The 54,579-nt window shown below is 73.2% G+C and carries 55 protein-coding genes and 1 tRNA gene (2 of these 56 running past the window's edge); 28 read left to right on the plus strand and 28 right to left on the minus strand.

The features are described 5' to 3' along the window. The 3 genes from IG88_RS0115020 to IG88_RS0115030 all read left to right on the plus strand — a co-directional run. Positions 1-647, plus strand: the 3' portion of a protein-coding gene (locus IG88_RS0115020) for a DUF1684 domain-containing protein (RefSeq protein WP_031040311.1). The gene continues 172 nt to the left of window position 1, outside the view; 647 of the gene's 819 nt are visible here — the last part of the coding sequence; its start codon lies off the left edge, out of view; the stop codon is at positions 645-647. A 218-nt stretch (positions 648-865) separates the two neighbouring features. Beyond that, positions 866-1,774, plus strand: a complete 909-nt coding sequence (locus IG88_RS0115025) for a S1 family peptidase (protein ID WP_031040314.1) — start codon at positions 866-868, stop codon at positions 1,772-1,774. A 265-nt stretch (positions 1,775-2,039) separates the two neighbouring features. Then, a complete protein-coding gene (locus IG88_RS0115030; protein WP_031040317.1) occupies positions 2,040-3,119 on the plus strand; it encodes a S1 family peptidase in 1,080 nt (359 codons plus the stop codon). Between the two features lie 150 nt (positions 3,120-3,269). Here IG88_RS0115030 and IG88_RS0115035 read toward each other — a convergent pair whose 3' ends face one another. Next, positions 3,270-4,334, minus strand: coding sequence for a DUF3533 domain-containing protein (locus tag IG88_RS0115035; protein ID WP_031040319.1), 1,065 nt, complete (start codon positions 4,332-4,334; stop codon positions 3,270-3,272). Between the two features lie 173 nt (positions 4,335-4,507). Between IG88_RS0115035 and IG88_RS0115040 the strand changes: the two genes are divergently transcribed. Next, positions 4,508-8,056, plus strand: coding sequence for a DNA polymerase III subunit alpha (locus tag IG88_RS0115040; RefSeq protein WP_031040324.1), 3,549 nt, complete (start codon positions 4,508-4,510; stop codon positions 8,054-8,056). Next, positions 8,053-9,021 carry a DNA polymerase Y family protein gene (locus IG88_RS0115045; protein WP_031040328.1) on the plus strand — a complete coding sequence of 323 codons (969 nt, stop codon included), beginning with the start codon at positions 8,053-8,055 and terminating at the stop codon, positions 9,019-9,021. Before IG88_RS0115040 ends, IG88_RS0115045 begins: the two co-directional genes overlap by 4 nt. 16 nt (positions 9,022-9,037) lie before the next feature. On the opposite strand, the gene IG88_RS0115050 is transcribed toward IG88_RS0115045, so the two are convergent. Then, positions 9,038-9,412 carry a cupin domain-containing protein gene (locus IG88_RS0115050; protein WP_031040331.1) on the minus strand — a complete coding sequence of 125 codons (375 nt, stop codon included), beginning with the start codon at positions 9,410-9,412 and terminating at the stop codon, positions 9,038-9,040. A gap of 101 nt (positions 9,413-9,513) precedes the next feature. Between IG88_RS0115050 and IG88_RS0115055 the strand changes: the two genes are divergently transcribed. After that, the gene (locus IG88_RS0115055; protein WP_031040333.1) at positions 9,514-9,960 is read left to right on the plus strand and encodes a MarR family winged helix-turn-helix transcriptional regulator; all 447 of its coding nucleotides are present in this window, start codon (positions 9,514-9,516) and stop codon (positions 9,958-9,960) included. 70 nt (positions 9,961-10,030) lie between these two features. Here IG88_RS0115055 and IG88_RS0115060 read toward each other — a convergent pair whose 3' ends face one another. After that, a complete protein-coding gene (locus IG88_RS0115060) occupies positions 10,031-11,077 on the minus strand; it encodes a lytic polysaccharide monooxygenase auxiliary activity family 9 protein (protein WP_031040336.1) in 1,047 nt (348 codons plus the stop codon). A 179-nt stretch (positions 11,078-11,256) separates the two neighbouring features. Between IG88_RS0115060 and IG88_RS0115065 the strand changes: the two genes are divergently transcribed. After that, entirely contained in the window at positions 11,257-11,724 is a 468-nt protein-coding gene (locus IG88_RS0115065; RefSeq protein WP_031040338.1) for a GNAT family N-acetyltransferase, read from the plus strand. A 26-nt stretch (positions 11,725-11,750) separates the two neighbouring features. Here IG88_RS0115065 and IG88_RS44940 read toward each other — a convergent pair whose 3' ends face one another. Continuing rightward, positions 11,751-11,885: a hypothetical protein gene (locus tag IG88_RS44940; RefSeq protein ID WP_003977094.1), complete on the minus strand. Its 135-nt coding sequence runs from the start codon at positions 11,883-11,885 to the stop codon at positions 11,751-11,753. Between the two features lie 151 nt (positions 11,886-12,036). On the opposite strand from IG88_RS44940, the gene IG88_RS0115075 reads away from it, so the two are divergent. Continuing rightward, the gene (locus IG88_RS0115075) at positions 12,037-12,654 is read left to right on the plus strand and encodes a class I SAM-dependent methyltransferase (protein ID WP_031040339.1); all 618 of its coding nucleotides are present in this window, start codon (positions 12,037-12,039) and stop codon (positions 12,652-12,654) included. A gap of 13 nt (positions 12,655-12,667) precedes the next feature. Here IG88_RS0115075 and IG88_RS0115080 read toward each other — a convergent pair whose 3' ends face one another. Both IG88_RS0115080 and IG88_RS0115085 read right to left on the minus strand, forming a co-directional pair. Further along, complete coding sequence (locus IG88_RS0115080; protein ID WP_031040341.1) at positions 12,668-13,156, minus strand: DUF402 domain-containing protein; 489 nt, start codon at positions 13,154-13,156, stop codon at positions 12,668-12,670. After that, a complete protein-coding gene (locus IG88_RS0115085) occupies positions 13,137-14,063 on the minus strand; it encodes a GNAT family N-acetyltransferase (protein ID WP_031040343.1) in 927 nt (308 codons plus the stop codon). Before IG88_RS0115085 ends, IG88_RS0115080 begins: the two co-directional genes overlap by 20 nt. A gap of 71 nt (positions 14,064-14,134) precedes the next feature. Between IG88_RS0115085 and IG88_RS0115090 the strand changes: the two genes are divergently transcribed. Further along, entirely contained in the window at positions 14,135-14,500 is a 366-nt protein-coding gene (locus IG88_RS0115090) for a GntR family transcriptional regulator (protein WP_031040349.1), read from the plus strand. A gap of 29 nt (positions 14,501-14,529) precedes the next feature. Here the strand turns inward: IG88_RS0115090 and IG88_RS0115095 are convergent, their stop codons facing one another. Next, positions 14,530-15,363 carry a DUF72 domain-containing protein gene (locus IG88_RS0115095; protein ID WP_031040352.1) on the minus strand — a complete coding sequence of 278 codons (834 nt, stop codon included), beginning with the start codon at positions 15,361-15,363 and terminating at the stop codon, positions 14,530-14,532. Positions 15,364-15,383: 20 nt separating this feature from the next. Beyond that, positions 15,384-16,478 carry a DUF5925 domain-containing protein gene (locus IG88_RS0115100; RefSeq protein WP_031040355.1) on the minus strand — a complete coding sequence of 365 codons (1,095 nt, stop codon included), beginning with the start codon at positions 16,476-16,478 and terminating at the stop codon, positions 15,384-15,386. Between the two features lie 216 nt (positions 16,479-16,694). On the opposite strand from IG88_RS0115100, the gene IG88_RS0115105 reads away from it, so the two are divergent. Then, a complete protein-coding gene (locus IG88_RS0115105) occupies positions 16,695-17,501 on the plus strand; it encodes an SGNH/GDSL hydrolase family protein (RefSeq protein ID WP_031040358.1) in 807 nt (268 codons plus the stop codon). Between the two features lie 290 nt (positions 17,502-17,791). Continuing rightward, a complete protein-coding gene (locus tag IG88_RS0115110) occupies positions 17,792-18,061 on the plus strand; it encodes a hypothetical protein (RefSeq protein ID WP_030402860.1) in 270 nt (89 codons plus the stop codon). A gap of 253 nt (positions 18,062-18,314) precedes the next feature. Here IG88_RS0115110 and IG88_RS0115115 read toward each other — a convergent pair whose 3' ends face one another. From IG88_RS0115115 to hmgA, 3 genes are read right to left on the minus strand one after another with little or no spacing between them, the layout of a single operon-like run. After that, positions 18,315-19,475, minus strand: a complete 1,161-nt coding sequence (locus IG88_RS0115115) for a type ISP restriction/modification enzyme (RefSeq protein ID WP_031040362.1) — start codon at positions 19,473-19,475, stop codon at positions 18,315-18,317. Between the two features lie 22 nt (positions 19,476-19,497). After that, positions 19,498-20,247 (minus strand): GntR family transcriptional regulator, encoded by a 750-nt coding sequence (locus tag IG88_RS0115120; RefSeq protein WP_031040365.1) that lies wholly within the window; start codon positions 20,245-20,247, stop codon positions 19,498-19,500. Between the two features lie 27 nt (positions 20,248-20,274). Then, on the minus strand, positions 20,275-21,591 hold the full coding sequence (hmgA, locus tag IG88_RS0115125) for a homogentisate 1,2-dioxygenase (protein ID WP_031040368.1): 1,317 nt from the start codon (positions 21,589-21,591) through the stop codon (positions 20,275-20,277). 193 nt (positions 21,592-21,784) lie between these two features. On the opposite strand from hmgA, the gene IG88_RS0115130 reads away from it, so the two are divergent. The 8 genes from IG88_RS0115130 to IG88_RS0115170 all read left to right on the plus strand — a co-directional run bounded on the left by IG88_RS0115130 (position 21,785) and on the right by IG88_RS0115170 (position 30,922). Then, positions 21,785-22,354, plus strand: a complete 570-nt coding sequence (locus tag IG88_RS0115130) for a hypothetical protein (protein WP_031040369.1) — start codon at positions 21,785-21,787, stop codon at positions 22,352-22,354. Positions 22,355-22,457: 103 nt separating this feature from the next. Then, positions 22,458-23,075 carry a TetR/AcrR family transcriptional regulator gene (locus IG88_RS0115135; RefSeq protein WP_031040370.1) on the plus strand — a complete coding sequence of 206 codons (618 nt, stop codon included), beginning with the start codon at positions 22,458-22,460 and terminating at the stop codon, positions 23,073-23,075. A gap of 177 nt (positions 23,076-23,252) precedes the next feature. Further along, positions 23,253-24,734, plus strand: a complete 1,482-nt coding sequence (locus tag IG88_RS0115140; protein ID WP_031040372.1) for a CitMHS family transporter — start codon at positions 23,253-23,255, stop codon at positions 24,732-24,734. A gap of 31 nt (positions 24,735-24,765) precedes the next feature. Further along, positions 24,766-26,031 carry an MFS transporter gene (locus IG88_RS0115145; protein ID WP_031040374.1) on the plus strand — a complete coding sequence of 422 codons (1,266 nt, stop codon included), beginning with the start codon at positions 24,766-24,768 and terminating at the stop codon, positions 26,029-26,031. Beyond that, positions 26,028-26,228, plus strand: coding sequence for a hypothetical protein (locus tag IG88_RS0115150; RefSeq protein ID WP_420712087.1), 201 nt, complete (start codon positions 26,028-26,030; stop codon positions 26,226-26,228). Before IG88_RS0115145 ends, IG88_RS0115150 begins: the two co-directional genes overlap by 4 nt. A 680-nt stretch (positions 26,229-26,908) precedes the next feature. Then, the gene (locus IG88_RS0115160; RefSeq protein WP_031040378.1) at positions 26,909-28,246 is read left to right on the plus strand and encodes an ABC transporter ATP-binding protein; all 1,338 of its coding nucleotides are present in this window, start codon (positions 26,909-26,911) and stop codon (positions 28,244-28,246) included. Positions 28,247-28,392: 146 nt separating this feature from the next. Continuing rightward, positions 28,393-29,781, plus strand: a complete 1,389-nt coding sequence (locus IG88_RS0115165; protein ID WP_031040383.1) for an aldehyde dehydrogenase family protein — start codon at positions 28,393-28,395, stop codon at positions 29,779-29,781. 43 nt (positions 29,782-29,824) lie between these two features. Further along, a complete protein-coding gene (locus IG88_RS0115170; RefSeq protein WP_031040386.1) occupies positions 29,825-30,922 on the plus strand; it encodes a Zn-dependent alcohol dehydrogenase in 1,098 nt (365 codons plus the stop codon). A 188-nt stretch (positions 30,923-31,110) separates the two neighbouring features. Here the strand turns inward: IG88_RS0115170 and IG88_RS0115175 are convergent, their stop codons facing one another. Next, positions 31,111-31,824 (minus strand): ArsR/SmtB family transcription factor, encoded by a 714-nt coding sequence (locus IG88_RS0115175; protein ID WP_031040389.1) that lies wholly within the window; start codon positions 31,822-31,824, stop codon positions 31,111-31,113. 46 nt (positions 31,825-31,870) lie between these two features. Further along, positions 31,871-32,512, minus strand: coding sequence for a TetR/AcrR family transcriptional regulator (locus tag IG88_RS0115180; RefSeq protein WP_031040392.1), 642 nt, complete (start codon positions 32,510-32,512; stop codon positions 31,871-31,873). A 103-nt stretch (positions 32,513-32,615) separates the two neighbouring features. Here IG88_RS0115180 and IG88_RS0115185 point away from each other — a divergent pair, with 103 nt between their 5' ends. The 3 genes from IG88_RS0115185 (at position 32,616) to IG88_RS0115195 (ending at position 34,863) form a co-directional block, all read left to right on the plus strand. Beyond that, entirely contained in the window at positions 32,616-33,767 is a 1,152-nt protein-coding gene (locus IG88_RS0115185; protein ID WP_031040395.1) for an acyl-CoA dehydrogenase family protein, read from the plus strand. A 61-nt stretch (positions 33,768-33,828) separates the two neighbouring features. After that, complete coding sequence (locus IG88_RS0115190) at positions 33,829-34,143, plus strand: YiaA/YiaB family inner membrane protein (RefSeq protein ID WP_030402879.1); 315 nt, start codon at positions 33,829-33,831, stop codon at positions 34,141-34,143. A gap of 60 nt (positions 34,144-34,203) precedes the next feature. Further along, positions 34,204-34,863 carry a TetR/AcrR family transcriptional regulator gene (locus IG88_RS0115195; RefSeq protein WP_031040398.1) on the plus strand — a complete coding sequence of 220 codons (660 nt, stop codon included), beginning with the start codon at positions 34,204-34,206 and terminating at the stop codon, positions 34,861-34,863. Here the strand turns inward: IG88_RS0115195 and IG88_RS0115200 are convergent. Then, on the minus strand, positions 34,854-35,315 hold the full coding sequence (locus IG88_RS0115200; RefSeq protein ID WP_031040401.1) for a MaoC family dehydratase: 462 nt from the start codon (positions 35,313-35,315) through the stop codon (positions 34,854-34,856). The two genes, IG88_RS0115195 and IG88_RS0115200, sit on opposite strands and share 10 nt — an antisense overlap. Before the next feature lie 110 nt (positions 35,316-35,425). Between IG88_RS0115200 and soxR the strand changes: the two genes are divergently transcribed. Continuing rightward, positions 35,426-35,953 carry a redox-sensitive transcriptional activator SoxR gene (gene soxR / locus IG88_RS0115205; protein ID WP_051851916.1) on the plus strand — a complete coding sequence of 176 codons (528 nt, stop codon included), beginning with the start codon at positions 35,426-35,428 and terminating at the stop codon, positions 35,951-35,953. Between the two features lie 146 nt (positions 35,954-36,099). Here soxR and IG88_RS0115210 read toward each other — a convergent pair whose 3' ends face one another. Then, positions 36,100-36,840, minus strand: coding sequence for a 3-keto-5-aminohexanoate cleavage protein (locus tag IG88_RS0115210; protein ID WP_031040404.1), 741 nt, complete (start codon positions 36,838-36,840; stop codon positions 36,100-36,102). 128 nt (positions 36,841-36,968) lie between these two features. Next, complete coding sequence (locus IG88_RS0115215) at positions 36,969-37,571, minus strand: hypothetical protein (RefSeq protein ID WP_031040406.1); 603 nt, start codon at positions 37,569-37,571, stop codon at positions 36,969-36,971. A gap of 221 nt (positions 37,572-37,792) precedes the next feature. Here IG88_RS0115215 and IG88_RS0115220 point away from each other — a divergent pair, with 221 nt between their 5' ends. Then, a complete protein-coding gene (locus IG88_RS0115220) occupies positions 37,793-40,603 on the plus strand; it encodes a penicillin acylase family protein (protein ID WP_031040407.1) in 2,811 nt (936 codons plus the stop codon). A gap of 16 nt (positions 40,604-40,619) precedes the next feature. Here the strand turns inward: IG88_RS0115220 and IG88_RS0115225 are convergent, their stop codons facing one another. After that, positions 40,620-41,885 carry an exo-beta-N-acetylmuramidase NamZ domain-containing protein gene (locus IG88_RS0115225; RefSeq protein WP_031040410.1) on the minus strand — a complete coding sequence of 422 codons (1,266 nt, stop codon included), beginning with the start codon at positions 41,883-41,885 and terminating at the stop codon, positions 40,620-40,622. 171 nt (positions 41,886-42,056) lie between these two features. Here IG88_RS0115225 and IG88_RS0115230 point away from each other — a divergent pair, with 171 nt between their 5' ends. Together IG88_RS0115230 and IG88_RS0115235 are read left to right on the plus strand one after the other, a co-directional pair. Beyond that, positions 42,057-42,827, plus strand: a complete 771-nt coding sequence (locus IG88_RS0115230) for an SDR family oxidoreductase (protein WP_031040413.1) — start codon at positions 42,057-42,059, stop codon at positions 42,825-42,827. 148 nt (positions 42,828-42,975) lie between these two features. Continuing rightward, positions 42,976-43,569: a TetR/AcrR family transcriptional regulator gene (locus IG88_RS0115235; RefSeq protein ID WP_031040415.1), complete on the plus strand. Its 594-nt coding sequence runs from the start codon at positions 42,976-42,978 to the stop codon at positions 43,567-43,569. Here IG88_RS0115235 and IG88_RS0115240 read toward each other — a convergent pair. The 9 genes from IG88_RS0115240 to IG88_RS0115285 form a co-directional block, all read right to left on the minus strand. After that, on the minus strand, positions 43,508-44,440 hold the full coding sequence (locus IG88_RS0115240) for a LysR family transcriptional regulator (RefSeq protein WP_031040417.1): 933 nt from the start codon (positions 44,438-44,440) through the stop codon (positions 43,508-43,510). The genes IG88_RS0115235 and IG88_RS0115240 overlap by 62 nt on opposite strands. A gap of 203 nt (positions 44,441-44,643) precedes the next feature. Next, on the minus strand, positions 44,644-45,858 hold the full coding sequence (locus IG88_RS0115250) for an acyl-CoA dehydrogenase family protein (protein WP_031040418.1): 1,215 nt from the start codon (positions 45,856-45,858) through the stop codon (positions 44,644-44,646). Positions 45,859-45,864: 6 nt separating this feature from the next. Then, the gene (locus IG88_RS0115255) at positions 45,865-46,890 is read right to left on the minus strand and encodes a phosphotransferase family protein (RefSeq protein WP_031040419.1); all 1,026 of its coding nucleotides are present in this window, start codon (positions 46,888-46,890) and stop codon (positions 45,865-45,867) included. A 97-nt stretch (positions 46,891-46,987) separates the two neighbouring features. Next, positions 46,988-47,317, minus strand: a complete 330-nt coding sequence (locus tag IG88_RS0115260) for a DUF202 domain-containing protein (RefSeq protein WP_031040421.1) — start codon at positions 47,315-47,317, stop codon at positions 46,988-46,990. Between the two features lie 2 nt (positions 47,318-47,319). Continuing rightward, positions 47,320-47,712, minus strand: a complete 393-nt coding sequence (locus IG88_RS0115265) for a YidH family protein (RefSeq protein ID WP_031040423.1) — start codon at positions 47,710-47,712, stop codon at positions 47,320-47,322. Positions 47,713-47,906: 194 nt separating this feature from the next. Continuing rightward, the gene (locus tag IG88_RS0115270; RefSeq protein WP_031040424.1) at positions 47,907-48,422 is read right to left on the minus strand and encodes an NUDIX hydrolase; all 516 of its coding nucleotides are present in this window, start codon (positions 48,420-48,422) and stop codon (positions 47,907-47,909) included. A gap of 58 nt (positions 48,423-48,480) precedes the next feature. Next, the gene (locus IG88_RS0115275; protein ID WP_031040426.1) at positions 48,481-49,380 is read right to left on the minus strand and encodes a DMT family transporter; all 900 of its coding nucleotides are present in this window, start codon (positions 49,378-49,380) and stop codon (positions 48,481-48,483) included. Positions 49,381-49,670: 290 nt separating this feature from the next. Beyond that, on the minus strand, positions 49,671-51,068 hold the full coding sequence (locus IG88_RS0115280) for a GntP family permease (RefSeq protein ID WP_031040428.1): 1,398 nt from the start codon (positions 51,066-51,068) through the stop codon (positions 49,671-49,673). A gap of 98 nt (positions 51,069-51,166) precedes the next feature. Beyond that, the gene (locus IG88_RS0115285) at positions 51,167-51,694 is read right to left on the minus strand and encodes a gluconokinase (RefSeq protein WP_031040430.1); all 528 of its coding nucleotides are present in this window, start codon (positions 51,692-51,694) and stop codon (positions 51,167-51,169) included. Positions 51,695-51,831: 137 nt separating this feature from the next. On the opposite strand from IG88_RS0115285, the gene IG88_RS0115290 reads away from it, so the two are divergent. Beyond that, entirely contained in the window at positions 51,832-52,533 is a 702-nt protein-coding gene (locus IG88_RS0115290; RefSeq protein ID WP_031040432.1) for a FadR/GntR family transcriptional regulator, read from the plus strand. Between the two features lie 77 nt (positions 52,534-52,610). Here the strand turns inward: IG88_RS0115290 and IG88_RS0115295 are convergent, their stop codons facing one another. Both IG88_RS0115295 and IG88_RS0115300 read right to left on the minus strand, forming a co-directional pair. Continuing rightward, positions 52,611-52,985 (minus strand): YchJ family protein, encoded by a 375-nt coding sequence (locus tag IG88_RS0115295; RefSeq protein ID WP_107452170.1) that lies wholly within the window; start codon positions 52,983-52,985, stop codon positions 52,611-52,613. Between the two features lie 71 nt (positions 52,986-53,056). Next, positions 53,057-53,144: transfer RNA gene (locus tag IG88_RS0115300), tRNA-Leu, on the minus strand. A gap of 161 nt (positions 53,145-53,305) precedes the next feature. Here IG88_RS0115300 and IG88_RS0115305 point away from each other — a divergent pair. Continuing rightward, positions 53,306-54,579, plus strand: the 5' portion of a protein-coding gene (locus tag IG88_RS0115305) for a M20/M25/M40 family metallo-hydrolase (protein WP_031040436.1). It continues 52 nt past the right edge of the window; the window shows 1,274 of its 1,326 coding nt (coding positions 1-1,274); it begins with the start codon at positions 53,306-53,308; its stop codon lies off the right edge, out of view.

Below are 54,579 nucleotides of genomic sequence, written 5' to 3' on the forward strand. Positions count from 1 at the left end.
CCGGGCGGTGGACGGCGGACGGCGACGCGGTGCTGCTGACGGCCGCCGCGGCGGACGGGCTCACCGTGGACGGGCGGCCCCTGGACGGCCGGGCGCGGCTCACGGCCGACCCGGGACCGGCGGGCGCGGCCCGGGTGGCCCGCGGCGAGCGGCGGCTGGTCGTCCTGGTCCGCGAGGGCCTGTGGGGCGTGCGCGACTTCGACCCCGCCGCCCCCGCGCGGAGGGCGTTCAGCGGCATCGCGGCCACGCCGTACGACCCGCGCTGGTCGGTGCCGGGGCGCTTCACCCCGTACGGCGCCGGGCGGCGCCGGGTGCGGGTGGCGAACGCGGACGGCCGGGAGCGCGGGCTGACGCTCGACGGGGAGTTGGCCTTCGAACTGGACGGGCGGGAGCACACGCTCCAGGTGAGCGTCGAGGACGACGGCTCGCTGTGGGCGGTCTTCGCCGACGCCACCAGCGGCAGCACCAGTTACCGCTTCCGTTTCCTGCGCCCGGCCGCGCCGGACGCCGAGGGGCGTACGACGGTCGACCTCAACCGCGCGCTGCTGCCGCCGTGCGCGTTCGCCGGCCACTTCGTCTGCCCCTTTCCGCCGCCGGGGAACACCCTGACGGCCCGCATCGAGGCGGGGGAGCGCGAACTGCGCTGAGAGCCCACGGGTGTTGAGCGGGGTCGGGTAAAGGTCGTTCAAAGCTTGACGGCCGAAAGGCACCCTTGCGCCGACCGGTCGTTCGGCCGAATACTCCAACCTCAGCGCTTGTCAGGGGCACGACCATCGGGAACCCCGGAGGTCCGTTCCTGGCTGCGCCTCACGGGCCCCCAACCCCACGAGAGGGGCCCCCGACTTCCCCTGTGGAGGAACGAAAAGTGAGGATCAAGCGCACCACCCCCCGCAGCGGCATCACGAGACGGACTCGGCTGATCGCCGTATCCACCGGCCTCGTGGCCGCCGCAGCCGTCGCGATCCCCAGCGCCAGCGCGGCACCCACCCCGGCCACCTTCAGTGCCGCCGAGCTGAGCAGCGCCGGCAACGCGGTGCTCAAGGCCGACGTCCCGGGCACCGCCTGGGCCGTCGACAGCAAGTCCGGCCGGGTGCTGCTCACCGTCGACAGCACCGTCTCCCAGGCCGAGATCGCGAAGATCAAGGAGCAGGCCGGCGACAAGGCCGGCGCGCTCACGATCAAGCGCACCCCCGGCACGTTCAACAAGCTCATCGAGGGCGGCGACGCCATCTACGCGAGCAGTTGGCGCTGCTCCCTCGGCTTCAACGTCCGCAACAGCAGCGGCGCCGAGTACTTCCTGACCGCCGGTCACTGCACCGACGGCGCCGGCACCTGGTGGTCCAACTCCGGGCACTCCACCGTGCTGGGCACCACGGCCGGATCCAGCTTCCCGGGCAACGACTACGGCATCGTCCGGTACACCAACACGTCGGTGAGCAAGCCCGGCACCGCGGGCGGCGTGGACATCACCCGTGCGGCCACCCCGAGCGTGGGCACCACCGTCATCCGCGACGGCTCCACCACCGGCACCCACAGCGGCCGGGTCACCGCCCTGAACGCCACCGTCAACTACGGCGGCGGCGACATCGTCTCCGGGCTGATCCAGACCACGGTCTGCGCCGAGCCCGGCGACTCCGGCGGCCCGCTCTACGGCAGCAACGGCACCGCGTACGGTCTGACCTCCGGCGGCAGCGGCGACTGCTCCTCCGGCGGCACGACCTTCTTCCAGCCGGTGACGGAGGCCCTGAGCGCCTACGGGGTCAGCGTCTACTAGGCCGTCGGCCCGTTCGGTCGCTCACCGTTCGACGAGCCCCCGTACACCGAAGCGGTGTGCGGGGGCTCGGCCGTGTCCGGAACCGGGGGAGACGGCCACGGAACGGTGAAGGCCGTGTGACCACACTGGAGTTGTCGTGCGCACGTCCTGAAGTCGACCTTGTGCGCGGCCTGTGGAATCGGAAGAGTTAACGATCGTCAACCAGCCTTCCGGTTCACGGGGTCCCCACAACCTCGTGGACCGACCCCCCACAGGAGGACGTGAGTTGAAGCACCGACGCATACCCCGGCGACGGATCGCCGTAGTGGGTGCGGGCATCACCGCACTGGTCGCGGCCGGAGTCACCTTCCAGACCGCCAACGCGAGCGAGGCCACGACGGCCGCGCCCGAGACCCTGTCGGTCACGGCGGCCGGAAAGCTCGCCTCGACGCTGATCGGCGACCTCGGCACCGACGCGGCGGGCACCTACTACGACGCGCAGGCCAAGAGCCTGGTCGTCAACGTGCTCGACGAGAGGGCCGCGCGGACCGTCGAGGAGGCCGGCGCCAAGGCGAGAATCGTCGAGAACTCGCTCGCCGACCTCAAGAGCGCGCGCACCACCCTCGCCGAGGACGCGACCATCCCGGGCACGTCCTGGGCGACCGACCCGACCACCAACAAGGTCGTCGTCACCGCCGACCGCACGGTCTCCAAGGCCGAACTGGCCAAGCTGACCAAGGTGGTCGACGGGCTGGGCGCCAAGGCCGAGCTCAAGCGGACCAAGGGCGAGTACAGGCCCTTCGTCGCGGGCGGCGACGCCATCACCGGAAGCGGCGGGCGCTGCTCGCTCGGCTTCAACGTGACCAAGGGCGGCGAGCCGTACTTCATCACCGCCGGCCACTGCACCGAGGCCATCTCGACCTGGTCGGACTCCTCCGGGAACGTCATCGGCGAGAACGCGGCGTCCAGTTTCCCGGACAACGACTACGGCCTGGTCAAGTACACCGCCGACGTGGACCACCCGAGCGAGGTGAACCTCTACGACGGTTCCTCGCAGGCCATCTCGGGCGCCACCGAGGCCACCGTCGGCATGCAGGTGACCCGCAGCGGCTCCACCACCCAGGTGCACGACGGCACGGTCACCGGCCTGGACGCCACCGTGAACTACGGCAACGGCGACATCGTCAACGGCCTGATCCAGACCGACGTCTGCGCCGAGCCCGGCGACAGCGGCGGCTCGCTCTTCTCGGGCGACCAGGCCGTCGGCCTCACCTCCGGCGGCAGCGGCGACTGCACCTCGGGCGGCGAGACCTTCTTCCAGCCGGTGACGGAGGCCCTGTCGGCCACCGGTACGCAGATCGGCTGACCGGCCTCACCCGCACACCGTGAAGTCCCGTCCCGCGCGCGAGGGGCGGGACTTCCGCGTGCGTCCCGGGTGTGTCCCGCGGCGTCCCGCTTGCGTCCCGCGGCGTTCCGCGTGTGTCCGGGCCCGGCGGGGTGTCCGCGTCCCCGGTGGTCAGCCGGTCGTCGCGGGCGGCGGCTCCGCCTCCCGCCGTCCGCGGCGCGGCAGCACGGCCGCCAGCATCGTGATCGCCGACCCCAGGACCGCCCACGCCCACAGCACCAGCAGGGCGGCGGTCGTGTCGTTCCCCTTGAAGTAGGCGATCGAGCGGGCCGCCCAGGTGCCGGCCCCCGGTGGCAGCGCCGGGCCGATCGCCTTCCAGAACGGCGGCAGCAGCGGCAGCGGGAAGGCGCCGCCCGCGCTCGGATTGCCGGCGATCACCACCAGCAGGATCGCCAGCCCGATGCCGACGATCCCGAAGACGCCCTGGAGGGCGAGTGTCGCGGCGCCCACCGCGAAGGTGATCAGCGCGCCGAGCCCCCACAGGTCCAGCACGCCGCCGGGCAGCGCGCCCAGGATCGGTCCGATGATCACCGCGCCGCCGAGCCCGCCGACGATCGCGACCAGCGCCATCGCGATCAGCCGGATCGCCGCCCGGCGCGGGTTGGACGGCCGGGCGCCGGTGCTGATCGCCAGGATCGAGGCGCACAGGTAGCCGCCCACGCACCAGCCCACGACGAGGTAGAAGGACGACAGCCCGTTGAAGTCGTGGGGCGAGGCCGGGGCCACGTCGACGGTCCGCACCGTACGGCCCTCGGACTGCTCGACCTGGCCGACCAGGCGCTCCAGGCTGGTGGCGAGGGCGGTGCCGCCGCCGGAGGCGACCAGCAGGGTGTCCTGCGTGCCCTCGGGGTTCACGATCAGGGCGCCGTCGATCTCCCGGTTCATGATCTGCTCCCGGGCGTCCGCCTCGTCGGCCACCGTGCGCGGGTCCAGCGGGGAGCCGGGCAGCCGCTCCAGTTGGCCGGCCGTCTGTCCGGCGGCCGCGCCGGGTGCGGCCACCCCGAAGGGCACGTCCGTCGGTTTCGGGTGGTGCAGCGCCCCCACGTAGGAGGCGATGAACAGGAGCTGGAGCGCGATCACGCCGAGCACGAGCAGGGTGGCCCGTGGGGTGACGGCGTCCTTCACCTCACCGAGGAAGGAGCCGCTGCGGGTGCGGGGGCCCGGTGTGTGTGACATGTCCCCACAGTCCGGGTCGGGGCGCGTTCGCGCAGGTGGGGCGGGGCCGAATGGATGTCGTACACACATTCGAGGATGGAGGTATGGTGGGTGGAGTAGCTGGGAACAGGCGTTCGATAATGGCGTTCGGGCATACGTGGTCATGCGTCTGTTCATGAGTCGGGAGGTGCGTGATGCCGGGTTTCACGCACCTGCACACCGTCTCCGGGTTCTCCGCCCGCTACGGCGCCTCCCACCCGGAGCGCCTGGCCGAGCGCGCCGTCGAACGGGGCATGGACGCCCTCGCCCTCACCGACCGCGACACCCTCGCGGGCACGGTCCGCTTCGCCAAGGCCTGCGCGAGGGCGGGCCTCCGTCCGCTGTTCGGCGCGGAGCTGGCGGTCGCCGCCCCCGAGCCCGGGGCGGAACGCACCGCCACCTCCGTGCGCCGGGACCGCCGCCGCACCCCCGTGCGCGGCGGCGCCTTCGTCGACGAGTCGGCCCCGCGGGTGACCTTCCTCGCCCGCGACGGCGCCCGCGGCTGGGCCGACCTGTGCCGCCTGGTCTCCGCCGCCCACACGGCGGAGGGCTCCCCGCTGCTGTCCTGGCCCGACAACCACGCCGACGGCCTGACCGTCCTGCTCGGCCCCGGCTCCGACGTCGGCCGCGCCCTCGCCGCCGGCCGCCCCGACCGCGCGGCCAGGCTCCTCGCCCCCTGGCGGGAGGTCTACGGCGACGCCCTGCGCCTGGAGGCCGTCTGGCACGGCCGCACCGGCACCGGCCCCGGCTCCCTGCGCCTGGCCTCCCGGACCGTCGGCTTCGCCGCGGAGCAGGGCGTCCGGCCGGTGCTCTCCAACGCCGTCCGCTACGCCGACCCCGGTCAGGGCGAGGTCGCCGACGTCCTGGACGCCGCCCGCCGCCTGGTCCCGATCGGCGCCACCGGGGAACGGGACTCCGGCGAGGCCTGGCTCAAGGACGCCGGTGCCATGCGGGACGCCGCCGAGCGGATCGTCGAGTCCGCGGGCTTCCGGCGCGAGGCCGCCCACCGCCTGCTGGAGCAGACGCAGGCCACGGCCGCCGGGTGCCTGGTCGATCCCGAGGACGACCTCGGCATGGGCGCCGTCCACTTCCCCGAACCGCACCTCGTCGGCGCCGGCCGGCGCACCGCCCAGCGGGCGCTCGCCTCCCGGGCGGCGGCGGGCATGGTGCGGCGCGGCTACGACCGGCGCCCGGGTCACCGGGAGTACTGGGAGCGGATGCACCACGAGCTGGACATCATCGCCCACCACGGATTCGCCTCGTACTTCCTCACCGTCGCCCAGGTCGTGGACGACGTACGGCACATGGGCATCCGGGTCGCCGCGCGCGGTTCCGGCGCGGGCTCGCTCGTCAACCACCTGCTCGGCATCGCGCACGCCGACCCGGTCGAGCACGGGCTGCTGATGGAGCGGTTCCTGTCCAGGGAGCGGGTCGTGCTGCCCGACATCGACATCGACGTGGAGTCCGCGCGGCGCCTGGAGGTCTACCGCGCGATCATCGGCCGCTTCGGCGCCGAGCGGGTCGCCGCCGTCGCCATGCCGGAGACGTACCGGGTGCGCCACGCCGTCCGCGACGTGGGCGCCGCCCTGTCCATGGACCCGGCCGAGATCGACCGGATCGCCAAGTCCTTCCCGCACATCCGCGCCCGCGACGCCCGCGCGGCGCTGGCGGAACTGCCCGAGCTGAAGGAACTGGCGGGGGAGCAGGAACGGTACGGCAGGCTCTGGGAACTGGTCGAGGGCCTGGACGCCCTCCCGCGCGGCGTCGCCATGCACCCCTGCGGCGTCCTCCTGTCCGACGCCTCCCTGCTCTCCCGTACGCCGGTGATGCCGACCAGCGGGGAGGGCTTCCCGATGGCCCAGTTCGACAAGGACGACGTGGAGGACCTCGGGCTGCTCAAGCTGGACGTGCTCGGCGTGCGGATGCAGTCGGCGATGGCGCACGCGGTCGCCGAGGTGGAGCGGGCGACGGGGGAGCGGGTCGACCTGGACGCCGTGCCCGAGGGCGACCCGGCGACGTACCGGATGATCCGGTCCGCCGAGACGCTGGGCTGCTTCCAGATCGAGTCGCCGGGCCAGCGGGACCTGGTGGGGCGGCTGCAGCCGTCCACCTTCCACGACCTCGTCGTCGACATCTCGCTCTTCCGGCCCGGCCCGGTCGCCGCCGACATGGTGCGGCCGTTCATCGAGGCCCGGCACGGACGGGCGCCGGTGCGCTACCCGCACGAGGACCTGGCGGAGCCGCTGGCGGGGACGTACGGGGTCGTCGTCTTCCACGAGCAGGTCATCGACATCGTCGACATCATGACCGGCTGCGGACGCGGCGAGGCGGACCGGGTGCGGCGCGGGCTGTCCGACCCGGAGTCGCAGGGGCGGATCAAGGTGTGGTTCGCCCAGCACGCGACGGCGAACGGGTACGACGCGGAAACGATCCAGCGGACCTGGGAGATCGTCGAGGCCTTTGGCAGCTACGGCTTCTGCAAGGCGCACGCCGTCGCCTTCGCGGTGCCGACGTACCAGTCGGCGTGGCTGAAGGCCCATCACCCGGCCGCCTTCTACGCCGGATTGCTCACCCACGACCCCGGCATGTACCCCAAGCGGCTGCTGCTGGCGGACGCGCGGCGGCGCGGGGTGCCGATCCTGCCGCTGGACGTGAACAAGTCGGGGGTCGCACACAGGATCGAACTGGTGTCTGATTCGCGGCGGGCGCGTTCACGGAAGCCCGCCGCGTGGGGCCTGCGCCTCGCCCTCTCGGACGTGCACGGCATCAGCGAGGCCGAGGCGGAACGCATCGCCGCCGGGCAGCCCTACGCCTCCCTGCTCGACTTCTGGGAACGGGCCCGCCCCAGCAGACCGCTGGCCGGACGGCTCGCCCAGGTCGGCGCGCTGGACGCGTTCGGCGCCAACCGCCGCGACCTGCAACTGCACCTGACCGAACTGCACCGCGGCGCCCGGGGCGGACGCGGCGACCAGCTCCCCCTGTCCGGCGGACGGAGGACCGCCTCCGCCGGGCTGCCCGACCTCACCTCGGCGGAGAAGCTCAGCGCCGAACTCGGCGTGCTGTCCATGGACGCCTCGCGCAACCTGATGGACGACCACCGCACCTTCCTGCGCGAGCTGGGCGTGGTGTCGGCCAAGCGGCTGCGCGAGGCGCGGCACGGGGAGACGGTGCTGGTCGCGGGGGCCAAGGCCGCCACCCAGACCCCGCCGGTCCGCTCCGGCCGCCGCGTCATCTTCTCCACCCTCGACGACGGCAGCGGCCTGGTCGACCTCGCCTTCTTCGACGACTCCCACGACGCCTGCGCGCACACCGTCTTCCACTCCTGGCTGCTGCTGGTGCGCGGGGTGGTGCAGCGGCGCGGCCCGCGCAGCCTCAGCGTCGTCGGCTCCGCCGCCTGGAACCTCGCCGACCTGCTGGAGGTGCGCCGGGAGGAGGGCCTGGAGGGCGTCGCCGACCGGCTGGCCGCGGCGGGCGGAAGCCGGGAGGGCGACGATCCCGGGGGCGGTCCGGAGCGCCGCCGCCTCGCCGGTTCGGACGGGCGGCCCGCGCCGGCCGGCTCCGCGGCCCGGGACCCGATGGAGCAGCGGAAGATCCGCATGTCCACGGGGTACGAGATGCACCCCTGGGCCGATCTGCGCCCCGCGGGCGAAGGGCCCGCGGTCGGAAGGAAGTTGTGGCACCAGAGTCCGGGGAGTGCGGGATGACGATTCTCTGCGTACGTTTCCAGCTACCGCCGACGCGTGAGGCGGCCCTGCCCGAACTGCTCGGACTGCTCGAGGAGTTCACGCCGGTCGTCGAGGCGCTGCCGCCCGACGGCGCGCTGGCCGAACTGCGCGGCGCCGAACGGTACTTCGGGCGCGACGCCGTGGAACTGGCCGCGGTGATCCGGGTCCGCGCCCTCGCGCTGTACGGCGTGGACTGCGTGATCGGCGCCGGACCCGGCCCGATGCTGGCCCGCATGGCCCTGCGCGACGCCCGGCCGGGGCTGACCCGCGCGGTACCCGGCGGCGAGGAGCGCGCGTTCCTCGCCGGCAAGCCGGTCGCCGCGCTCCCCGGCGTCGGCACCGCGACCGCCCGCACGCTGTGCGAGTACGGCCTGGACACCCTCGGCCGGGTCGCCGCCGCGCCGTTGCCCACGCTCCAGCGACTGGTCGGCGCGAGGGCCGGCCGCGAACTGCACGAGAAGGCCCGGGGCGTCGACCGCGGCCGGGTCGTCCCCAACGGCGTCTCCCGGTCCCTGGCCGCCGACCGGCCCTTCGACCACGACGAACTCGACCCCGACCGCCACCGCCGCGCCCTGCTCTCGGCCGCCGGGGAACTGGGCGTCCGGCTGCGCGCCGTGGGCAAGGTCTGCCGCACCCTCACCCTCACCGTCCGCTACGCCGACCGGTCGGCCACCACCCGCAGCCGCACCCTGAAGGAGCCGACCGCGCACTCGGCGGCGCTGACCCGGACCGCGTACGACCTGTACGAGGCGCTCGGCCTCCAGCGCGCCCGGGTCCGCGTGATCGCCCTGCGCGCCGAGGGCCTCACCCCCGCCGAACAGGCATCCCACCAGCTCACCTTCGACCCCGTGGACGAGAAGGTCCGCCGGATCGAGGAGGTGGCGGACCGCGCCCGGGCGAAGTTCGGCCCGCGGGCGGTGATACCGGGCTCCCTGGCGGCGTGAGCCCCGGTCCCGCCGGTCAGTTGGCCCACGGGGGAGCGAGGCGGGTGCCGTCGGCCAGCTCCGCCGTCAGGCCGACGGACGTGGTGACCCAGGAGGTCGCGGTCCGGTCGGTGGGATTCTCGACGGCGAGGGTCGCCCCGCGGTTGATGATCACCGTGTCGCCCGCGGCGACGCGCTCGGTGCGGCCGTCGAGGGTGATCAGCAGCTCGCCGGTGAGCAGGTGGAAGACCTCCTCCCGGTCCACGGTGTGCGCGGGCGCCTTCGTGCCCGCCGGAATCTCGCCCCGCCAGGCGCACAGCTCCTCACTGCCGGTGCGGGGGCCGGCGTACGACACGAAACGCGCGCCGTGGATCTCGTGGACGACGCCTTCGGACGAGCGGACTACGGGCATGGCGGGCTCCTCCCGATCTGCTGGTCAAGCAGCTTGACCATTACTGTCGACCTTATGGTCAAGCCGCTTGACCAATGTGTCAAGAGTGTTTCAATGCCCCCGTGCAGAACTCCGACGCCATGGCCCTCACCGCCGCACTGCTCGCCGCGGCCGGCGGACTCACGCGGCGCATCCACGAGGGGGTCGTCGCCCGCGGCTTCGACGGGATGCGGCCCGCGCACGGTTTCGCCTTCGCCCGGCTCGCCCCGGACGGCGCGACCGTCACCGACCTCGCCGTGCACCTCGGGACGACCAAGCAGGCGGCCAGTCAGCTCGTCGAGGAACTGGTCCGCAAGGGCTACGTCGAACGCCGGCCGCACCCCGCCGACGCCCGGGCCCGGCTGGTCGTGCTGACCGAGACGGGGTGGGCCTGCACGCGGGCCGCGGAGGAGGCCGCGGCGGAGGCCGTGGGGGAGTGGGCCGAGGTGCTCGGCGAGGACGGGGTGCGTGCGGTGCGTGACGGTCTGCTGCGCGTGGCGCCGGGTGGGCCGGTCCGGCCCACCTGGTGACTCCGGTTCCGCCCGGCGCCACGCCGGACGGACCCCGCGTTCCCCCGTCCCCCGTCCCCCGTGCCGCCGGTCAGCGCCCGTGCCGGCCGCCGCTCGCCGCGCGCCGGCGTACCGACGCGAACAGGGTGGCCGCGCCGAGCGCCAGGGCGGCGGCGCCGCCCACCGCGATGTACGGCGTGGTGCCGTCCCCGCCGGTCTCGGCGAGGTTCTCGGTGCCCCCGCCGGCGGCCTTGACCTGGTTGGGCCGGGCGGCGCCGGGGGTCTCCTCAGGGGTGCCGGGGGCGGCCGCCGGGTCAGTCGGGTCCGTGGTGGTCTCCGCGTCCTGGTCGCCGTGACCGTGGTGCTCGATCGTCGACTTGTCGGCCGCCGCCGCGATCTGCTCCTCGGACGGCGCGGAGGCCTCGGGCGCCGGGGCGGCGCCGCCGGCCGGGTCGCCGCCGGTGTCGCTTCCCGCACCGGCACCGGCACCTGCGCCGCCGAAGGTGACGTCCGAGCAGGAGTAGAACGCCTCGGGGCTGTCCGAACGCTGCCACACCGCGTACAGCAGGTGCTTGCCGGAGCGCTCGGGCAGGGTGCCGGAGAACGTGTAGAAGCCGCCCGAGGCGACCGGGTCGGTGGAGGTGGCCACCGGGGCGGACAGGTCCAGGTCGCCCCAGCCGAGCGGCTGCGACGGGTCGTAGCCGGGCTTGGTGATGTACACCTTGAAGGTCCCCTTGTGCGGGGCCGTCACGCGGTACTTGAAGGTGTACGGACCGCTGCTGACGCTGGTCGTGGGCCAGTCGGCGCGGGCCAGGTCCAGGCCCTTGAACGCCGGGTCGCCCGCGCTGCACAGCTTGCCGTCCGGAATCAGCTCCTGGTGCTTGCCGGCGGCGTTGCCGATGCGGATGCCGTTCCAGTCGTAGAGCGCCTGCGTGCCGCCCGCCGCGACCGCCGCCTTGCACGCGGCCGACGTGGGGTTCTCGGGCCCTTCGGCGTGGCACTGCGAGACCCGGCTGACCGGGTCGCCCATCGAACCGTGTGCCGACGCGGGGGCGGCGGCCAACGTGGTCAGTGCGAGCGGGGCGAGACCGGCGACGGCGACGGCGACGGCCTTGCGGGACGCGGACGGTGCGGGCATGCGGAACTCCTCGGAACGGTCACGTGGGACTGGGGGAACTCGGGCCGGAACCCGTGGGGTTGAGCAGCAAGCTAGCCCCAGAAGACCGCGGGAACGCCTGCTGGAGGCGCGTGACGGAGATCCTTATGGTCGCGTTAAGGGAGTGCTCAGGCTGGGCTGAGGCAGCTACCGTTCGCGGTATGGAACGACAGTCCGTACGGCCGGCCGTCGCCTCGGACGTACCGGCGGTGAGGGCCGTGACCGACGCCGCGTACCGTCCCTACGTCGCGCGCATCGGGGTGGTGCCGCAGCCCATGGAGGCGGACCACGCGGCGAACGTGGCGGCGGGGAAGGTGTTCGTCACCGACGAGCCCGGCACCGGCCGGGCGGGACCCGTGGGCCTCGTCGTCCTGGAGGTGCGCGCGGATCACCTCTTCCTCGACAGCATCGCCGTCCACCCCGACGCGCACGGCAGGGGAGTGGGACGGCGGCTGCTGCGGTTCGTGGACGCGCACGCGCGTGCGCTGGGCCTGCCCGAGGTCAGGCTCTGCACGAACGCGATGATGTGGGAGAACCGGCAGATCTACCCGAAATACGGGTACGACGTCGTGGAACGCCGGGTGGACGGACCCTACGACCGCGTCCACTACCGCAAGCGGCTGTCCTGAGGCGTCTCATGGCCGGACCCGCCCCGTCAGCTCTCGGGCCACCAGGTGCGCGCGATGTCCTTGCGGACCTCCGGACGCCCCGAGGGGCGCTCGTCGATCTCCTCGCGGACTCGGCGGGCGTCGGTCTTCTTCAGGGGCTTCTGCACGGTCAGACGGCGCATGGCTGCCTCCTTACGGATCCACCGGGTTCCGCGTTCTCACGGAGGTAGACCCTTTCCCCGAGACTCACTCATCGATGCATCCCTGTCAGTGGCGGTTGTCACGTCCCCGCGCCCCGACTCCGTTGTCAGTGGCGGCTGTCACCCTGGGTGCATGAGCGAGAACAGTGACGAAGCGACCGCACCGGGTGTCGACTGGGACGCCCTCGCGGCCTCCTTCGACGACGAGCCGGACCACGGTCTGCGCGACGCGGAGGTGCGCCGGGCCTGGGCGGCCAGGCTGGCCTCCTGGCTGCCCGCGCGGCCCGGCGGCGTCCTCGACCTGGGCTGCGGCACCGGCAGCCTGTCGCTCCTCGCGGCCGAGCAGGCGCACCGCGTCACCGGCGTCGACCTCTCCCCTGCCATGGTGGAGCTGGCCAGGACCAAACTCGCCGGACGCGACGCCGTGTTCCTCCGCGGTGACGCGGCGGCACCCCCCGTGGGCGAGCAGCGCTTCGACGCCGTACTGGTGCGGCACGTCCTGTGGACGCTGCCCGACCCCGGTCGAGTGCTGCGGCGCTGGCGGCAGTTGCTGCGTCCCGGCGGGCGGCTGGTCCTGGTCGAGGGCGTGTGGGGGAGCGTCACCCCGGTCGGCATACCCGCCGGCCGGCTCACCGCCCTGCTCGCCCCGCTCGGCGGGAAGGTACGCGTGGAGCGGCTGTCGGACGACTCCTCGCTGTGGGGCCGGGAGGTGACGGACGAGCGGTACGCGGTGGTGGCGGCGTACGGGTGAGCCGGGCGGTGCGTCAGGTGAGGAGGGTGGTGAAGTCGGGGCCGTGGGCGCGGCGTTCCAGTTCGGTCAGGGCGGCCACGGCGGCGGCAGCGGCCCCGGGGTCCCGCGCCGCCAGGCCGCTCTCGGCGAACTCGTCCTCGTCGAGCCTTCGTACGTCCGTGCCGTCGGCGGAGCGCCACAGGTCCAGGTCGAGGTCCTCGACGACCAGCTCGGTGCCGGTCAGGACGGCGGGACGGGTGATGTCGCAGTACCAGCCCTTCAACGCACCGGCCGCCGTGCGGACCTCCTTCACCGCGTACCACCGGTCGCGCCAGTAGTACTCGGTGAACACGTCCCCGGCCTCGAAGCGCACGAAGCCGAAGTCGCGCACGCCGTCACCGGCCCACGGGGCTCGGACGGCGAGGCGGGTGCCGTCGTCGTGCAGCAGCGTGGCCGCGTACCGGATCTTCGTACGCCCCGCCTTGACGAGCACGACGCTCACCTCAGCCGAGTTCGCGGACATGGCGCACCTCCGTGGCGCAGATCTCGTAGCCGAGCCACTTGTTGACGGCGAGCATCGGCCCGTTGTCGGTGTCGTTGCCGGTGAGCGCCTCCGTGTACCCGGCCGCGCGGGCCCGGTGCAGGGAGGCGGCCTTGACGAGTTTCGCCAGGCCCCGGCCGCGCTGGTGCCGGACCGTGCCCGTCATCGCCGTCGCGTACCGCGTGCCGTCGGTGTAGGCGACGCTGAAGGCGGCCGGACGGCCGTCGACGACCGCGACGGTGGTCAGTTCCCGGTCGAGCAGCGGGTGCCGCCAGGACTCCGCCAGCCAGGTCTCGTAGTCCGTGAACTCGATGTCGACGTCCCCCGGTTCGTCCGCGACCGTCTCCGCGTCCAGTGCGAACACGGGCCGGGGGTCGTCCGCGAAGTCGGCCGCGGTGCGCAGCTCGACACCGGGGGGAGGGGACCACAGGGGCGGCAGCGCGGCGTTCGCCAGGTCCAGCCGGAGGAAGTACGCGGCACGCCGCCGTTCGTAGCCGTGCCGCTCGGCGAAGGCCAGGTGGGCGGGCCCGTCCAGCACCCAGGCGTACAGCTTGGTCGCGCCCTCGCGGGCCAGGTACTCCTCGGCCGTCCGCACCAGCAGCCCGCCCGCGCCGTGCCGCAGCCGCTCCGGGTGGACGTAGACGTTCAGGAAGGCCTGGCCGGGCTCCGGGCTGTCGTGCACCAGCCCGATCTGGGCCGTGCCGATCACCTCCCCGTCCTCCTCCGCCACCAGGGACCGGCTCCGGGCGTCCGGGTGGGTGTGGACGAGCCGGTGCACGACGGCTTCGGGCGTCCACAGGATGAACGGCAGGGCGCGATGGCGGACCCGGGCGAAGGCGGCGACGTCGGCCGGGTCGTCGGGACGCAGGTCGCGTACGAGAACGGTCATGGGGGCGCACGCTACGGCGGCCGGGCGGTCCGGTGCCTCCGATTTTCCCGGGGGTACGGGACAATCACCGGGTGACCCTGAAGATCCGTATCGACGACGGCACGCCGCCCTACGAGCAGGTGCGCGCACAGATCTCCGAACAGGCGCGGTCGGGCGCCCTGCCGGTCGGCCACCGGCTGCCCACCGTGCGCGGGCTGGCCGAGTCCCTCGGGCTCGCCGCGAACACGGTCGCCAAGGCGTACCGGGCGCTGGAGGCGGACGGGGTGATCGAGACGCGGGGACGCAACGGAACGTTCGTCGCCGCCGCGGGCTCCGCGGCGGAACGGGAGGTCGCTTCGGCGGCTCAGGGGTACGCCGAGCGGGCTCGGCGGCTCGGGGTGTCGCAGGGGGAGGCGCTGGACGCGGTGCGGAACGCCCTGCGGGCGGCCTACGGGTGAGCGGCGCCGGGTGGTGTCCTGTGGGCGGCTCACGGGTGAGTGTCGCCCGGGTCGGGGCTGGTGCCCGGCTGCGGGTGCGTCGTGGCGGGTCGTGCCGTTCCCCGCGCCCCTGAGGGCGTTCCGGCGACCGTCAGGTTCGACGCGCGGGCCAGTCGGGCGAAGAGCACCGCGTCCGTCACCGCCGCCGCGTGCGGGTCGTTGTTGAAGTAGGTGTAGACGTCGCTCGTGTCCGGCCAGGCCGTCGTGATGCGGTCGATCCAGGTGGCCAGGGCGCGGCGGCCGTAGTGCGGCCACGCCGAGGCCCGGCCCTCGTGGAAGCGGACGTAGCCCCAGCCGGCGGTGCGCCACAGGGGTGTGACGGGGCGGGCGCGGACGTCCGCCCAGCACAGGGCCGCTTGCCGGGACTCGAGGACCTCGCGGGTCTCGGGCGTCCACCACGACGCGTGCCGGGGTTCCACCGCGACCCGGGTTCCGGGCGGGAAGCAGGCGAGGCAGGTGTCCAGGAGGGCCGGGTCGGCGCGCAGGGTCGGCGGCAGTTGCAGCAGGACGGGGCCGAGACGGTCGCCCAGGCCGGCCGCGTGGCCCATCAGCCGGTCGACCGGTTCCGCCGGGTCGCGCAGGCGCTTGATGTGCGTCAGGTAGCGGCTCGCCTTGACCGCGACCGTGAAGTCCGGCGGCAGCCGCTCGCGCCACGCCGCGAAGGTCTCCCGGGCGGGCAGGCGGTAGAAGGCGTTGTTGATCTCGACCGTCGCGAAGGCGGCCGCGTAGTGCTCCAGCCAGAGCCGGACCGGCAGACCGGGCGGATAGAAGGAGTCCCGCCAGTCCCGGTACTGCCAGCCCGACGTGCCGACGAAAAGGGGCATACCCCCATCGAAGCACCGGGCTACAGATACAGCCCGGCGTCCGCCCCCGCCCGCGGCTCCGGCAGCGCCGTCGGCGAGGTGCCCCGGCGCAGCGCGAACAGCTCCGCCAGCGTCGCCCCCTCGCGCCCGACCCCCTCCTCGCTGCCGAGCCAGTCCACCGCCTCCCGGCGGGTGAGCGGACCGACCTCGATGCGGGCCAGGCAGCGGCCGGGGCGGACGACGGCGGGGTGCAGGCGTTCCAGGTCCTCGTTGGTCGTGACGCCCACCAGGACGTTGCGGCCCTGGCCGAGGAGGCCGTCGGTGAGGTTGAGCAGCCTGGACAGCGCCTGGCCCGCCGTGTGCTTGGCCTCGCCGCGGATCAGTTCGTCGCAGTCCTCCAGGAGCAGCAGCCGCCACCGGCCCTTGCCCGCCGCGTCCTCCTCGCCGATGGCGATGTCCATCAGGTAGCCGACGTCGGAGAAGAGCCGCTCCGGGTCCAGGACGCAGTCCACCTGGCACCAGTCCCGCCAGGAGCGGGCCAGCGTCCGCAGCGCGGAGGTCTTGCCGGTGCCCGGCGGGCCGTGCAGGAGCAGCAGCCGGCCCGCGATGTCCTCGGGCGTCGTCTTCATCAGGCCGTCCATCGCCTCCGCGACCGGTGCCGTGTAGTTGGCCCGGACCTCGTCCCAGGTACCCGCGGCGATCTGACGGGTGGTGCGGTGCGGGCCGCGCCGCGGGGAGACGTACCAGAAGCCCATCGTCACGTTCTCCGGCTGCGGTGCGGGCTCGTCCGCCGCGCCGTCCGTCGCCTCGCCGAGCACCCTCTCGGCCAGGTCGGCAGTGGTCGCCGTCACCGTGACGTCGGCGCCCCGGCTCCAGCGCGAGACCAGCAGGGTCCAGCCGTCGCCCTCGGCCAGCGTCGCGCTGCGGTCGTCGTCGCGGGCGACCCGCAGCACGCGCGCGCCGGGCGGCAGCAGTGTGGCGCCGGACCGTACGCGGTCGATGTTCGCCGCGTGGGAGTACGGCTGCTCACCCGTGGCGAAACGGCCGAGGAACAGCGCGTCGACGACGTCGGACGGGGAGTCGCTGTCGTCCACGTTGAGCCGGATCGGCAGGACTTCGTGCGGGTTCACGGACATGCCGCCATGATCGGTCACCCGGCCGCCGCGTGCACCCGCTTTCGCGGGCAGCCGCGCCGTGGGGCGCGTGCGGCGTCGCGTTCCCGGCGGGCCTCCACATCCCCCGTTTTCGTCCGGACTTGAACGAGTGTCAGCCAATCTTTGGCATGAACACTTCCAGTCAACGCGCGTAGCTGCTACCACGGTCGTGGCAGCAATCCTGCTAAGGGAGGTTCCATGAGACGTTCCCGGATTCTCGGTTTCCTGAGTTCAGTCCTCCTCGCCGCCGGCGCCGCCCTCACCGGGGCCGCGAGCGCCCAGGCGGCCCAACCCGCCGCAGCCGACGGCTATGTGGCCCTCGGCGACTCCTACTCCTCCGGGGTCGGAGCGGGCAGCTACATCAGCTCCAGCGGCGACTGCAAGCGCAGTACGAAGTCCCACCCGTACCTGTGGGCGGCCGCCCACTCACCCTCCTCCTTCGACTTCGCCGCCTGCTCCGGCGCCCGTACGGGTGATGTTCTCGCCGGTCAGCTCGGCCCGCTCGGCGCCGGCACCGGCCTCGTCTCCCTCAGCATCGGCGGCAACGACGCGGGCTTCGCCGACGTCATGACGACGTGTGTGCTCCAGTCCGACAGCTCCTGCCTGTCGCGGATCGCCACCGCGGAGGCCTACGTCGACTCGACGCTGCCGGGCAACCTCGACGGCGTCTACTCGGCGATCCGCAACAAGGCCCCGAACGCCCACGTCGTCGTCATCGGCTACCCGCGCTTCTACCAGCTCGGCGCGAGCTGCCTCGGACTGTCCGAGACCAAGCGGGCGGCGATCAACAAGGCCTCCGACCACCTCAACACCGTCATCGCCCGGCGCGTCGCCGCCCACGGGTTCACCTTCGGCGACGTCCGCACCACCTTCACCGGCCACGAGCTGTGCTCCGGCAGCCCCTGGCTGCACAGCGTCAACTGGCTGAACATCGGTGAGTCGTACCACCCCACCGCGGCCGGTCAGTCCGGCGGCTACCTGCCGGTCCTCAACAGCGCCGCCTGACCCGCGGCCGGAAGGAGACGGAAGGCCGGAGGTCCCGCCGCGCGGCGGGACCTCCGGCCGCGTCGCGGCCCGGCGCGGGAGGGCGCACGTGACATCGCCCACGTTTCCGGCCCCGGGCGGGCGCGTGCGCCGCTGGTCCGGCATCGCCCCGGCATCTGCCGGATTCGGAGAGTAATCGTCAACCCCCTTACGGGGAAGGTGAATCCTGTGACCGCGATACACGCATGCCGTACCGGGGCGATAGGGTTAGCCTGCCCGGGCCGGGTGGACTCGTACGGGTGGGGAGTGACATGGAACAGATAACAGTGCGCAGCAGGGCAAGGGTCCCTGCGATCACCTGCGGCAGCAGCGCGACCAGCTCGCGGCTCGACCGTCATCTCGCGGTACTCGGAGGGCCCGCCCTCCCGCCGCGGGAGACCGTGGAGGCGACGTCGCTGATGCGTGAGCTGACCGCGCGTGAGCCCGCGCACAAGCGCAGCAACAGGGGCGCCCGGGTGAGCCGGGTCTCACTGTTCGCGCCGTTGCGTCGACTGCGCCGCTCGCTGTTCGGCGGCAACTGAGGCCCGCGCGCCGGTGGTCACACCTCCCGGCGCGGCGCCGCGGCACTCGTCCGTCATCCCCACGGCACGCAGCGGCGCCCCGGTGTGCTCCCCGAGCGCGGGCCGTTCCCGGCAGCTCCGACCCCGTACGACCGTACGACCCGTTCCGTACGCGTTCGCCACGCGTCCCCGGCCTCCCGTCCCGCCGTATCCCCACCGGCGATGACGCGCCCCGGCACGTTCGGCGGCCCGCCGCCTCCCGTGGGCGGCGCGGTCACAGCAGCGCCAACTGCCCCTCCGGGCCCTCCTCCCGGTCGTCCAGGACGGAGGCCGGCCGGCGTGCCCACGCGGGCACCGGCAGGACTCCCGCCTCGCGCAGTTCGGTCGCGGTGATCGTGTCCGTGACCCTCAACTCCCGGCACCGCTGCCGCACTTCGGCGAGCAGGGCCAGGACCGTGATCAGCTCCAGCAGTTCGGACGTCCAGGTCTGCGGCCAGCCGGCCGGGCGGATCGCGGCCAGCGTGCCCGGCTCGCCGCCGGCCGTGCGGGCCGCGAACCACTGCTCGATCACCCGGACCCCGCCCGCCTCGAACTCCCAGGCGCCCGGCGGCACGGGGGAGATGCGGCCCTCGTCCAGGAAGAGGGCCTCCTCGTCCCGGTCGTAGCGCAGGGTCAGCGGGCGCGGCGGCAGCGGGGCGCGGACGTACGGGCGGCGGCCGCCGGGCAGCTTGGGGCGCTCTCCGTCGCGGCGCATCAGCCACAGGGCGCGCCGGCCCAGCCCGACACCATGCTCCCACAGCTCCGGGTCCGAGGGGAGCGGGACCAGCGAACCGGGCCGCACGGCCGCCACCGACCAGGCGAGCAGGTCCAGCGGGCCGGGACGCAGGCCGAGGCGGGCGCCCAGGTGGTCCAGGAGGCCCGGGGCGAGGTTGGGCTCCGCGCCGCCGGGGCGGCGGTAGAGCGGGCGGATCCGGGCGGGGCCGGACAGCGGCAGCAGCGAGGTCGCCAGGAGCAGCGGGGGTCCCGCCGTGTCGGGCGCCTCCACGACGAAGACCTGCCGCGCGTCCGCCACCCGCCACAGCTCGGGGCGGGCCGCGTCGATCAGCCGCTGGTCGGGGATCAGCCACTGCTCGTCGAACGGTGCCCGCAGCACCCGGACCGGCTCCGCGCACGGTCCCGAGGCGCGCGCCAGCCGCTCGGTGCCCCCGGCGCCGCCCGGCAGCCGTCCCACCGCCGAGTACGGCGTGCGCGCGCGGGTCGGTTCGAACAGGGCCGCGCGGTCGGGCCCCTCGGCCTTCACCAGAGCCTCCCAGCGGGCCTTCAGGGACCCCGCGTCGGGAGCCGCCGGCCACCCCCGGCCCAGCCGCGGCGGTGCGACGGACCACGGCATGAGGTCCGCCAGCGGCGGAGCGTCGTCGTGCGTCACGCCGGGCATCGTACGACGGCGCGCCGGCGCCTCACGTGGCGTCCAGGGTGACCGTGAAGGAGAAGCGGTCGCCGCGGTAGTGGATGACGGCCACGTCGAGGACCCGGCCGTCGGCGTCGTAGGTGATGCCCGTGTAGTGCAGGATCGGGCTGAGCAGCGGGACTTCGAGCAGCCGCGAGGTCTCCGGGTCGGCGAGCCGGGCCTCGACGGTGTCCGTGATCCGGCTGATGTCCACGCCCACCACGTCCCGCAGCACCTTCGTCATCGGCCACCGGGCGAGGTCGTCCACGTCGATGCGCGCGGCCAGTTCGGGACGGACGTAGTTGCGGGCGTGGTTGGTCGGCTCGCCCGTCTTCTCGTCGCAGCGCAGCCGGTGGTACGTCGCCACCTCCGCCAGTTCCGGGAAGAACTCGGCGAGTTCGGAGGGCACGGAGGCGGTGCCGTGGTCCAGCAGCTCGGCCGTCATGCCGGACTGCTGGGCCACGATCGCGTCCACCGAGCCGAGCAGCCGCACCGGGGCGCCCCGGCGGGCGTGCGGTTCGATGAACGTGCCCCGCCGGCGGTGCCGGGTGATCAGCCCCTCGTCCTCCAGCTCCTTCAGCGCCTGCCGCATGGTCAGCACGCTCACCCCGTAGTGCCCGGCCAACTGCTCCTCGGTGGGCAGGCGCAGCGGGTCCCTGGGCGAGCGGCCGAGTATCGAGGCGCGCAGCGACTGCGACACCTGGTACCAGAGCGGCAGCTTGCGGTTCAGGACGACGGAGTCCGGGGCGAAGGAGGTCACGGGCCATCCGTACCGGTAGGGGAAACCTCAGTGCAAGGGGCGGAAGTGCCGCTCCAGGCCCCGCCACACGTCGTCGTAGCCCTGCTGCAGGTGCTCGGCGCGGGCCGCCTGGGGGGTGAGGGTCACCGGCCACCGCGTCTCGAACATGAACGCCAGTCCGTCGTCGATCCTCTGCGGCTTCAGCTCGGCCGCGCTCGCCCGCTCGAAGGTCTCCCGGTCCGGGCCGTGCGCCGACATCATGTTGTGCAGCGAGCCGCCGCCCGGCACGAAGCCCTCCGCCTTGGCGTCGTAGGCGCCCTCGATCAGGCCCATGTACTCACTCATCACGTTCCGGTGGAAGTACGGCGGCCGGAAGGTGTCCTCGCCCACCAGCCAGCGCGGTGCGAAGACCACGAAGTCCACGCCCGCCAGACCCGGAGTGTCCGACGGGGAGGTGAGCACCGTGAAGATCGACGGGTCCGGGTGGTCGTAGGAGATGGTGCCGATGACGTTGAAACGGCGCAGGTCGTACACGTAGGGCACGTGGTTGCCGTGCCAGGCGACCACGTCGAGCGGGGAGTGGTCGTACTCGGCGGTCCAGAGGTTGCCGCAGAACTTGTTGACCACCTCCACCGGGCCGTCGTCCTCCTCGTAGGCGGCGACCGGCGCCCGGAAGTCGCGGGCGTTGGCCAGGCCGTTGGCGCCGATCGGGCCGAGGTCGGGGAGCTGGAAGGGGGCGCCGTAGTTCTCGCAGACGTAGCCGCGGGCGTCCGCGTCCAGCAGCTCCACGCGGAAGCGGACCCCGCGCGGGACCAGCGCCACGTGGCCCGGCTCGGCGTGCAGCAGTCCGAACTCGGTGCGCAGCAGCAGGCCGCCGCGCTCGGGGACGATCAGCAGCTCGCCGTCGGCGTCGCTGAAGACCCGCTCCATGGAGGCCGTCGCGTGGTACAGGTGCACGGCCATGCCGGTGCGCTGGGCCGCGTCGCCGTTGCCGCCGAGCGTCCACAGCCCCGCGACGAAGTCCGTGCCCGCCCCGGGCTCGGGCAGCGGGTTCCACCGCATCCGGTTCGGGTCCGGCACGGCCTGGTTGAAGGGGGCCGTGCGGATCGCTCCGTTACCCGTACGGGTGAACGCGGGGTGCGCGGCCGAAGGGCGGATCCGGTACAGCCACGAGCGCCGGTTGTGCGCCCTCGGCTCGGTGAACGCGGTGCCGCTGAGTTGCTCCGCGTACAGGCCCAGGGGAGCCCGCTGCGGCGAGTTACGGCCCTCCGGCAGGGCGCCCGCCACGGCCTCCGAGCTGTGCTCGTTGCCGAAACCGGACAGGTAGGCCAGGCCCTCGGCGGTCTTCCGGGTGTCCCCGCTCATCGCTCGCTCCCTCGCAACCCGCATCCTCGCGAACCGATTCCTATGGCACACCGTAGGATTGCGGTTTCCCGTGCGCAAGAGGGCACGTGAGGACTTCCCCGATCCGCTCGTTCCAGGTCGTCCGCCGCGAGGATGACCGGAACCAGACCACCGGGGGATCCGGACTGTCGGAACCGTGTTCTAGTCTCGCGTCATGTCGTGGACGAGAGGAGCGCTCGCCGTGTTCGCGGTCGGCGTCCTGCTGTTGACGGGACCGGCGGCCTGCGACTCCGGTGACGGAGGCGGACCGGAGGCCGGGAGTTCGGCCGGGCCGGTGGGGAAGCTGCTCGACACCACCGACGAGGAGGGCCGGCGCTACCGCGAGGTGGGCGCCGGGCACGCTCCCGAGGTCGGGATCGAGGTGCAGCCCGAGGCCGACGAGAGCTGGGACGTCCGCCTGACCGTCCGCGGCTTCACGTTCTCGCCGGAGGGCACGGAGGGCGAGGCCGCGGCCGGCCGCGGCGTGGCCCGCCTCTTCCTCGACGGCGACCACGTCGCCCGCCTGCGCGGCCCCCGCTACCGCCTGGCCGCCGACCTGGTCCCGCGCGGCACGCACCAGCTCACGGTCCGGCTGTACGCCGACGACGACACCGTCTGGGCCGCCGACGGCGAACCCGTCGAGAGCACGGCGGACATCACGGCCTCGGGCGCCGGGCCCACCGGTGCGACGCAGCCGGAGCAGGCCGGGGGCCGGGACGGCACCGAACTGGCGGCGGACCGGTGAGGGCGGCGGCCGCGACCGCCGGGTGCCCCGGGTACCCGGTCCCGGCAGGCGCCCCCCGGCGTACCGGAGGCCGCGGTTCCCCCGGCCGGTCCCGCAGGGCATCATGAGCACCGTGTCCCACGCGACCCCGCTCCGCCGCGCCCCCGTGCAGCGGCGCAGCGCCGAACGGCTGACCCGGATCCTCGACGCCTGCGCCGACCTCCTCGACGAGGTCGGGTACGACGCCCTCAGCACCCGGGCCGTGGCGCTACGCGCGGAGGTCCCCATCGGCTCGGTGTACCGCTTCTTCGGCAACAAGCGGCAGATGGCCGACGCCCTGGCCCAGCGCAACCTGGAGCGCTACACGGAGCGCGTGACCGAACGGCTGGCCGGGACGGCGGACGGCGGCTGGCGCGGCGCCCTGGACGCCGTACTCGACGAGTACCTGGCGATGAAGCGGACCGCGCCCGGCTTCTCCCTGATCGACTTCGGCAACCAGATCCCCGTCGGCGACCGCCACGCCGTCCCCAACCACCGCGTCGCCGAACGGCTCACCGAACTGCTCTCCGGCTACCTCGGCCGCCGCCCCGACGACGACGTCCGCCGCGTCTTCCTGGTCGCCGTGGAGACCGCCGACGCCCTCGTGCAACTCGCCTTCCGGGTCGCACCGGACGGGGACGAGAAGATCGTCGAAGAGGCGCGCGAGCTGCTGCGGGCGTACCTGGGGCGCGTCCTCGACTGACGGCCGCCCCTGGACGTCACCCAGCCGGCCGCCACGCCGTCACACGGCTGTGACCTGGAGTTCTGCGCTTATTGCTCGCATGTCAACGTCTTGTTAACGCTCCGGCGCGCCACCTAACGTCGCTCGCACCGCCTGCCCCGGTGGGATGTTCAAGGGCGAACGTTAGGTACTCATTTCATGCTGACCATCCTCGGCTTCGCCATGATCGCGACCTTCCTGGTCCTGATCATGATGAAGAAGATGTCGCCGATCGCGGCGCTCGTGCTGATCCCCGCGCTGTTCTGCGTGTTCGTCGGCAAGGGCGCCCATCTGGGCGACTACGTCATCGACGGCGTCTCCAGCCTCGCCCCCACCGCGGCGATGCTCATGTTCGCGATCGTCTACTTCGGTGTGATGATCGATGTCGGCCTCTTCGACCCGATCGTCCGGGCCATCCTGAAGTTCTGCAAGGCCGACCCGATGCGCGTCGTCGTCGGCACGGCGCTGCTCGCCGCGATCGTCTCGCTGGACGGCGACGGCTCCACGACCTTCATGATCACGGTCTCGGCGATGTATCCGCTCTACAAGCGGCTCAAGATGAGCCTGGTGGTGATGACCGGCATCGCCGCCATGGCCAACGGCGTGATGAACACGCTGCCCTGGGGCGGTCCCACCGCCCGCGCCGCCACCGCGCTCAAGGTCGACGCCACCGACATCTTCGTCCCGATGATCCCGGCCCTGGCCGTGGGCCTCGTCGCCGTCGTCGTCCTGGCCTACGTGCTGGGTCTGCGCGAGCGCAGGCGGGTGGGCACGCTGTCGCTGGACGACGCGGTGGTGCGGGAGCCGGGGACGGCGACCGAGTCCGAGACGGTGCTGGTCGGCGCCGGTGCGGCTGCCGGGGCGTCCGGCGGGCGTTCGGGTGCCGGTGCCGGTGCCGGTGCCGGTGCAGGTGCCGGTGCTGCTCGCGGCGGGGCCGGGACGGGCGGTGCCGGCGAGGCGGCCGACGGGGGCGCCGGGGCCGACGCCGGGTCCGACGACTTCCAGGGCCTGGACCCGAACCGGCCCACCCTGCGCCCCAAGCTGTACTGGTTCAACGCGCTGCTCACCGTCGCGCTGCTCACCGCCATGATCATGGAGCTGCTGCCGATCCCGGTCCTCTTCCTGATCGGCGCCGCGCTCGCCCTCACGGTCAACTTCCCGCGGATTCCCGACCAGAAGGCCCGCATCGCGGCCCACGCCGACAACGTCCTCAACGTCTCCGGCATGGTCTTCGCCGCCGCCGTCTTCACCGGCGTCCTCACCGGCACCGGCATGGTCGACCACATGGCCAAGTGGCTCGTGGACATCATCCCCGACGGCATGGGCCCGCAGATGGGCCTGGTCACCGGCCTGCTGAGCCTGCCGCTGACGTACTTCATGTCGAACGACGGCTTCTACTTCGGCGTCCTGCCGGTGCTCGCCGAGGCCGGCCAGGCGCACGGCGTGTCGACCCTGGAGATCGCCCGCGCCTCGATCGTCGGCCAGCCCCTGCACATGTCCAGCCCGCTCGTCCCGGCCGTGTACGTCCTGGTGGGCATGGCCAAGGTCGAGTTCGGCGACCACACGCGGTTCGTGGTGAAGTGGGCCGTCCTGACGAGCCTGGTGATTCTCGCCGCGGGCATCCTGTTCGGCATCATCTGACCGTCACGGACCCTCAGGAAGGAACACCCTCATGGCGCCCGGTGGGAACCGCGGCTGGCTGCTCCGCCTCGTCATCGCCTTCGGCTTCGCGCAGGGGGCGGTGTCGATGGCCCGGCCCGCCGTCTCCTACCGGGCCCTCGCGCTGGGCGCCGACGAACGGGCCGTCGGTGTCATCGCCGGTGTGTACGCGCTGTTGCCGCTGTTCGCCGCCGTTCCGCTGGGGCGGCGCACCGACCACGGCCGCTGTGCGCCGCTGCTGCCCGCCGGGGTGGTGCTCATCGCCGCGGGCTGCGCGCTGAGCGGCGTCGCCGGGTCGCTGTGGGCGATGGCCCTGTGGAGCGGCGTCATGGGCCTCGGGCACCTCTGCTTCGTCATCGGCGCCCAGTCCCTGGTCGCCCGCCAGTCCGCGCCGCACGAACAGGACCGCAACTTCGGCCACTTCACCATCGGCGCCTCGCTCGGCCAGCTCATCGGCCCCATCGCCGCGGGCGCGCTGATCGGGGGCCCCGACATGGCCGGCAGCAGCGCGCTCGCCCTGGTGGTGGCGGGAGCGGGCGCGGCGGTCGCCGTCACGTCGCTGTGGCGCATAGAGCACCCGACGGCGGGCGCCTCGCGCAAGGAGCCGGGCCCGCGCGTGCCCGTGGGGAGCATCCTGCGGGCCCGGGGCGTGCCCGCGGGCATCCTGATCAGCCTCTCCGTGCTCTCCGCGACCGACATCCTCACCGCCTACCTGCCGGTGGTCGGCGAGCACCGCGGGATCTCCCCGGCCGTGATCGGCGTACTGCTCAGCCTGCGGGCCGCCGCCACGATCGCCTGCCGGCTCGTGCTGACGCCCCTGCTGCGGTTGCTCGGCCGCACGGCGCTGCTCACCGTCACGTGTCTGCTGGCCGCCCTGCTGTGCGCCGGGGTCGCGCTGCCGGTGCCGGTGTGGGCGCTGGCCGCGATGCTGGTCGTCCTCGGCTTCTGCCTGGGCGTCGGCCAGCCGCTGTCCATGACGACGGTCGTACAGGCGGCCCCCGACGAGGCGCGTTCCACGGCCCTCGCGCTGCGGCTGACCGGCAACCGTCTCGGCCAGGTCGCCGCACCCGCCGCCGCGGGCCTCGTCGCGGGCGTCGCGGGCGTGGCCGCCCCCTTCGTGATGCTGGGCGGCCTCCTCCTGCTCTCCTCGGGCATAGCGCTGCGGGCCCCTTCGGCGGACGTTGCGGACCGGACGGCCGGCCAACGGGGCCCGGCGGTCGGGCAGGATGACCCGGACCGGACCGACGACCGCCGACGGTGCCGGGAGACGAAGGGATGAGCATGGTGCTGCTCCTTCTGGCCGTGGTGCTGCTCCTCGCCGTGGGCGGCTGCGGCTGCGTCGTGTGGGCGGCCCGCGGCGGCCCGCCCTGGACGCGCGCGGTGGCCGCGGCGACCCTGGCGGCGGGCGAACTGGTGCGGGCGTCCGGCCGTTCCCGCGGCAACCGCACCGGCTCGGGCGACGACTCGGACGGCTGACCGGTCCGTCCCGTCTGCCCAGGCGGGCCGTCTGCCGCGTCTGTCTCTGCGGCCCGTCGGCCCGGTCGGCCTCGTCGGCCCCGTCTGTCCCGTCGGGTCTGCTCCGGTGGCGGCCTGTCTGTTCCCGGTGATCCCTCCGCGATCCGTCTGTCCCGTCTCGGTGGCTCTGTCCGGTCCGGCGACCCTGGCGGCGGGCGAAGGGGTGCGGGCGTCCGGCCGCTCCCGCGGCAACCGCACCGGCTCGGGCGACGACTCGGACGGCTGACCGGTCCGTCCCGTCTGCCCAGGCGGGCCGTCTGTCCCGTCCGCCTCGGCGGGCCGTCTGTCCCGTCCGCCTCGGCGGGCCGTCTGTCCCGTCCGCCTCGGCGGGCCGTCTGTCCCGTCTGTCCCGTCGGGTCGTCTGTCCCCGGCGTCCCCGGCGTCCCCTCCGGCCCCGCTGTCCCGGTGGCCCCGTCCGGCTCGTCGGCTGCTCCGGTGTGGTCGCCTCGTGAGACGTCCCGTGCCCTGAATTCGGTCGTCCGCTTTCTCACCAGTCGGACACCGCACCGAGATGCCGTCCGGTGTCTTCCCCCGCCCGGGCACGGTCCGTTAACTTCCGTGACTCATACGCCCCGTACGACCCGCACGAGGGCGTCCGACCGCGGAGCACCAGCGCTCAGTGAGTCCCCGGGGGCACCTCCATGACACGCGCCATCTCCCTGCACGACGTGAGCAAGACCTACGCGCGGGGCGTCCGCGTGGTGGACCGGCTGTCGCTGGACATCGCGCCGGGCGAGTTCCTCGTCCTGCTCGGACCCTCCGGCTGCGGCAAGTCGACCGTGCTGCGCATGATCGCCGGGCTGGAGGAGATCACCGAGGGGGAGCTGCTGCTGGACGGCGCCCACGCCAACGACCTGCTCCCCGCCGAACGGCGCATGGCGATGGTCTTCCAGAACTTCGCCCTGTACCCCAACATGACCACCCGAGGGAACATCGGCTTCCCGCTCCGCGTCGAGGACCCGCAGGCCGACCACACCGCGCGCGTGGACGCCACCGCCCGGATGCTGGGCATCGAGGACCTGCTCGACCGCCTGCCCGCCCAGCTCTCCGGCGGCGAACGCCAGCGGGTCGCCATGGGGCGGGCCATCTCCCGCCGCCCCACCGCCTTCCTCATGGACGAGCCGCTGTCCAACCTCGACGCCAAGCTCCGCAACCACCTGCGCGCCGAGATCACCCGGCTCACCCGGGAACTGGGCGTCACCACGGTCTACGTCACCCACGACCAGTCCGAGGCCATGTCGCTGGGCGACCGCGTCGCCGTCCTGCGCGGCGGGGTCCTGCAGCAGGTGGACACCCCGCGCGCCGTCTACGCCCTGCCCCGCAACGTCTTCGTCGCCGCCTTCATCGGCACCCCGCGCATCAACCTGCTGCGCGGGGTCGTGCGCGCCCCGCTGGACGGCGCGATGACCATCGGCCTCGGCAAGCAGTACCTGCGCCTGCCCGAACCGCTCTCCCTGGACCACCAGTTGCTCCGCGTCCAGCAGGGCCGCGAGGTGATCGTGGGCCTGCGCTCGGAGGCCGTGCGGATCGCGAAGCCCTCGTCCGCCCGCCCCGGCGAGGTACTGCTCACCGGGCTCGTGGAGCACGTCGAATTCCAGGGCCACGAGGTCCTGGTGCACTTCAACACCGGTTCCCGGCCGGCCCTCGTGCCCGACCTGGAGGCCCCACGCCCCGTCACCCGTCCCGCAGGGCGCCGGCGCCGCGACGGCACGGTCCTGGACCGGCTGAGGGAGAGGGCGGGCGCCCTGCGCGCCGGACCGGTGGTCGTCATGGACGACCCTCCGGAGCCCGGGCCCGCGGTCGCCGCCCCCGACGGCCGCCTGCCCGGGGACCTGATCGTGCGGACCACCCCCGACATCGAGCTCCGCCACGGCATGCAGGTGCCCCTGCTCGTCGACCTCGCCCACCTGTTCGTCTTCGACCAGCACGGCGACCGCATCTGCCCCGCCCCGGCCCGCCTGCCCGACCTGGAGGAGTGATCTGGAGGAGTGATCTGGAGGAGTGATCCCACACCGGTCCCGCACACCGGGAGCGTGAGCCGCGCCACCATCGGGGGAGCCCCTGGTGCCGTAAAACTATCGGCGCTAGTTTGGGGCTGACGACGAGCCCGCCCGGAAGGAACGCGATGAAGGCACACGACGGCATGTACATCGACGGAGCCTGGCGCCCCGCCCACGGCCCGGACACGATCGACGTCGTGAACCCGGCCGACGAGCAGGTGATCGGCCGCGTCCCCGCGGGCAGCGCCCTCGACGTCGACTCCGCCGTACGGGCCGCTCGTGCCGCCCTGCCCGGCTGGGCCGCCACCCCGCCCGCCGAACGCGCCGCACGCCTGGCCGCCCTGCGGGACGTGCTGGTGGCCCGCAAGGACGAGATCGCCGAGACGGTCACCGCGGAACTGGGCTCCCCGCCGAAGCTCTCGCAGGCCGTGCACGCCGCCGTCCCCGTCGCGGTCGCCGGTTCCTACGCCGAACTGGCGGCGACGTACGCCTTCGAGGAGAAGGTCGGCACGTCCGTCGTCCACCACGAACCGGTCGGCGTGGTCGGCGCCATCACCCCCTGGAACTACCCGCTGCACCAGATCGTCGCCAAGGTCGCCCCGGCGCTCGCGGCGGGCTGCACGATCGTGCTCAAGCCCGCCGAGGACACCCCGCTCACCGCCCAGCTCTTCGCCGAGGCGGTGCACGAGGCGGGCGTCCCGGCCGGTGTCTTCAACCTGGTCACCGGCCTCGGCCCGGTCGCGGGCCAGGCGCTCGCCGAACACCCCGGCGTCGACCTGGTCTCCTTCACCGGCTCCACCGCCGTCGGCCGCCGCATCGGCGCCGCCGCGGGCGCCGCCGTCAAGCGCGTCGCCCTCGAACTCGGCGGCAAGTCCGCCAACGTGATCCTCCCGAGCGCCGACCTCGCCAAGGCCGTCAACGTCGGCGTCGCCAACGTGATGTCCAACTCCGGCCAGACATGCAGCGCCTGGACCCGCATGCTCGTCCACCGCGACCAGTACGACGAGGCCGTCTCGCTCGCCGCCGAGGCCGCCGCCAAGTACGGCGACCGGATCGGCCCGCTCGTCAACGCCAAGCAGCGGGACCGGGTGCGCGGTTACATCGACAAGGGCGTCGCCGAGGGCGCGCGTCTGGTCGCGGGCGGACCCGAAGCCCCGCGTGAACAGGGGTATTTCGTCAGTCCGACGGTCTTCGCCGACGTGACCGAGGAGATGACGATCGCCCAGGAGGAGATCTTCGGGCCGGTCCTGTCCATCCTGCGCTACGAGGACGAGGACGACGCCCTGCGCATCGCCAACGGCACGGTCTACGGCCTCGCCGGCGCCGTCTGGGCCGGGGACGAGGCCGAAGCGGTCGCCTTCGCCCGCCGCATGGAGACCGGGCAGGTCGACATCAACGGCGGCCGGTTCAACCCGCTGGCGCCCTTCGGGGGCTACAAGCAGTCGGGCGTGGGCCGCGAACTGGGCGCCCACGGCCTCGCCGAGTACCTCCAGACCAAGTCCCTCCAGTTCTAGGCACCGTCGCCCGCTTCTGGCCCGTAGGGGAGCCGTCCACGTCATGAGCGTCCGTACCGCAGTCCGCGCCGCCGTCGTACCGGCCGTCGGCGCCCCGTTGGAGGTCACCGGCATCGAGCTGCCCGAACCCGGTCCCGGCCGGGTCCGGGTGAAGCTCGCCGCCGCCGGCGTCTGCCACTCCGACCTGTCCCTGTCCAACGGCACCATGCGCGTGCCGCTGCCCGCCGTCCTCGGCCACGAGGGCGCCGGCACCGTCGTCGCCGTCGGCGAGGGCGTCACTCACGTCGCGCCCGGCGACGCGGTCGTCCTCAACTGGGCCCCGTCCTGCGGCGCCTGTCACGCCTGCTCGCTCGGCGAGGTCTGGCTGTGCGCGAACGCCCTGGCCGGCGCCGCCGACGTGCACGCCCGCCGCGCCGACGACGGCACCGACCTCCACCCCGGCCTGAACGTCGCCGCGTTCGCCGAGGAGACGGTCGTGTCCGCGTCCTGCCTCCTGCCCGCCCCCGAGGGCATCCCCCTCACCGAGGCCGCGCTGCTCGGCTGCGCCGTCCTCACCGGCTACGGCGCCGTCCACCACTCGGCGAAGGTCCGCCAGGGCGAGACGGTCGCGGTCTTCGGCGCCGGGGGAGTGGGCCTCGCCACCCTCCAGGCGGCCCGGATCGCGGGCGCGTCGAAGATCGTCGCGGTCGACGTGTCCCCCGAGAAGGAGCAACTGGCCCGCGCCGCCGGCGCCACCGACTACCTCCTCGCCTCCGACACCACCGCCCGCGAGATCCGCGCCCTCACCGGCAAGCAGGGCGTCGACGTCGCCGTCGAGTGCGTCGGCCGCGCGGCCACCGTCCGCACGGCCTGGGAGTCCACCCGGCGGGGCGGCCGCACCACGGTCGTCGGCATCGGCGGCAAGGACCAGCAGGTCACCTTCAACGCCCTGGAGATCTTCCACTGGGGCCGCACCCTGTCCGGCTGCGTCTACGGCAACGCCGACCCCGCCCGCGACCTCCCGGCCCTCGCCGGACACGTGCGCGCCGGCCGCCTCGACCTCGGCGCCCTGGTCACGGAACGCATCTCCCTGGACGGCATCCCGGCGGCCTTCGAGAACATGCTGGCGGGCAAGGGCGGAAGGGCCCTGGTGGTGTTCTAGCCATCCGGCGGCTCCGGCGGCCCCTGGTCCAGGGGCGGCGGGAGGGAAGGGTGAGGGGTGCCCACCGTGCTCCTGTAGGTCGAAGGCGGAGACGGACGTGCGCCGGCGGTTCTCGGACCGCGTGCCGGTGCCGGTGGCGGTGGCGGCGGCGGTGCCGGTGCGGTGCGGGGGCGGGGCGGGGGCGGCGCTCAGCGCAGCGTCGCCGCGCGGATGCCCAGCAGTTCGGACAGCGCCCGCTCACCCGCCGGCGTCACCTTCACCGCCCGCTCCGAGCCGATGCGCACGCACCAGCCCGTGTCCAGGGCGTGCCGGCACAGGGCGGCGCCCGCCACGCCCGCGAGGTGCGGGCGGCGCTCCGTCCAGTCGAGGCAGGCCCGGGCCAGCGGCCGGCGACCGGTGGGCCGCAGCATGATCCCGGTGGCCTCGAACCAGCCGAGGCCCGCGTCCGTGAGCGCGAAGCCGGTGTCCTGGCGCAGCAGCCCGCGCCCGGTCAGCGCGTCGGTCACCGCGATGCCGAGCCGCCCGGCGAGATGGTCGTAACAGGTGCGCCCCCGGGCCATGGCGGACCCGGCGCTCGACGCCCGCAGGGTGCGCGGACGCCGGGTGGCGGCCTCGGGTGCGACCTGGGCCGCCAGGTCCTCCACGAGCTGCGCGACCCGGTCGTCGGCCAGCCGCACGTACCGGTGCCGCCCCTGCCGTTCCTCGGCCAGCAGCCCGCCCGCGACGAGCTTGCCCAGGTGCTCGCTGAGCGTCGACGCGGCGACCCCGGCGTGCCGGGCCAGCTCACCGGCGGTCCACGCCCGGCCGTCCAGCAGGGCCAGCAGACAGGCGGCGCGCGTCTCGTCGGCGATCAGCCCGGCCAGCCGGGCGAGGCCGGATGCCTCGGCGTCCCTCTCGGTCATGCGTCCAGGATGCGGCACGGACACTTCGGCGGGCGCCGAAGCATGCTCAGGCGCCCTCGGCGACCTGCGCGTACTGCTGCGCCAGCCCGTCCAGCAGCGCCGTGAGGCCGGTCTCGAAAGCCCGCTCGTCGATCTTCTCCTGCTGCTCGGCCAGGAGATGGGCCTGCTGGAGGTGCGGGTAGTCGGCGGGGTCGTAGGCACCGGCGTCGTCCACGAAGCCGCCGGCGAAGGAACCGAGCGCCGAGCCCATGATGAAGTACCGCATCAGCGCGCCGATGGACGTCGCCTGCGCCGGGGGCCAGCCCGCGCGGACCATCGCGCCGTAGACGGCGTCCGCGAGGTGCAGCGCGGCCGGGCGGCGGCCGGGGCCGTGCGCGAGGACCGGGACGATGTTCGGGTGGTCGCGCAGGGCCGCCCGGTAGGAGACGGCCCAGTCGTGCAGCGCGGTCCGCCATTCCCGCCCGTCCTCGAACATCGACAGGTCGACCTGCGCGCTCACCGAGTCGGCGACGGCCTCCAGGATCTCGTCCTTGGTGCGGAAGTGGTTGTAGAGCGAGGGCCCGCTGACGCCCAGTTCCGCGGCGAGCCGGCGCGTGGAAACGGCCGCGAGGCCCTCCGCGTCCACCAGCGCGCGGGCCGTCTCGACGATCCGGTCGGTGCTGAGCAGGGGCTTGCGCGGTCGGGCCATGGCGCACATAGTAGGGCTGCGAGCAGAAACTAGCAGTGCTAATTTAAATGTACGGCTTTCAAGCTACCGCTTCGGCAATCTCTTTCCTGTGGGGTGACTCGGCATGAACCTGGAGCTCAGCGAGGAGCAGACCGCCGTACGGCGGCTCGCCCGGGACTTCGTGGCCCGGGAGATCGCCCCGCACGTCGTCGCGTGGGACCGTGCCGAGGAGGTGGACCGGGGCATCGTGAAGAAGCTCGGCGAGGTCGGCTTCCTCGGGCTCACGATCGACGAGGAGTACGGCGGCAGCGGCGGCGACCACCTCGCGTACTGCCTGGTCACCGAGGAACTGGGGCGCGGTGACAGCTCCGTGCGCGGCATCGTGTCCGTCTCCCTCGGGCTGGTCGCCAAGACCGTCGCGGCCTGGGGGAGCGAGGAGCAGAAGCGGCGCTGGCTGCCCGGCCTCACCTCGGGCGCGTACGTCGGCTGCTTCGGCCTCACCGAGCCCGGCACCGGCTCGGACGCCGGCAGCCTGTCCACCCGCGCGGTGCGCGACGGCGACGACTACGTGATCAACGGCACCAAGACCTTCATCACCAACGGCACCTGGGCCGACGTCGTCCTGCTCTTCGCCCGCTCCACCGACGCGCCCGGCCACAAGGGCGTCTCCGCCTTCCTCGTGCCCACCGACACGCCCGGCCTGAGCCGCCGCACGATCCACGGCAAGCTCGGGCTGCGCGGCCAGGCCACCGCCGAACTGGTCCTGGACGGCGTCCGGGTCCCCGCCTCCGCGATGCTCGCCCCCGAGGGCAAGGGCTTCTCGGTCGCCATGTCGGCTCTCGCCAAGGGGCGGATGTCGGTCGCGGCGGGCTGCGTCGGCATAGCCCAGGCCGCCCTGGACGCGGCCGTCGCGTACGCGGGGGAGCGCGAGCAGTTCGGGAAGACGATCGCCCACCACCAACTGGTGCAGGAGCTGATCAGCGACATCGCCCTCGACGTGGACGCGGCCCGGCTGCTGACCTGGCGGGTCGCCGACCTGATCGACCGCGGGCAGCCCTTCGCCGTCGAGTCCTCCAAGGCCAAGCTCTTCGCCTCCGAGGCCGCCGTCCGCGCCGCCAACAACGCCCTCCAGGTCTTCGGGGGCTACGGCTACATCGACGAGTTCCCGGCCGGCAAACTGCTGCGCGACGCCCGCGTGATGACTCTCTACGAGGGCACCAGCCAGATCCAGAAGCTCGTCATCGGGCGTGCGCTGACCGGAGTTTCGGCGTTCTGAGTACGCGACCTGAGTATCTCGGCGGATGTGGCCGGCGCCACATCCGCCGACCCTTGTCCCCATGAGTGACACACCGGTCAAGCAGCAGAACACGGCCGCCTTCTACGGACAGGCCGTCGCCTCCTTCTCGGTCGCCATGGCCGCCACCGCCATCGGCATCTACCGGCTCCAGGCCGACGCCTGGGTGCGGGCGTTCCTTGCCATCGCGGTCCTCTACCTCGTCACCTCGGCCTTCACGCTGGCCAAGATCATCCGGGACCGGCAGGAGGTCGGCCAGATAGTGAGCCGGGTGGACCAGGCCCGCCTCGACAAGATCCTCGTCGAGCACGACCCCTTCCAGAAGCCGGGCGGCACCCCCGCGGGCCAGCGCCCCTAAGCGATCGCTCACCTTCGGCGGTATGGTGGTGCTCCTGTCACCGAGAGGGGCGAACGAGCGATGAGTACGGCGGCCGAGACGATGGGCGGCGACATCGAGCCGTGGGAAGAGGTCACGCCTGACGCGGCCCGGCGGCTCCTGGTCGCCGCAGTGGAGGCCTTCGCCGAGCGCGGGTACCACGCGACCACGACCCGCGACATCGCCGGGCGGGCCGGCATGAGCCCGGCCGCGCTCTACATCCACTACAAGACCAAGGAAGAGCTGCTCCACCGCATCAGCCGCATCGGCCACACCCGGGCGGTGGACATCCTCCGCTCCGCGGCCCGGGGGGAGGGCGCCGCGACCGAGCGGCTCGCCGACGCCGTGAGCTCCTTCGTCCGCTGGCACGCAGGGCGGCGCACGACGGCGCGGGTCGTGCAGTACGAACTGGACGCGCTCGGCCCCGAGGCCCGCGAGGAGATCCTCGCGCTCCGCCGGCAGTGCGACGCCGCGGTGCGCGGCATCATCGACGACGGCGTGGCGACGGGCGAGTTCGACGTTCCGGACGTCAAGGGCACGACGCTGGCCGTGCTGTCGCTCTGCATCGACGTGGCCCGCTGGTTCAACGTCAACGGCCCCCGCACGCCCGACGAGATCGGCGCGCTCTACGCCGACCTCGTACTGCGGATGGTGGGGGCCGAACCCCCGGAGGCCGGACCCTCCGGGGCGGCTCAGAGGTAGTAGCGGGAGACCGACTCGGCGACGCACACCGGCTTGTCGCCGCCCTCGCGTTCCACCGTGAAGGCGACGCTCACCTGGATCCCGCCCTTGACGTCCTCCACGCCGGTGATCGTCGCCGTGGCGCGCAGCCGCGAGCCGACCGGCACGGGGGAGGGGAAACGGACCTTGTTGGTGCCGTAGTTGACGCCCATCTTCACGCCCTCGACCTGGATGAGCTGCGGTCCGAAGAGCGGGAGCAGCGACAGGGTCAGGTAGCCGTGCGCGATCGTGCCGCCGAACGGGCCCGCGGCCGCCCGCTCCGGGTCCACGTGGATCCACTGGTGGTCCCCGGTCGCCTCGGCGAACAGATCGATCCGCTTCTGGTCGACCTCCACCCAGTCGCTGTACCCGAGCTGCTCGCCCACCGCCGCCTTCACCTCGTCGGCGGACGCGAAGATCCTCGGCTCTGCCATGTCCCGGCCTCCCAAGTCGCACTGATTGACTAAGCAACTGCTTAGCATGGTGGCCCGAGGAGTCCCTGTCAACGGACCGCACGGGTGAGCGGGTCGGTAGGGTTCGAGGGGTGCCTCAGATTCCCGAGAAGATCCAAGAGCTCACGGTCGGCCAGCTCGCCGCGCGCAGCGGTGCCGCCGTCTCCGCCCTGCACTTCTACGAGTCCAAGGGCCTGATTCACAGCCGCCGCACCTCGGGCAACCAGCGCCGCTTCAGTCGTGACGCGCTGCGCCGGGTCGCCTTCGTCCGCGCGGCGCAGCGGGTCGGCATCCCGCTGGCCACGATCCGCGAGGCGCTCGCCGAACTGCCGGAGGGGCGCACGCCCACCGCGGACGACTGGGCCCGGCTCTCCGCGTCCTGGTGTTCCGAACTGGACGAGCGCATCAAGCAGCTCAACCGGCTGCGCGACCACCTCACCGACTGCATCGGCTGCGGCTGCCTCTCCCTGGAGACCTGCGTCCTGTCCAACCCCGACGACGTCTTCGGCGAACGCCGGGCCGGCTCCCGGCTGCTCGTGGAGCGCCGGGCCTCGGCCGCGGCCGGTGGTTCGGGGGCGGGTCCTGCCCGGGGGCGGGGGGCTGGGTGCTGCGGGGACTGATGCTGCGGTGGTGCCGGGGTGGGGCCGGGTCCTCGGTGTCGTCGGGTGCGGCTGAAGTGCGCTGACAGCGGCTCAGGGCGGGCCCCGTCCGGGGGCGGGCTGTGGGAGGGGCTGACGCTCCGGTGGCCCGGAGCGCGGTCCGGGGTTCAGGCGCCGCCGCGGGCCGCCGCAGTCCACTCCCGCACCGCCGCCGTGACCAGTTCGGCGTTCGAGGCGGCCCGGCTGCCGTCGGGCAGGAACAGGCTGTCCTCCAGGCCGGTCCGGGTCGCCAGGCCCAGCCGGCCGGCCAGCCGCAGCACCGGCCAGGCCCCGCCGTCCTCACCGTGCAACAGGACGGGGCGCCCGTGAGCCGCGCCGAGCCCGGCCAGCAGGACGCGCGCCGAGCCGGGCGCGGTCGCCGGGTCGGTGTCCGTGACCTCCGCCAGGACACGCAGCACCCTCGGCGCGAGGGGCGAGCGCAGGAACCGGGCCGCCCCGTCCGTGCCGGACCAGATCCCCGCCTCCACCGCCACCCCGCGTTCGAGCAGCGCCGCGGCGGTCTCCTCGGCGCCCGGCTCGTGCCAGTTGACCGACGCGTGGTCGGGCAGGACCGTCCAGCTCCGGATCCGCGCCACCCGGGCCGCGGGGCCGCCGGGTTCGGCCCAGGCGCCCGTCGTGACTCCGACCGGCACCCCGGCGGGCAGCCGTGCCCGCATCGCCTCCAGGACCGCCGCGAGGACGCGCGGCGACAACGTGTCCCGCCCGCACGGCGTCTTCGGGTGGACGTGGACGTCCGTGGCCCCGGCGGCGACCGCTTCGGCCGCCGAGTCCGCCAGCGCGTCCGGCGACAGCGGAACCACCGCGCCGTCGGCGGGTCCCCGCGCCCCGTTCACACACACCTGCACCATTCCCCCATGGTGCCGGGCACCACCGACAGCGCCCCGCGGACCCGTGCCGTACCGGCCACCGGGAGTGCGGCACCCCCACGGCAACCCGGGCGCACTCCTGACGCACCCCGGCGCACTCCCGAGGCCGGCTACGCCGACATCAGCAGCCGGCCCCGCCGGGCGTCCGCCCGCGCTTCCGGGGTCAGGACGGGACGCGGTACGAGGATCCCGCAGTCCGTGCAGACGGGGCCCGACGAAGGCTCGTGGTCCAGGCCGTACTTCCAGGCGAGGCGCTCCCCGTCGCACACCGGGCACACCGACCCCGGCTCGCGCTCCAGCGCCGAGATGAGCCGGCGCAGCACCTCGGCCAGCGGCCCGTCGGGGTGGACCCGGGGGTCGTCGCACCAGGCCACGCCGAACCCGCCCCAGGTCAGCCGGTGCCAGTCGTCCACGCTGCCCGGCCTGCGCAGCCCGTCGTGCTTCTCCTTCCTGCGCCGCTCGGCGAAGGCGACCTCGTAGGCCAGCCACACCGAACGCGCCTCCTCCAGCTCCTCCAGTGCGGCCACGAGCCGCGCTGGGTCGGGGGAGCGGTCCTCGGGACCGAACCCGGCCCGGGAGCAGAGATGGTCCCAGGTCGCCCTGTGCCCATAAGGGGCAAAACGCTCAAGGCACTTGCGCAGCGAATAGCGCCGCAGCGCCAGATCGCACCGTGGATCGCGGACCTGTCTCGCCAGACTTCGGAAACCGGCCATCGTCCTGCACCTCCGTCACACCTGCACCTGCACTCCGGTCACTTCGGCGTCGTCGTACGGACGTCGCCGAATAGACGTATCGACAACCGATTCGGCTCCATCCGATTTCCGATGCCTTCCATCAGCCGATCCGCCCGCTGGAAAAAGTGACGCATGTTCATCTTCCAACTCGGGGATACCGGCGGTAACGTCCCGCCCCACCCCCGTCGAGAGGAGCTGCCATGTCACGGCGCACCCCACGCAACGCCCTCGACAGACTGAGAACTCCCCGCGGTCTCCACGGGTTCCTGAAGACCGCATCCGTATGCGCGCTCATTGCCGGAGTTTTGTCACCGCTTTCCCCGGCCATGGCCGCCGGGACCGGGTCCGCCGAGGTCGCGGCCGTCGAAGCCGCCGCCAACGACCACTGCGGCGGGCAGTGTTCCGACATCCTGCCGCCCGGTCAGAACGGCAACGCGACCCTCGCCGAGATCCTCCTCAACCAGGCGTTCGGCACCCAGCCCGCGCACGCCGAGGACCAGCTCGGCCCCTACGCCAAGCTCGCCACCGGGTACCAGGGCCTGAGCAACGACAAGATCAACACCTTCTTCAACGACGCCTCCTTCGGCGTCCCGGACGGCCAGGCCGCCTCCACCGTGCGCCCCGCCGGACGCGACGACGTGACCATCGTCCGCGACAAGAAGACCGGCGTGCCGCACATCACCGGCACCACCCGCTACGGCACCGAGTTCGGCGCCGGTTACGCCGCCGCCCAGGACCGGCTGTGGCTCATGGACCTCTTCCGGCACGTCGGACGCGGCCAGTTGACCCCCTTCGCGGGCGGCGCCCCCGCCAACCAGGGCCTGGAGCAGCAGTTCTGGCGCAGCGCCCCCTACACCGAGGCCGACCTGGAGGCGCAGATCGAGAGCGCCGCCGCCAAGTCCGGCGAGCGCGGCAAACTCGCCCTCGCGGACGTGGACGCCTACGTCGCCGGGGTCAACGCCTACATCGACGCCTCCGACAAGGGCCGCTACTTCCCCGGCGAGTACGTCCTGACCGGCCACAAGGACGCCATCACCAACGCCGGCACCATCGAGCACTTCAAGCGCTCCGACCTCATCGCGCTGGCCTCCGTCATCGGTTCCCTCTTCGGTGCCGGAGGCGGCGGCGAGGTCAACAACGCGCTCTCCCTCCTCGCCGCCCAGGAGAAGTACGGCGTCGCCGAGGGCACCAAGGTCTGGGAGTCCTTCCGCCAGCGCAACGACCCCGAGGCCGTCCTCACCCAGCAGGACGGCAGCTTCCCGTACCTGCCCACCCCGGACGACCCGCAGGGCCGCGCCCTGCCCGACGCCGGGTCGGTCCAGGCGGAACCGCTGGTTTACGACCGTACGGGCAGCGCCGGGGCGGCGGGCGCGACCGGTGCCTCCGCCAAGGCCGCGGACGCGGCGGTGACCTCGGCACGGCGCGGCATGTCCAACGCCCTCGTCGTCAGCGGCGAGCACACCGCGAGCGGTCACCCGGTCGCCGTCTTCGGGCCCCAGACCGGCTACTTCGCCCCGCAGTTGCTCATGCTCCAGGAGATCCAGGGCCCCGGCATCAGCGCCCGCGGCGCCTCCTTCGCGGGCCTGAGCATGTACGTCGAACTCGGCCGCGGCCAGGACTACGCCTGGAGCGCGACCACCTCGGGCCAGGACATCATCGACACCTACGCCGTCGAGCTGTGCCAGGACGACTACCACTACCTCTACCGCGGCACCTGCACGCCCATGGAGAAGGTCGAGCGGCGCAACGCCTGGAAGCCGACCGTCGCCGACTCCACCGCGGCCGGCTCCTACACGATGCGCGTCTGGCGCACCAAGTACGGCCCCGTCGAGTCCCGCGCCACGGTCGGCGGCAAGAAGGTCGCCTACACCACCCTGCGCTCCTCCTACCTCCACGAGGCCGACTCCATCATCGGCTTCCAGATGCTGAACGACCCCGACTACCTCAACAGCCCGGAGCGCTTCCAGAGCGCCGTCCAGCACATCAACTACACCTTCAACTGGTTCTACGCCGACTCCGAGCACACCGCGTACTACAACAGCGGCGACAACCCGGTGCGCGCGGACGGCGTCGACGCCGAGTTCCCGGTCTGGGCGCGGCAGGCGTACGAGTGGCAGGGCTGGGACCCGGCCGACAACACCGCCCGGTACACCGGCGCGTCCGCCCACCCGCAGTCGGTCGACCAGGACTACTACGTCTCCTGGAACAACAAGCAGGCCAAGGACTACCCGGCCGCCTCCTGGGGCAACGGCTCCGTCCACCGCGGCAACCTCCTCGACGACCGCGTGAAGGCGCTGGTCGCCCAGGGCGGCGTCACCCGCACCGCGCTGGTCAAGGCCATGGCCGAGGCGGGCCTCGCCGACCTGCGCGCCGAGGACGTCCTGCCCGGCCTGCTGAAGGTGGTCGAGTCGGCGCCGGTGACCGACCCGGCGGCGAGGACGGCGGTGGACGGACTGAAGGCATGGCTGTCGCAGGGCGGCGGCCTGCGCACGGAGACCTCGGCGGGCTCGAAGAAGTACGCGCACGCCGACGCGATCCGCACCCTGGACGCCTGGTGGCCGCTGCTGGTGAAGGCCGAGTTCGAACCGGGCCTCGGCAGCGACCTGTACACCGCCTTCACCCGCAACCTGCCCGTCGACGAGTCCCCCTCCGCCGCCCACGGCCCGACCGGCGCCCACGCCGGCAGCGCCTTCCAGTACGGCTGGTGGAGCTATGTCGACAAGGACATCCGGTCCGTGCTCGGCGAGTCCGTCAAGGGCCCGCTCGCGCACGCCTACTGCGGCGACGGCGACCTCGCCGCCTGCCGGAACACCCTGGTGTCCACCCTGAAGGAGGCGGCGGGCCGCACGGCCGCCCAGGTCTACCCCGGCGACGAGAACTGTTCGGCGGGAGACCAGTGGTGCGCCGACTCGGTGATCCACCGCACCCTCGGCGGCGTCAAGCACGGCGGCATCGGCTGGCAGAACCGGCCGACCTACCAGCAGGTCGTGGAGTTCACGTCCCACCGGTGACCGGCCGGCCCGACGGTCACCTGTAGAGCAGGTACTGGCGGCGCGTCCTGCGGAACGCCGCCAGTTCCCGCTCCCATCCGGCCACCACCTCGTCGGTGTCCGCGCCCGCGTCGATCATCGTGCGCACCCGTGCGGACCCGGTGAGCCTGTCGATCCAGTTGTCCGGCCGCCAGGCGAAACCGTCCCAGGTGCGCCTGGCGGTCACCAGGAGGGCGATTCCGGTGCGCACCGGGTCGAACGCGGCCCGGTCGTGCACGTGGAGCTGCACGCCGCCGACCGTCTTGCCCTGGAACTTGGAGAAGGTGGGCGCGAAGTACGCCTCCCTGAACCGCACGCCCGGCAGACCGACGTCGTTCGCGGCGGCGGCCCAGCTCCCGTCGATCCCCTCCGCGCCGAGCAGTTCGAACGGGCGGGTCGTGCCGCGCCCCTCGGAGAGGTTCGTGCCCTCGAACAGACATGTCCCCGCGTACACCAGCGCGGACTCCGGCGTCGGCATGTTCGGGCTCGGCGGCACCCAGGGCAGCCCGGAGGCGTCGTAGAACTCCGACCGCTTCCAGCCCGTCATCGGCACCGTCTCCAGCGGCACCGGCGACTTCAGGAACTCGCCGTTGAAGAGCAGCGCCAGTTCGGCGACCGTCATGCCGTGCGCCTGTGCGACCGGTTCCCGGCCGACGAAGGTCGCGAACTCCTTGTGCAGGACCGGGCCGAGGGCCGCCCGCCCGGTCACCGGGTTCGGCCGGTCCAGGACCACGAACCGCTTCCCCGCCAGCGAGGCCGCCTCCATGCAGTCGAACAGCGTCCAGATGTACGTGTAGAAGCGCGCGCCCACGTCCTGGATGTCGAAGACGACGGTGTCCACGCCGGAGGCCGTGAACACGTCGGCGAGCGGCTGCCCGCTCTTCAGGTACGTGTCGTAGACCGGCAGCCCGGTCGCGGGATCGTCGTGGCGCCCCTCGGAGCCGCCCGCCTGCGCCGTGCCCCGGAAACCGTGCTCGGGCCCGAAGACGGCGGTCAGGTTCACGCGGCCGTCGGCGTGCATGACGTCGACGATGTGGCGCACGTCCCGGGTGATGCCGGTCGGGTTGGTGACGATGCCGACCCGCTGCCCGTCGAGCGGGGCGTAGCCGTCGTCGGCGAGGCGCTCGAAGCCCGTGCGCAGCCGGCGGCCCCCGTGCCCCGCGGACGCCGCGTGTGCCGTACCCGCCGACGCGGCGGTGGCGGCGGTGGCCCCGGCCGCCGCCGCGGCCGTGGTGGCGAGCAGATTCCGTCTGGACAGCGTCATGCGGTGACCTCCGTGATCGCGGCGGGTGTCATGCGCACGCACGCTAACCCGCACCGGGGCCCCAGGGAATGGCGTAGACCGCGGTTCACCTCTTCCGCCGAACATACCGACTGGTTAGTCTGACGCTGCAACGGGGAGCGAGCCGTGCCCGAGCCGTGTCGAAGGAGACCGATGGTGGAAGCCGTGCAGGATGCCGGAGTCGTCGTCACCGGGGCGGGAGGCGGCATCGGCGCCGCGCTGGCCCGGCGGTTCGCCGCCGAGGGCGCCCGGGTCGTCGTCAACGACCTGGACGCCGGACGGGCGAAGGCCGTCGCCGACGAGATCGGCGGCACCGCGGTCCCCGGCGACGCCTCGGCGATCGTCGGCGAGGCCCGCGACGCGCTGGGCGGCACGGTCGACGTGTACTGCGCCAACGCGGGCGTCGGCTGCGCCGGTTCGGAGGCCGCCGGGGAGTCCGCCTGGGCGCTCGCCTGGGACGTCAACGTCATGGCCCACGTCCGCGCGGCCCACGAACTGCTCCCCGACTGGCTGGAGCGCGGCAGCGGCCGCTTCGTCTCCACCGTCTCCGCCGCCGGACTGCTCACCATGATCGGCGCCGCCCCCTACAGCGTCACGAAGCACGGCGCCTACGCCTTCGCCGAGTGGCTGTCCCTGACGTACCGCCACCGCGGGATCAAGGTCCACGCCATCTGCCCGCAGGGCGTGCGCACCGACATGCTGGACGCCACCGGCAGCGCCGGCGACCTGGTGCTCCGGCCCACCGCGATCGAACCGCAGGACGTCGCCGACGCCCTGTTCCGGGGCATCGAGGAGGACCGCTTCCTCGTCCTGCCGCACCCCGAGGCCGCCGAGTACTACCGGGCGCGGGCCGCCGACCCCGACCGCTGGCTGCACGGCATGAACCGGCTCCAGCGGCAGTGGGAGGAAACGGCGGCCCGGTGACCGCCCGCCGGTGTCCGCAGCGCGCCGGAGCGCCCTGCCCGACGCGCCGGAGCCGGAGAGTGGGAAGATCCTCCGTCGGGAACGGCGTTCTGGCACCAGGCAGGACCCGACACGAACGGACAGCGAAACGGAAAGGCAGGTGACGGCAGTGCCCAGGACCACGGACGGGGACGGCACTCCGGTGCCGCAGCGGCTCCTGGCCGCCGCCACCCGGCTCTTCGCCGAGCAGGGCTACGACCGCACCTCGGTACAGGAGATCGTCGAGGCGGCAGGCGTCACCAAGGGGGCGCTGTACCACTACTTCGGCTCCAAGGACGACCTCCTGCACGAGGTGTACGCGCGCTTGCTGCGCCTCCAGCAGGAGCGTCTGGACGCCTTCGCCGACGCCGGTGACCCGGTCGAGAAGCGGGTGCGGGACGCGGCGGCCGACGTCGTCGTCACCACCATCGAGAACCTCGACGACGCGTCGATCTTCTTCCGCTCCATGCACCAGCTCAGCCCGGAGAAGAACAAGCAGGTGCGCGCGGAGCGCCGGCGCTACCACGAGCGGTTCCGCGCGCTCATCGAGGAAGGCCAGCGCACCGGCGTCTTCACCAGGCAGACCCCGGCCGACCTGGTGGTCGACTACCACTTCGGCTCCATCCACCACCTGTCCACCTGGTACCGCCCCGACGGTCCCCTCAGCCCGCAGGAAGTGGCCGATCACCTCGCCGACCTGCTGCTGCGGGCGCTGCGTCCGTGAGCCGCCCCGTGAGATGACCGGCCAGGGCCGCCGCCGCGGGATTGCGCGGCCGCGGCCCGCGCCCGGCCAGCACGACGGTCCGGCCCGGCTCCGGCTGCCGGATCTCCACGCACGGCAGCCCGGCGCGCTCACCGATGCGGCGCGGCACGAACGCCACGCCGATCCCCGCCCGCACCAGATCGACCAGCAGCCCGATCTGGGTCACGTCACAGGTGATACGGCGCTCCAGCCCGCAGTGGGCCGCGAGGCGCCGTACGGCCGTCTCCAGACCGGTGCCCGCGCGGAAGTCGACGAACGGTTCCTCGGCGAGGTCCCGGACGAGCGTCCGTCCCGCCCGGGCCAGCCGATGACCCTCGGCGGTGATGAGCACCAGCTCCTCCTGCCACGACGCGTACGCGGTCAGCCCCTCGGGCAGCGCCGCCGCGTCCGGCACGAGATACGCGAGGTCCAGCTCGCCCGCGCGCAGCGCGTCGGTCAGCTCACCGACCGGCGCGTCGCGCACCGACACCTGCACGCCCGGGAACCGGCGGTGGAAGGTGGCCAGTTCGGCGGGCAGGTCGACGCAGGTGAGCGTCTGGATGGTGCCGATGGCCACCCGTCCGGTGGCCAGCCCCGTCACCGCCGCGACCGCCTGCCGGGCCTCGTCGGCGCCGGCCAGCAGCGCACGGGCCCGCGGCAGCAGCGCCCGGCCCGCCTCGGTGAGCACGACCCGGCGGCCGGTGCGGTCGAACAGTTCGGCGCCCAGCTCCCGTTCCAGGTTGCGGACCGAGGAGCTGAGCGCCGACTGCACGATCAGCTCGCGGCGCGCGGCGGCGGTGAAGCCGCCCTCGGTGACGACGGCCATGAAGTGGCGGAGCTGGCGGATCTCCATCGGGCCACTCTAGAGCCCCGATCGGTTCCGGAGATGGGACGCAGCGAAACCATCTGTTGGACCGCTGCCCGGTCCGCGGGCCAGCCTGGAGCCATGTCGCGCAGCCCCTCGCCCTGGACCCGCCTCGTCTCCTTCCTCCGCGCCCTCGCGCGCGCCGACCACCACTACTCGGGCGGCTACTAGCACTCCGTCCGGCCGGGTGATCAGAGGTACTTCTTGATCTCCCGGCGGGCCAGCGAGCGCTGGTGGACCTCGTCCGGACCGTCGGCGATCATCAGGGTCCGCGCGCCCGCGTACAGCTCCGCCAGCGGGAAGTCCTGGCTCACGCCGCCCGCGCCGTGCAACTGGATGGCCCGGTCGATGATGTCGACCACCGCGCGGGGCGTGGCGATCTTGATGGCCTGGATCTCGGTGTGCGCGCCCCGGTTGCCGACGGTGTCCATCAGCCAGGCGGTCTTCAGCACCAGCAGCCGGAGCTGCTCCACGGTGACCCGGGCGTCCGCGATCCAGTTGTGGACCACGCCCTGCTGGGCCAGCGCCTTGCCGAAGGCGTTGCGGGACACCGCGCGGCGGCACATCAGCTCGATCGCCCGCTCCGCCATCCCGATCAGCCGCATGCAGTGGTGGATCCGGCCGGGACCGAGCCGGGCCTGGGCGATGGCGAAGCCGCCGCCCTCCTCGCCGATCAGGTTGGTCACCGGCACGCGCGCGTGGTCGAAGGTCACCTCGGCGTGGCCGCCGTGGTAGTGGTCCTCGTAGCCGAAGACCTGCATCGCCCGGTCGACCGTCACCCCGGGCGTGTCGCGCGGGACCAGCACCATGGACTGCTGGCGGCGGATGTCCTCGCCGTCCGGGTCGGTCTTGCCCATCACGACGAAGATCCGGCAGTCCGGGTTCATCGCCCCGGAGATGTACCACTTGCGGCCCGTGACGACGTACTCGTCGCCCTCGCGCTCGATGTGCGTGGTGATGTTCGTGGCGTCCGAGGAGGCCACGTCCGGCTCCGTCATCGCGAACGCGGAGCGGATCTCCCCGGCCAGCAGCGGCTCCAGCCACTGCTTCTTCTGCGCCTCGTCGGCGAACTGGGCCAGCACCTCCATGTTCCCGGTGTCCGGCGCCGCGCAGTTCGTCGCGGTCGGCGCCAGTTGCGGGCTGCGGCCGGTGATCTCGGCGAGCGGGGCGTACTGCAGGTTGGTGAGCCCGGCGCCGTGCTCGGCGTCGGGGAGGAACAGGTTCCACAGGCCCTGCCGGCGGGCCTCGGCCTTGAGGTCCTCGACGACCTGCGGGGTGTCCCACGGGGAGGCCAGTCGGGCGCGCTGCTCGTGGGCCACCTGTTCGGCCGGGTAGACGTACTCGTCCATGAAGGCGAGCAGCCTGCCGCGGAGTTCCTCGGTGCGTGCGTCGTAGGCGAAGTCCATGGCGGGTCAGCCCTCCTGAAGGGTGGTCAGGCCGTGCTCGACGAAGACGGGGACGAGGTCGCCGATGCGGTCGAAGCCGCGGCCGACCGTCTGGCCCAGCGTGTAGCGGTAGTGGATGCCCTCCAGGATCACGGCGAGCTTGAACCAGGCGAACGCCGTGTACCAGGCGATCGTGGAGACGTCCCGCCCCGAGCGGGCGGCGTACCGCTCGACCAGCTCGCCGGGGGCGGGGTGGCCGGGCGCCTGGGCGGTGGTGGAGACGGGGGAGTCGGGCATGCCGAGCGGGCTGCTGTACATCACCAGCAGGCCGAGGTCGGTCAGCGGGTCGCCGAGCGTGGACATCTCCCAGTCGAGGATCGCCCGGATCTCGTCGTCCTCGCCGCCGATCAGGACGTTGTCGAGGCGGTAGTCGCCGTGCACGACCGTCGGCGCGGGGGAGCGCGGCAGCTCCCGGCCGAGGGTGGCGTGCAGTTCGTCGATGCCGGCCAGGTCGCGGTCGCGGGAGGCGTCGAGCTGCTTGGCCCAGCGGCGGAGCTGCCGGTCCAGGAATCCCTCGGGGCGGCCGAAGTCCGCGAGACCCACCTCGGCGGGGTCCACCGCGTGCAGCCCGACCAGCGTGTCGACGAGGTTCAGCACGGCGGCGCGGGTGCGCTCCGGCCCGAGCGGGGCGAGCTGCTCGGCGGTGCGGTACGGGGTGCCCTCCACGAACTCCATGACGTAGAACGGCGCGCCCAGCACCTCCTCGTCCTCGCACAGCAGCACGGGGCGCGGCACGGGCACGTCGGTCGGGTGCAGCGCGCTGATGACGCGGTGCTCGCGCCGCATGTCGTGCGCGGTGGCCAGGACGTGGCCGAGCGGAGGCCGCCGTACCACCCAGCGGGCGGTGCCGTCCGAGACGGCGTAGGTGAGGTTCGACCGCCCGCCCTCGATCAGCCGGCCGGACAACGGGCCGGTGACCAGGCCGGGCCGCTCGCGGTCGAGCAGGACGCGCAACCGGTCGAGATCGAGTCCGGGCGGGTGGTCGGGGCTCATCGGCTCTCCTGGGGCAGGCGGACAGTACCCCCACATGATGCCGACCGGTCGGTATGCCGTCCAGTGGGCAGGCGGAACGTGACCGGCGTTACGGGCCTCAGAGGACGAGGAGCGCCCCGCACAGGGCGAGGACGAGCGTGCACAGGGCGGCGGCGACGGCGTGCGGCGGGGTCAGCGCGCGGGGCCGGTTCGCCGCGGCGAGGGTGCCGATACGGCCGTGGGCGATCCGGAGGAAGGCCAGCCAGAGGGCGCAGCACAGGGCAGCGGCCACGAGCGAGACGGGCGTCGCGCCACCGTGCAGCGCGGCCTTCACGGCGAGTACGGCGACGACCGTGCCGGACAGGGTGGTACGGCGCCAGGCGAGCCGGGTGCGCTCGGGCTGGAGACCAGGGTCGCGGCCGGCGGGTGCCGCGTCGGCGCCGCTCACGCTCAGCCCTCCCAGCCGGTGAGGACCACGACGACCATGACGACGGCGACCACGGCCACGACCAGGCTCAGCAGCGCGGGGAAGCGGGAGACGGGAAGGTCCTCGCCCCGGCGCATGGCGCGCTCGCAGCGTCCCCAGTGGTTCACGGCCCGCAGCGAGCACAGCACACCGGCGGCGAGCAGCGCGAGCGCGAGCCCCACCCGCCAGCCCCAGCGCAGGTCGGGCAGGAACTGGTCCACCGCGAAGCCGCCGCCGATCAGCGCGAGCGCGGTACGCAGCCAGGCCAGGAACGTACGCTCGTTGGCCAGCGAGAACCGGTAGTCGGGGGTCCCCCCTTCCCGCCGCACCTCCTCCGGCGCAAACCACAACCGAACACTCCGCACGAAACCGATCACTCCGGGACCCTACAACTGCGGGCAGTCGTGCCTCCCCCAGTGCCCGGCAGTCGTGCCTCCCCCAGTGCCTGAACCGCCCGGGCGGTACCCCCAGGGCGGCACGGACGGGCGTAGCGGCACCCGGCCGGCTTCGGCTTGCGTACCCCGCCCCGCGCCCCCCGCCCCCGCAGGGCAGGGAGGAAGCGCCGGACCACTCACCCCCGCCATGCCCGCAGCCGCGCGTACGCCGCGAGCCCGTCCGGCACGAACTCCCACACTCCCTCCCCGACCCGCTGCTCCAGCTCCCCCTCGGAGAGGAACCCGTACCACGCCACCTCCTCCACCTGAGGAGACACCGCCCCCGCCACCCGCACCTCGTACACCGCCGACCACCACGACCGCCCCGCCCCGTCGTCGTACAGGAACCTGAACAGGAACCGCGGCCGCGGCAGCCCGCTCACCCCCAGCTCCTCCTCCGCCTCCCGCAGCGCCGCGTCGTCGTAGGACTCGCCCGCGCCCACCACCCCGCCGACGAACATGTCGTACAGCGCGGGAAACACCAGCTTGGAAGCCGTCCGGCGGTGGACGAACACCCGTCCCTCGGGGTCGCGCGCCCACACGAACACGCACCGGTGCCGCAGCCCCCGGTCGTACACGTCGCCCCGCCGGGCCCGCCCGACCACGCGGTCGTTCTCGTCGACGACGTCGAGGATCTCGTCAGCAGAACTCATCCGCCCATCCAAGCAGCCGGCCCGGTCCCACCGGTGTCCACCGGCACCGCGAGGCCGGTCAGCTCCGCTCCAGCGCCGGTTCGCGCCCGCTCTCACCCGTCCCCGTGCCCTGCGGCATCGCCGGGTGCAGACCCAGCAGGACGATGCCCGCCACGACCGCCGCGAGGCCGCCCGCCTCCCACGCCAGCGCCCCGGCGTCGGTGTGCAGCCGGTCCCCGAGGAACCCGACCCCGCACGCGATGCCGGCGAGCGGCTGGGCCGCCGTCAGCGCGGGCAGCGACCGGCGCAGCGGTGCCGTCTCGAAGGCGCTCTGGACCAGGACCAGGCCGGTGATCCCCAGCACCACCACGGCGTACGGCTGCCACCCGGTCAGCAGGTCCGCCAGGCCGCCCGCGGACAAACGCCGCCCGCTGACCCGGGTCAACGCGTCCTGCACCCCGTAGACCAGTCCGGCGGCCAGCGCCAGCAGCGCCGGGCCCCAGGTCAGCCGCAGGCGCCCGGCGCACAGCGTGAGCACGACGGCCAGGCCCAGCATCACGCCGACGATCACCCAGTGCCGCACCGGGTCGGTCACCGCGGTGCCGCCGCGCGGCTCGCCCGCCAGGATGAACGCGGTCACCCCGCCCGCGAGCAGCGCGAGGCCCGCCCAGCCCTGCCGGCCCAGCGGCTGCCGGGTCTGGACACGGGAGAGCGCGAGGGCGAAGAGGAGGTTGGTCGCCAGGAGCGGTTCGACGAGGGTGAGTTCACCGCCGCCCAGCGCGACGGCGCCGAGGACCAGGCCGGCCACCATCAGCCCCATGCCGGCCAGCCAGCGCGGCACCCGCACGAGGTCGAGCAGGAGGCGGGGCGAGAGGAAGTCGCCCAGCGGGGCGCGCTCGGCCGCGTTCTGCTGGAGGACGAAACCGAAACCCAGACAGCACGCGGCGCACACGGCGAGGACCAGAACCAGAACCGACACGCTGCGTACCTCGATCGTCAGTCGGGTCACGGGGGCGTCGGGGACGACTCTAGTGCGGGTGGCCGCCCGATGCCGGGCGGGCGGCGCATTCGGGGGCGCGGACCGGCCACGGCTGCCCGGCGGGGCGGGCACCGGCCGTCACGGATCAACGCCACCCGGGTCCACATGAGTTGACGTGCCCAGCGGACCGGTCAGCGGGTCGGGGGCCAAGGACGCCGACACGGCGGCCCCGTACGCGGCCGGGCCCCGGCTGCTCGGCAGACCGGGGCCCGGGAACCGCCGGACGGCGGCTATATGACCAGGGACAACAGCAGCACCAGGGCACCGGCGACCACCGAGATGATGGTCTCCATGGCGGACCACGTCTTGATGGTCTGGCCGACGTTCAGGCCGAAGTACTCCTTCACCAGCCAGAACCCGGCGTCGTTGACGTGGCTGAAGAACAGCGAACCGGCACCGATGGCCAGGACCAGCAGGGCGGCGTGCGTGGTCGACATGTCGGCCGCGAGCGGCGCCACCAGGCCGGCCGCCGAGACGGTCGCGACCGTCGCCGAACCGGTCGCCAGCCGGATCGCCACCGCGATCAGCCAGGCCAGCAGCAGCGCCGGGATCGACCAGTCCTTGGAGATCTCCAGGATCATCTGGCCCACGCCGGAGTCGATCAGCGTCTGCTTGAAGCCGCCGCCCGCGCCGACGATCAGGAGGATGCCCGCGATGGGGGCCAGGCCCTTCTCGACCAGCCCGGAGAGACGGTCCTTGCCGAACCCGGCGGGCCGCAGCAGCGTGAAGATGCCGACGATCACGGAGACCAGCAGGGCGATCAGCGGGTTGCCGATCACGTCGAAGGTGCGCTGCACCACGTTCTCCGGGTCGTCGACGATGATGTCGACGAGCGCCTTCAGCAGCATCAGCACGACGGGCAGCAGGATCGTGGACAGGGTGGCGCCGAAGCCCGGACGCTTCTCCAGATCCTCCGAGGCGCGCTGCGGGATCATGCGGTCGGGAGCCGGTACGTCCACCCAGCGGGCCGCGTACTTCGAGAACACCGGACCGGCGATGATCACCGTCGGGACGGCGATCAGCACGCCCAGCGCCAGGGTCACCCCGAGGTTGGCGTCCACCGCGTCGATGGCGACCAGCGGGCCGGGGTGCGGCGGGACCAGGCCGTGCATCACGGACAGACCGGCCAGGGCCGGGATGCCGATCCGCATCAGCGAGTAGTTGCCGCGCTTGGCGACCATCAGGACGACCGGGATCAGCAGGACGATGCCGACCTCGAAGAACAGCGGCAGTCCGATCACCGAGGCGATCAGCACCATCGTCCACGGCATGGAACGCGGGGTCGCCCGGGCGAGGATGGTGTCCACGATCTGGTCGGCGCCGCCGGAGTCGGCGAGCATCTTGCCGAGGATCGCGCCGAGCGCGATCAGGACGCCCACGCCCGCGACGGTGGAGCCCAGCCCGGAGGTGAAGCTGGTGATGACCTTGTCCAGCGGCGCACCGGCGAACGCGCCGAGCGCCAGTGACCCGATGGTCAGCGACAGGAAGGCGTGCAGCTTGAACTTGGTGATGAGCAGGACGATGACGGCGATGCCCAGGAGCACGGCGATGCCCAGTTGAGCGTGGCCCGCCGAGGTGATCGGCTCGACGGGGTCCGCTGCCAGCATCTCGACGCTGAGTCTGGTCACGGTGGTTCCCTTGCGGTGATGGGGATTCGGGGGAGCACGGGGCCGTGCGCGCGGAAGGCGGCACGGCCCCGGGGGAAGTGGGGGGGTGGTGCGGCGGACTACCGCACCGGCTCGGGGAGGTCCCTCAGGGCGTCGACCGCCCGCTCGGTGATCTCCTCGGGGGAGCCGGCGACGTCCACCGCGACTCCCGCCTCGTCCGGCTCCAGCGGCTGGAGCGTGGCGAACTGGGAGTCGAGCAGGGCCGTCGGCATGAAGTGGCCCTGCCGGTGCGACATCCGGTCCTCGATCAGCTCACGGCTGCCCGTGAGGTGGACGAAGACGACACCGGGAGCGGCGGCCCGCAGCCGGTCGCGGTACGACCGCTTGAGCGCGGAACTGCTCACCACCCCGCCGAGCCCGGCCCGCCCGTGGGCCCAGCCGCCGATGGCGTCCAGCCAGGGCCAGCGGTCCTCGTCGGTGAGCGGGGTGCCGGCCGTCATCTTGGCGATGTTGGCCGGGGGGTGGAAGTCGTCGCCCTCGGCGTAGGGGACGCCGAGCCGGGCCGCGAGCAGGGGACCGATCGTGGTCTTCCCGGTGCCCGCGACGCCCATGACCACGACCACGTGGGGGGTGTGCAGTTGCTGCATCGCACTCTCGCTGTCTGCTGTCTTCGTCGACACCTGATGTCGAGGCAACTGAAACCCATTAGGTACGACGAATTCAAGAGTCTGTGACATATAAGTCTGACTTTTTGTTCCGGTGACGTGCCCCGTACGCTGAGTGCATGAGCACACCGGGCCGGGGGCTGCACGGCCGCGTACTGGACACCCTCGGCCCCGCGATCACAGCGGGCGCATACCCCGCGGGCAGCGTTCTGCGCACGGACGAACTCGCCCAGCGTTTCGAGGTGTCCCGCTCCGTGATGCGGGAGGCGGTCCGGGTGCTGGAGTCCATGCACCTCGTCGAGTCGCGCCGCCGCGTGGGCGTCACCGTCCTGCCCGAGTGCGAGTGGAACGTCTACGACCCGCAGGTCATCCGCTGGCGCCTGGCCGGCTCCGAACGCCCCCGGCAACTGCGCTCCCTGACCGTGCTCAGGTCGGCCGTCGAACCGGTGGCGGCGGGCCTGGCGGCGCGACTGGCCACCCCGGAGCAGTGCGCCGAGCTGACCGAGTGCGCGCTCGGCATGGTCGCCAACTCGAGCGGTCACCGGCTGGAGGAGTACCTCTTCCACGACGTGGCCTTCCACCGCGTCATCCTCACCGCCTCGGGCAACGAGATGTTCGCCCGCCTCGGCGGCGTCGTCGCCGAGGTCCTGGCCGGCCGCACGCACCACGACGTGATGTTCGAGGACCCCGACCCGGCCGCCGTCACGCTGCACGTCCAGGTCGCCGAGGCGGTCCGCGCCCGCGACGCCGAGCGCGCCGAGCGGCTGACCCGGGAGATCACCGAGGGCGCGCTGCAGGAGCTGGACATCCTGGCGCCGTAGCCCCCGGACCGGCCGGGCGCCCTGCGCGAGGACCCCCGGGCCGGCCGGGCGCCTCGCGCGAGGAACCGGCCGGGCGCCTACGCGAGGAACTCGCCGTCCACGTACACCCACGCCCCGTCCACGCGCTCGAACCGGCTCCGCTCGTGCAGCGAGCCACCGCGGTAGGACGCCCGGAACGTCACGGACCCGGTGGCGTGGAAGGCGGAACCGTCGGCCGTCTCCAGGATCTCCAGGCCGGTCCACCGCGTGCCCGGATCGAGGTCGAGCCGGGCCGGCCGCGTGCGCGGGTGCCAGGTGCGCAGCAGGTAACCGGCGTCACCCTTCACGAAGGCGCTGTAGCGCGAGCGCATCAGGGCCTCGGCACTGGGCGCGGCGGCGGCTCCGGCGTGGAAGCGGCCGCAGCAGCTCTCGTACGGCTCGGACCGTCCGCAGGGGCAGGAAGGGGTGGGCATGGCCATCACTGTAGGTGGTCGTGGAGACTGTCGGAAAAAGCAGAAAACCCCTGCTCAGCAGGGGTCTTAGCTGGTGTCCGAGGGGGGACTTGAACCCCCACGCCCGATAAAGGGCACTAGCACCTCAAGCTAGCGCGTCTGCCATTCCGCCACCCGGACCAGGTGTCTGTCGCGCGGGGTGCTCCCCTTGGCGACGACGTAAACATTACCAGGCTTTCCGGGGTGGCCGATCACCCCCTCCTTGGGCCCGGACGGCCGCGGGGGGAGGATGAGGGGGACCCACCAGCAGTGACATCAGCAGTGACAGCGGGAGGAACCACGTGAGCGACTCGGGCACGGCCAGGAGCGTCACCGGCGAGGACGAGGTCGTCGACCTCTGCCGCGAGCTGATCCGGATCGACACCAGCAACTACGGCGACCACTCGGGACCCGGCGAGCGCAAGGCCGCCGAGTACGTCGCCGAGAAGCTCGCCGAGGTGGGACTCGAGCCCAGGATCTTCGAGTCCCACCCCGGACGCGCCTCCACGGTGGCCCGGATCGAGGGCGAGGACCCGTCCAGGCCCGCGCTGCTCATCCACGGCCACACCGACGTCGTCCCGGCCAACGCGGACGACTGGACCCACCACCCCTTCTCCGGCGAGGTCGCCGACGGCTGCGTGTGGGGGCGCGGCGCCGTCGACATGAAGGACATGGACGCGATGACCCTCGCGGTCGTCCGCGACCGGCTGCGCAGCGGGCGCCGGCCGCCGCGGGACATCGTGCTGGCGTTCCTCGCCGACGAGGAGGCCGGCGGCACGTACGGCGCCCGTCACCTCGTCGACCACCACCCCGACCTCTTCGAGGGTGTCACCGAGGCGATCAGCGAGGTGGGCGGCTTCTCCTTCACCGTGAACGAGCAGCGCCGCCTGTACCTGATCCAGACGGCCGAGAAGGGCATCCACTGGATGAAGCTGACGGTGGCCGGCACCGCGGGGCACGGGTCGATGATCCACCGCGACAACGCCATCACCGAGCTGTCCGAGGCCGTCGCGCGCCTGGGCCGGCACAAGTTCCCCGTCCGCGTCACCAAGACCACCCGGGCCTTCCTCGACGAACTCGGCGACGCCCTCGGCACCGAGCTGGACCCGGAGGACATGGAGGGGACGATCGCCAGGCTCGGCGGCATCGCCAAACTCATCGGCGCGACCCTGAGCAACACCGCCAACCCGACCCAGCTGGGCGCGGGTTATAAGGTCAACGTCATTCCCGGCGAGGCCACCGCGCACATCGACGGGCGCTACCTGCCCGGGTACGAGGAGGAGTTCCTCGCCGACCTCGACCGCATCCTCGGACCGCACGTGCGGCGCGAGGACGTGCACGCCAACAAGGCCGTCGAGACCACCTTCGACGGTGCGCTGGTCGACGCGATGCAGTCCGCGCTGGTGGCCGAGGACCCGGCCGCGAAGGCGATCCCCTACATGCTCTCGGGCGGCACGGACGCCAAGTCCTTCGACGACCTGGGCATCCGGGGCTTCGGCTTCGCGCCGCTCAAGCTGCCGCCCGAGCTGGACTTCGCGGGCATGTTCCACGGCGTCGACGAGCGGGTGCCGGTGGA

Source organism: Streptomyces sp. NRRL F-5650, from assembly GCF_000721365.1.
Classification (GTDB): Bacteria; Actinomycetota; Actinomycetes; order Streptomycetales; family Streptomycetaceae; genus Streptomyces; species Streptomyces ardesiacus.

What these genes read in the sequence shown, in the direction of transcription:
- IG88_RS0115100 (WP_031040355.1), bottom strand. Translation starts at nt 16,478, where the DNA reads ATGTCCGTGAACCCGCACGAAGTCCTGCCGATCCGGCTCAACGTGGAC.
- IG88_RS0115035 (WP_031040319.1), bottom strand. Translation starts at nt 4,334, where the DNA reads ATGTCACACACACCGGGCCCCCGCACCCGCAGCGGCTCCTTCCTCGGT.
- IG88_RS0115060 (WP_031040336.1), bottom strand. Translation starts at nt 11,077, where the DNA reads ATGCCCGCACCGTCCGCGTCCCGCAAGGCCGTCGCCGTCGCCGTCGCC.
- IG88_RS0115225 (WP_031040410.1), bottom strand. Translation starts at nt 41,885, where the DNA reads ATGACGCTGTCCAGACGGAATCTGCTCGCCACCACGGCCGCGGCGGCG.
- IG88_RS0115195 (WP_031040398.1), top strand. Translation starts at nt 34,204, where the DNA reads ATGAGTACGGCGGCCGAGACGATGGGCGGCGACATCGAGCCGTGGGAA.
- IG88_RS0115040 (WP_031040324.1), top strand. Translation starts at nt 4,508, where the DNA reads ATGCCGGGTTTCACGCACCTGCACACCGTCTCCGGGTTCTCCGCCCGC.
- IG88_RS0115150 (WP_420712087.1), top strand. Translation starts at nt 26,028, where the DNA reads ATGAGCATGGTGCTGCTCCTTCTGGCCGTGGTGCTGCTCCTCGCCGTG.
- IG88_RS0115220 (WP_031040407.1), top strand. Translation starts at nt 37,793, where the DNA reads ATGTCACGGCGCACCCCACGCAACGCCCTCGACAGACTGAGAACTCCC.
- IG88_RS0115080 (WP_031040341.1), bottom strand. Translation starts at nt 13,156, where the DNA reads ATGTCCGCGAACTCGGCTGAGGTGAGCGTCGTGCTCGTCAAGGCGGGG.
- IG88_RS0115185 (WP_031040395.1), top strand. Translation starts at nt 32,616, where the DNA reads ATGAACCTGGAGCTCAGCGAGGAGCAGACCGCCGTACGGCGGCTCGCC.
- IG88_RS0115085 (WP_031040343.1), bottom strand. Translation starts at nt 14,063, where the DNA reads ATGACCGTTCTCGTACGCGACCTGCGTCCCGACGACCCGGCCGACGTC.
- IG88_RS0115230 (WP_031040413.1), top strand. Translation starts at nt 42,057, where the DNA reads ATGGTGGAAGCCGTGCAGGATGCCGGAGTCGTCGTCACCGGGGCGGGA.
- IG88_RS0115180 (WP_031040392.1), bottom strand. Translation starts at nt 32,512, where the DNA reads ATGGCCCGACCGCGCAAGCCCCTGCTCAGCACCGACCGGATCGTCGAG.
- IG88_RS0115295 (WP_107452170.1), bottom strand. Translation starts at nt 52,985, where the DNA reads ATGCCCACCCCTTCCTGCCCCTGCGGACGGTCCGAGCCGTACGAGAGC.
- IG88_RS0115170 (WP_031040386.1), top strand. Translation starts at nt 29,825, where the DNA reads ATGAGCGTCCGTACCGCAGTCCGCGCCGCCGTCGTACCGGCCGTCGGC.
- IG88_RS0115140 (WP_031040372.1), top strand. Translation starts at nt 23,253, where the DNA reads ATGCTGACCATCCTCGGCTTCGCCATGATCGCGACCTTCCTGGTCCTG.
- IG88_RS0115095 (WP_031040352.1), bottom strand. Translation starts at nt 15,363, where the DNA reads ATGCCCCTTTTCGTCGGCACGTCGGGCTGGCAGTACCGGGACTGGCGG.
- IG88_RS0115115 (WP_031040362.1), bottom strand. Translation starts at nt 19,475, where the DNA reads ATGCCCGGCGTGACGCACGACGACGCTCCGCCGCTGGCGGACCTCATG.
- IG88_RS0115240 (WP_031040417.1), bottom strand. Translation starts at nt 44,440, where the DNA reads ATGGAGATCCGCCAGCTCCGCCACTTCATGGCCGTCGTCACCGAGGGC.
- IG88_RS0115290 (WP_031040432.1), top strand. Translation starts at nt 51,832, where the DNA reads ATGAGCACACCGGGCCGGGGGCTGCACGGCCGCGTACTGGACACCCTC.
- IG88_RS0115135 (WP_031040370.1), top strand. Translation starts at nt 22,458, where the DNA reads ATGAGCACCGTGTCCCACGCGACCCCGCTCCGCCGCGCCCCCGTGCAG.
- IG88_RS0115215 (WP_031040406.1), bottom strand. Translation starts at nt 37,571, where the DNA reads ATGGCCGGTTTCCGAAGTCTGGCGAGACAGGTCCGCGATCCACGGTGC.
- IG88_RS0115075 (WP_031040339.1), top strand. Translation starts at nt 12,037, where the DNA reads ATGAGCGAGAACAGTGACGAAGCGACCGCACCGGGTGTCGACTGGGAC.
- IG88_RS0115270 (WP_031040424.1), bottom strand. Translation starts at nt 48,422, where the DNA reads ATGAGTTCTGCTGACGAGATCCTCGACGTCGTCGACGAGAACGACCGC.
- hmgA (WP_031040368.1), bottom strand. Translation starts at nt 21,591, where the DNA reads ATGAGCGGGGACACCCGGAAGACCGCCGAGGGCCTGGCCTACCTGTCC.
- IG88_RS44940 (WP_003977094.1), bottom strand. Translation starts at nt 11,885, where the DNA reads ATGCGCCGTCTGACCGTGCAGAAGCCCCTGAAGAAGACCGACGCCCGC.
- IG88_RS0115165 (WP_031040383.1), top strand. Translation starts at nt 28,393, where the DNA reads ATGAAGGCACACGACGGCATGTACATCGACGGAGCCTGGCGCCCCGCC.
- IG88_RS0115285 (WP_031040430.1), bottom strand. Translation starts at nt 51,694, where the DNA reads ATGCAGCAACTGCACACCCCCCACGTGGTCGTGGTCATGGGCGTCGCG.
- IG88_RS0115110 (WP_030402860.1), top strand. Translation starts at nt 17,792, where the DNA reads ATGGAACAGATAACAGTGCGCAGCAGGGCAAGGGTCCCTGCGATCACC.
- IG88_RS0115045 (WP_031040328.1), top strand. Translation starts at nt 8,053, where the DNA reads ATGACGATTCTCTGCGTACGTTTCCAGCTACCGCCGACGCGTGAGGCG.
- IG88_RS0115175 (WP_031040389.1), bottom strand. Translation starts at nt 31,824, where the DNA reads ATGACCGAGAGGGACGCCGAGGCATCCGGCCTCGCCCGGCTGGCCGGG.
- IG88_RS0115145 (WP_031040374.1), top strand. Translation starts at nt 24,766, where the DNA reads ATGGCGCCCGGTGGGAACCGCGGCTGGCTGCTCCGCCTCGTCATCGCC.
- IG88_RS0115130 (WP_031040369.1), top strand. Translation starts at nt 21,785, where the DNA reads ATGTCGTGGACGAGAGGAGCGCTCGCCGTGTTCGCGGTCGGCGTCCTG.
- IG88_RS0115190 (WP_030402879.1), top strand. Translation starts at nt 33,829, where the DNA reads ATGAGTGACACACCGGTCAAGCAGCAGAACACGGCCGCCTTCTACGGA.
- IG88_RS0115200 (WP_031040401.1), bottom strand. Translation starts at nt 35,315, where the DNA reads ATGGCAGAGCCGAGGATCTTCGCGTCCGCCGACGAGGTGAAGGCGGCG.
- IG88_RS0115050 (WP_031040331.1), bottom strand. Translation starts at nt 9,412, where the DNA reads ATGCCCGTAGTCCGCTCGTCCGAAGGCGTCGTCCACGAGATCCACGGC.
- IG88_RS0115160 (WP_031040378.1), top strand. Translation starts at nt 26,909, where the DNA reads ATGACACGCGCCATCTCCCTGCACGACGTGAGCAAGACCTACGCGCGG.
- IG88_RS0115250 (WP_031040418.1), bottom strand. Translation starts at nt 45,858, where the DNA reads ATGGACTTCGCCTACGACGCACGCACCGAGGAACTCCGCGGCAGGCTG.
- IG88_RS0115210 (WP_031040404.1), bottom strand. Translation starts at nt 36,840, where the DNA reads ATGGTGCAGGTGTGTGTGAACGGGGCGCGGGGACCCGCCGACGGCGCG.
- IG88_RS0115105 (WP_031040358.1), top strand. Translation starts at nt 16,695, where the DNA reads ATGAGACGTTCCCGGATTCTCGGTTTCCTGAGTTCAGTCCTCCTCGCC.
- IG88_RS0115255 (WP_031040419.1), bottom strand. Translation starts at nt 46,890, where the DNA reads ATGAGCCCCGACCACCCGCCCGGACTCGATCTCGACCGGTTGCGCGTC.
- IG88_RS0115065 (WP_031040338.1), top strand. Translation starts at nt 11,257, where the DNA reads ATGGAACGACAGTCCGTACGGCCGGCCGTCGCCTCGGACGTACCGGCG.